A 56,834-nucleotide genomic window follows, 5' to 3' on the forward strand; every position below is an offset into this window, starting at 1 on the left:
TTGTCGCGTTGAGGAGGCGCATATTACGCTTCTCACTTCGAAAGTCAAGCGATTGTTTTCGCTTTTCTTTCGGCGCCTGCTTCGTAAGGAAGCTGGCTCATCAGGTTGGCGTGTTCTGCCGTGCTGGTAGGGGCGCATTATAGGGAGCCGCGCCGCGATGACAAGGGGAATTTTGCAAAAATTGGCATTTTTTGGCTTTCAGTAGTTCAAACGCCTATTTATCCAACAAAAAGCCCCGCAACCACGGGGCCAAGGCCATTCAGGACGATGGATTGCTATCTTTTTGACCAGAATTCCCGGGCAAAATCGCGCACTTTTTCCCAATCGGTAAACTCGAGGTCCTTGCTGGTATCCGTGCTACCACGAGTGATCTTCATGATCAGCTGGATGATGCGGGTCTGCCACCAGTTGTAGCGGGAGTATTGCAGCGCACCGGCAAACACCCCCAGGGTTTTCGGCTTCCAGGGGGAGAGGCGCAGAAACTTCTTCATATAGGCGTTGGTCTGCGGGGTCTGCTTCTCCGGCTTGCGAGCGGTCAGGTTGACGCAGAAGAAGGCTGCGTTGGCCACTTCCAGCTGTTCGTGATGAGCGTGGATGAAACTGAACAGACTGGGATGGAAGTTGCCATAACGAATGGAGGCACCGATCAGCACCTTCTTGAACTTGCTAAGATTGCACTTCGGCAGGGTATGCAGATCCTGCATCACCACCTCACAACCCTCGGTCTCTGCCAGCATGGCATCGACGATCTTTCGTGTTTGCCCGTCACGGGAAGAATAAAGCACCAGAATCTTGTCCATACCAACCTCAACTACGCCAGAATGCAGGGGTAAACAGTACCAGAAGAGTGAAGATTTCCAATCGGCCAAACAGCATGGCGACGACCAGTATCCATTGCGCCGTTGCCGAGATCTTGCCGAAGTTGGCCGACACCTCGCCCAGCCCCGGCCCCACGTTGGTAAACGCGGCCGCCACGGCGGAGAAAGCGGTCACCTCGTTCAAGCCGGTCATCAGCAGCAACAGCATAAAGATGAAGAACAGAATGATGTAGGTAGCAAAGTAGCCCCACACCGCCTCCACGATCCGCTCAGGCACGGCACGACGACCCAGTTTGAGGGTATAGATGGCGCGCGGGTGCACCAGCCGCTTCAGCTCGCGCATCCCCTGCAGGAACAGGATCATGAAGCGCATCACCTTGATGCCGCCCCCGGTACTGCCGGCGCAGCAACCGATGAAGGCGGAGAACATCAGCAGCATGGGTAGAAAGGAGGGCCACTCCGCATAGCTGGTCGTGCTGTAGCCGGTGGTCGTGCCCAGCGACACCGCCTGGAACAGACCGTGGTTGAGCGCCTCCTGCCAGGTGGCGTAATGACCGTGAAACAAGAGGGAAACGAAGCAGATCAACACCAGCACGCACTGGATGCTCAGAAACACCTTCAGCTCGGAGTCGCGCAGATAGTTGCTCAGCCGCACCGGCTTGTGGGCGAATACCATGAAGTGCAGGGCAAAGTTGACGCTCGCCAGCAGCAGAAACACCACTGTGATCAGGTTGATGGCCGGGCTGTTGAAAAAGCCGATGCTGGCGTCGTGGGTCGAGAAGCCGCCCACCGACAGGGTGGAGAAGGAGTGGCAGATGGCATCGAACAGGGTCATGCCCGCCATCCAGTAGGCCAGGGCGCAGAGGGAGGTGAGCAGCAGATAGATGAACCAGAGCGCCTTGGCCGTCTCGGCGATGCGCGGGGTGACCTTGTTGTCCTTGACCGGCCCCGGAATTTCGGCGCGATAGAGCTGCATGCCCCCGATGCCGAGCAGCGGCAGTATGGCCACCGCCAGCACTATGATCCCCATCCCCCCCAGCCACTGCAGCAGCTGGCGATAGAACAGAAACGCCTTGGGCAGGTTGTCCAGCCCGGTGAGCACGGTCGCCCCCGTGGTGGTCAGGCCGGAAAACGACTCGAAGAAGGCCTCCGACACCGTCATGCCGGGTACCTCTCCCAGCAGGAACGGCAAGGCCCCCACGCTGCCCAGCACCACCCAGAACAGCACGACGATGAGGAAGCCTTCCTTGGATCTGAGATCTTTCTTCTGATGGCGGTTGGGAAACCAGAGCGCGGCGCCGAGCAGCAGGGCGATGAAGAAGGAGTTGACGAACTCGGCACCACCGCCATCACGATAGCCAAAGGCGACCAGCGCGGGCAGCAACATGGTCGAACTGAACAGCGCGACCAGCAGGCCAACGATACGAATGATGCTCAGAATCTGCATTCCGGCTCCCTCTTCAGACTAAAAGAGCGATGGATTCTAGCCATCTAAGGGACGAAGGGATACCCGACCCTGGGTTCGGTCGGTCAATTCCTGTGCGATTCTGCTCCAAACAGCGGATTCCCACGCCACCTCCAAGGTGACACTGGCGCCGTAGTCGGCCGCCAGCAACTGGCCCTGATGCGCCTGGATCAGTGCTTCTACCGCTCCCATGTCGGTATAGTCGCACTGGATAAGGGAGGCTGTCTGCTGGCGCTTGATGCGGGTGTCGAGCTGCTTGAGGGCGGTGCCCACGCCACCGCCATAGGCCTTGACCAGGCCGCCAGTGCCCAGCAGAACCCCACCGTAATAGCGCACCACCACGGCGGCAATCTCCCCGAGACCGGCCCCCATCAGCTGAGCCAGCATGGGCTTGCCGGCGGTGCCAGAGGGCTCGCCGTCATCGCTGAAACCGTACACCTGACTGTCCTGCGGGGCACCGGCGACAAAGGCCCAGCAGTGATGCCGGGCCCCGGGATGTTGCTGTTTTATCTCGCCGATCCAGGCTTTGGCGGCCTCTACGGTGGGCGTGTGGGCGATATAAGTGATGAAGCGGCTCTTCTTGATCTCCTCACTCACCTCCAGCGGTGCAGCCGGTATGGAATAGTCTGCCGCCATCAGAGCCCTGCTTGTCTGGTCAGATTTTCCACCCCGTTGGCATGCAGTACCACGTTGTCTTCGATGCGAATGCCGCCATAGGGGCGCAGCGCCTCGACCTTGTTCCAGTTGACCCGCTTGCCCTGTTCACCGAGGCGCAGCGGCTCCAGCAAGCTGTCGATGAAGTAGAGCCCCGGCTCGATGGTGAACACCTGGCCCACTTCCATCACCCGGGTGCAGCGCAGATAGGGGAACTGTTCGGGGGCCGACAGGTGGGTGCCGCGCTCGTCCTGCATGAAGCCGCCGGCGTCGTGCACCTGCAGGCCGAGAAAGTGGCCGAGACCGTGGGGGAAGAAGACGTTGGTCACCCCGGTATGGATCATCTCGTCCACCGACATGTCCACCAGCTCGGTGGCTTGCAGCAGGCGCGCCAGTCGGTGGTGCATCTGCAGATGCAGCTCGCTGTAACGGCGACCCGGCTTGATCTCCTCGATGATCTCCTGCTGCTGGGCATCCAGCGCTGCTATCAGATCGGCAAACTCACCACGGCGCCAGGCCCAGGTCCGGGTGATGTCGGAGGCATAGCCGTGCACATCCACGCCGGCATCGATGAGGAAGGAGTACCGCTCCGCATCGGGTACCCGCTGAGCGGAGAGGTGGGTGTAGTGCAGGATGGCCGCATTGCGGTTGATGGCGACGATATTGCCGTAGGGCGCCTCATTGGCCCCCTGCCCGACCGCCTTCATGTAAGCCAGATTGATCTCGAACTCGCTCGCCCCCGCCATGAAGGAGTCTTTGGCCGCAATGTGGCCGCGTACCCCGATGCGGTTGGCATCGCGCAGGCATTCCAGCTCATAGGCCGTCTTGTAGGCACGATGATAATGCAGATAGTTGAGGACCGCCTCCGGATTGGGCTGGCCCAGCCCCAGCAGCTCGGCCACCTCCAGGTGGCCGCCCAGATAGGCCCACTCCTGCTTGTTGGCCGGCAGGTGATCGGCAACCTGCTCCGGGCGGGTCAGGAAGCGGATATCGAAGAAGTCGACCCAGAAGGCGTTGGGCAGCTCCGCCACCTTGTGCCAGAAATCCACCGGCCGGTAGAACAGCAGCACCGGCTTGTTCACGCCGTCCACCAGCAACCAGCAGTGGGGATTGTCCAGCACCGGCAACCAGGCCTTGAACTGGGGATTCACCTTGAAGGGGTAATCCTGATCATCGAGGAAGATGCGGTGGGTCTGGCCGGAGTGGATGGCCAGACCGCTCAGTCCCTGCTGTTGCAGTATGTCGCGGGTGCGCTGCTGCAAGGTGTCGAGGTGCTGGGCAAAAAGTTGGCTGTAGCTGCTCATGGCGTCCTGCTCCGGGAGAAATGTGGTTTCAGCATAACATCAAGCGAATCAAGGCTCGAACCGTCAAGCAATCGCTTCGTGAGGTAACGCATACGTTACAAGGCTTTTGTTATGAAACAAAAACCAACCATTAACAAATAAAAAACAATTCAATACACTGCCGGTAGATACATGCAGTCAGGGACTACTCATGCACAACCTTTGCCTGTGGCAACCGGATCAGGAGCGGATTCAGCAATCCAACCTCCAGCACTTCATGGCCGAGGTCAACCGCTTCCACGGCCTGCAGCTGCACAGCTACGCCCAGCTCTACCAGTGGTCGGTGGAGAAGACAACCCGTTTCTGGCCGCTGGTGTGGCAGCACTGTGGCGTCAAGGGAGAGCTCGGCAACATAGTGGCGGAGAACCGCCAGGAGATGCAGCGTACCCGCTGGTTCCCCGACAGCCGACTCAACTTCGCCGAAAACCTGCTGCGCCGCCAGGATGACACGCCGGCCATCATCTCCCGCATCGAGGGTAGCCCCAGCCAGACCTTGAGCTGGCGCGAGCTGGCGGATCAGGTCGCCAGGCTGGCCCAGTGGCTGCGTGGCCAGGGAATCGGCCGGGGCGATGTGGTGGCAGCCTACCTGCCCAATATCCCGGAAACCGTGGTGGCCATGCTGGCGACCACCAGCCTGGGGGCGATCTGGACCTCCACCAGCCCCGATTTCGGCGAAGCCAGCGTGGTGGAGCGCTTCGGCCAGACCCGGCCGCGTGTGCTGTTTGCGGTGGATGGCTATCGCTACAACGGCAAGGCCATCGACATTCAGGACAAAGTGGCGGGGGTCGTCGGCCAGATCGACAGCATAGAGCAGACGGTCATCATCCCCCTGCTCGGTCACCCCCTGCAGCTTGGCCACGACTGGCGCCAGATCCTGGCCGGTCAGCCGGATGCCAGCCTGCAGTTCGAGCCCATGGCCTTCAATGACCCGCTCTACATCCTCTATTCGTCCGGCACCACCGGCAAGCCCAAGTGCATCGTCCACGGCATCGGCGGCACCCTGCTGCAACATCTGAAAGAACATCAGCTGCACTGCGACATCAAGCCGGGGGAACGCATCTTCTACTTCACCACCTGCGGCTGGATGATGTGGAACTGGCTGGTGAGCGCGCTCGCCTCCGGCGCCACCCTGGTGCTCTACGACGGCTCCCCCTTCTACCCGGACGGCAACGTGTTGTGGGATCTAGCCCGCGACGAAGAGGTCGCCCTGTTCGGCACCTCGGCCAAATACCTGGATGCGCTGCACAAGCAGGGTTATACCCCGATCAAGACCCACCAGCTGCCGCAGTTGCGGCTGATCTGCAGCACCGGCTCCGTGCTCTCTCCCGAAGGGTTCGACTACGTCTATCAGCAGATCAAGCAGGACGTTCAGCTCAGCTCCATCTCGGGTGGCACCGACATCTGCTCCTGCTTCGTCATCGGCAACCCCATCAGCCCCGTCTACCGCGGTGAGAGCCAGGGACGCGGCCTCGGCCTCGCGGTGCAGGTATTCAACGAAGCGGGCCAGCCGGTGCAGGGTGAAAAGGGCGAACTGGTCTGCACCAAGCCCTTCCCGGCCCAACCCATCGGCTTTTGGGGGGACGCCAGCGGCGACAAGTACCACGCCGCCTACTTCGAACGGTTCGACAACATCTGGTGCCATGGCGACTGGATCGAGCTGACCCCGACCGGCGGCATCCTGTTCTACGGTCGCTCCGACGCCACCCTCAACCCGGGCGGCGTGCGCATCGGCACCAGCGAGATTTACCGCTACGTCGAGCAGCTGGAGGAAGTAGAAGAGAGCATCGTCATCGGCCAGCAGTGGCAACAGGACGAGCGGGTGGTGCTGTTCGTCAAGCTCAAGCCAGGCCTCATGCTGGACGAAGCGCTGCGCGAGCGCATCCGCCAGCAGGTGCGCCTGCACTGCACCGCCCGTCACGTGCCGGCCCGCATCCTGCAGGTGGACGCCATTCCGCGCACCAAGTCCGGCAAGATAGTGGAGCTGGCGGTGCGGGAAGTGGTGCACAACCGGCCCGTCAACAACACCCACGCCCTCGCCGATCCCGAAGTGCTGAGCCAGTATCGCGACCGGCCAGAGCTGGCCAGTTGAGGCCACACAAGGTTAATAAAGGCGTCATCAGACGCCTTTATTTTGGTTGTTAATCTGAGGCGAGCTTTTACTCGAGATCTGTTAAACGAATGTTTTAAATAGGTGTTGAAATTGTCTTCTTTTGGATCAATAGTGAGCCTCGCCCCCTGCTGGGGATAAAGGAGCACCACCCCCCCACCATGTGGGAACAAGGAGACACTCTCATGATCTACCAAGGCGAAACCCTGACGGTCAGCTACCTCGAAGACGGCATTGCCGAGTTGAGGTTCGATGCTCCGGGTTCAGTCAACAAGCTGGATCGCGCTACCCTGCTCTCCCTGAGCGAAGCGATCGCCGCATTACAACAAGAACGTGAACTAAAAGGTCTGATCCTAACCTCCGGCAAAGACGCCTTTATCGTCGGCGCCGACATTACCGAATTCCTGGAACTGTTCGATCTGCCGCAGGCTGATCTGCTCGGCTGGCTGAAAAAGGCCAACGACATCTTCAGCGCCATCGAAGATCTGCCGGTGCCCACCCTCTCCGCCATCAAGGGCCACGCCCTGGGCGGCGGCTGCGAGACCATTCTCTCCACCGACTTCCGTCTGGCAGACACCACAGCCAAGATTGGCCTGCCCGAGACCAAGCTCGGCATCATGCCGGGCTTTGGCGGCACCGTCCGTCTGCCACGGGTGATCGGCGCCGACAACGCGCTCGAGTGGATCACCACCGGCAAGGATTACCGTGCCGATGACGCCCTCAAGGTGGGTGCCATCGATGCCGTGGTCGCCCCCGACGCGCTGCAGGGCGCTGCGCTGCAGATGATCAAGGACGCGATCAAAGGCAAGCTGGACTGGCAGGGCCGCCGCGCCGCCAAGAAGGCCCCGCTGCGCCTCTCCAAACTGGAAGCCATGATGAGCTTCACCACCGCCGCCGGCATGGTTGCCGCCGTGGCGGGCAAACACTATCCGGCGCCGATGACGGCGGTAAAAACCGTCGAAGCCGCTGCCGGCATGAGCCGTGACGAGGCGCTGGCCGTCGAGGCGCAAGGCTTCATCAAGCTGGCCAAGACCGATGTCGCCAAGGCGCTGGTCGGTATCTTCCTGAACGATCAGCACATCAAGGCGCTGGCCAAGAAGGCCGCCAAACAGGCGAGCAAGGCCACTGGCCACGCCGCCGTACTGGGTGCCGGCATCATGGGGGGCGGCATCGCCTACCAGTCTGCCAGCAAGGGCATCCCGGCGGTGATGAAGGACATCAACGAGAAGGCACTGGCACTTGGCATGAATGAGGCCACCAAGCTGCTCAACGGCCAGCTCGAGAAGGGCCGCATCGACGGTATCAAGATGGGCCAGGTGCTCTCAGCCATCACCCCGACCCTCAGCTATGACAACGTCAAGCATGTGGATGTGGTAGTGGAAGCCGTGGTCGAGAACCCGAAAGTGAAGGCCGCCGTACTGGGCGAAGTGGAAGGGATCATCGGCGAAGACGCCGTGCTCGCCAGCAACACCTCCACCATCCCCATCTCTCTGCTGGCCAAGGGACTGAAGCGCCCGCAAAACTTCTGCGGCATGCACTTCTTCAACCCGGTGCACCGCATGCCGCTGGTGGAGATCATCCGCGGCGAGCAGACCTCCGATGAAACTATCAACCGCGTGGTGGCCTACGCCGCCGCCATGGGCAAGTCCCCGGTCGTGGTCAACGACTGCCCGGGCTTCTTCGTCAACCGGGTGCTGTTCCCCTACTTCTTCGGCTTCAACAAGCTGGTTGCCGATGGCGCCGACTTCGCCGCCGTCGACAAGGTGATGGAGAAGGAGTTTGGCTGGCCCATGGGCCCCGCCTACCTGCTGGACGTGGTCGGCATCGACACCGGCCACCATGCCGGTGACGTGATGGCGCAGGGCTTCCCGGCACGCATGAGCAAGGAAGGCCGTACCGCCATCGACGTGATGTACGAAGTGAGCCGCTTCGGTCAGAAGAACGGCAAGGGCTTCTACGCCTACGAGCAGGACAAGAAGGGCAAGCCGAAGAAGGTGGCCGACGCCGCCAGTTACGATCTGCTGGCCCCCATCGCCAAGCCGAAACAGGATTTCGACAAGGACGCCATCATCGCCCGCATGATGATCCCGATGATCAACGAGGTGGTGCTCTGTCTGGAAGAGGGCATAGTCGCCACGCCAGCCGAAGCCGACATCGCGCTGGTCTACGGTCTGGGCTTCCCTCCCTTCCGCGGCGGCGTGTTCCGCTATCTGGACACCATTGGTCTGGATCGCTACGTGGCCATGGCCGACCAGTATGCCGACTTGGGCCCGCTCTACCGCGTCAGCGACAAGCTGCGTGAGATGGCCGCCCAGGGCAAAACCTTCTACTGATTGCGGAAAGGAGATCCATTCATGAAAGACGTAGTCATTGTCGACTGTATCCGGACCCCGATGGGCCGGTCCAAGGGCGGCGCCTTCCGCAACGTGCGTGCAGAAGACTTGTCCGCGCACCTGATGAAATCCATCCTGCTGCGCAACCCCAACCTCGACCCGAACGAGATCGAGGATATCTACTGGGGCTGCGTGCAGCAGACCCTGGAGCAGGGCTTCAACATTGCCCGTAACGCCGCGCTGCTGGCCGGCATTCCCAAGCAGGTGGGGGCGGTCACCGTCAACCGCCTGTGCGGCTCCAGCATGCAGGCGCTGCACGATGCCTCTCGCGCCATCCAGGTGGGTGATGGGGACATCTTCATCATCGGCGGCGTCGAGCACATGGGTCACGTGCCGATGAGCCACGGGGTGGACTTCCACCCCGGCATGGCCAAGTCGGTGGCGAAAGCCTCCGGCATGATGGGGCTGACCGCCGAGATGCTCGGCAAGCTGCATGGCATCAGTCGTCAGCAGCAGGACGAGTTTGCCGCCCGCTCCCACCGCCGCGCTCACGCGGCCACCGTGGAAGGGCGTTTCGCCAAGGAGATCGTCGGGCTGGAAGGTCATGACGCCAGCGGTGCCCGCTTCTTCTACGACTACGACGAAGTGATCCGCCCCGAGACCACGGTGGAAACCCTGAGCCAGCTGCGCCCGGTGTTCGACCCGATCAACGGCACCGTCACCGCCGGCACCTCATCGGCGCTGTCCGATGGCGCCGCCGCCATGCTGGTGATGAGTGCGGAGCGCGCCAAGGCGCTCGGCCTCACCCCGCGCGCCCGGGTGCGCGCCATGGCCGTCGCCGGCTGCGATGCCGCCATCATGGGTTACGGCCCGGTGCCGGCCACCCAGAAGGCGCTCAAGCGGGCCGGCCTGACCATCGGTGACATCGACCTGTTCGAGCTGAACGAGGCGTTTGCCGCCCAGTCCCTGCCCTGCGTGAAGGATCTGGGTCTGCAAGACGTGGTGGACGAGAAGGTGAACCTGAACGGCGGCGCCATCGCGCTGGGTCACCCGCTCGGCTGCTCCGGCGCCCGCATCTCCACCACCCTGCTCAACCTGATGGAAGAGAAGGACGCCACCCTGGGGGTTGCCACCATGTGCATCGGCCTGGGTCAGGGCATCGCCACCGTGTTCGAACGAGTGTAAGTAGCACCCCGGCCGGCTCGCCGGTCGGGGCTGTATTGACAGACAGGAGCCCGCTCCTGCTTCCCGGCGAAGCGGGCTCCTGTCAGCGGTTTTGGGGTCGGTCTGACCGGCCCGTCATCGAGTCTGTGGAGTGCGCCACACGGGGTGCACTTCTGCCGTCGGAATCTGCGTATTGGCCGGCCCGTTTGGGTCGGCCTTTTTTATTTGCACGGCAGGATATGGGAGGATATTGCCCATAACCTCACATTAGATGGGGGGCTTGCTTGCTTTTTGCGCCCCTGACAGGTTCAATCTGCACAAAAAAATGGGTGGATGCACATACATATGTCAACGAGCAAACAACTGCTGATCGTCGACGACGACCAAGAGATCCGCGAGCTGCTCAACGAATACCTGACCAGGGCCGGCTTCGAGGTATTGACCGCAGCGGAGGGCAACGAGATGCGCAAGCAGCTCGCCCAGCACAACCCGGACCTCATCATTCTCGATATCATGATGCCGGGTGACGACGGCTTTACCCTCTGCCAGCAGATCCGTCGCGACTCCCAGGTGCCCATCATCATGCTGACCGCCGCCTCCGACGAAGCGGACCGGGTGATCGGCCTCGAACTCGGTGCCGATGACTACATCGCCAAGCCGTTCAGCCCGCGCGAACTGCAGGCCCGCATCAAGGCGCTGCTGCGCCGCGCCGAATTCCGCCAGCCGGAGAAAGAGAAAGAACCGAGCCGCCGGCTGCGTTTCGCCGAGTGGACCCTGGATACCCTGAGCCACCAGCTGACCCACGAGGACGGCAGCCTGCTGGACCTCTCCGGCAGCGATGCCCTGCTGCTCGGCATGTTCCTGCAACAGCCCGGCGTGGTGCTGGACCGGGATACCATCTCGGATGCCACCCGCGGTCGCGAGAGCCTGCCGATGGAGCGCGGCATCGACGTGCAGATCAGCCGCCTGCGCCAGAAGCTGGGTGACAACGGCAAGAGCCCGCGCATCATCAAGACCATTCGCGGCAGTGGCTACATGCTGATCGCCGAGGTGCACGAGATCCCATGAATACCAGATGGTTCTGGCGGGCACTGGTGCCCCGTTCCCTGCTGTCGCGGATGCTGCTGCTGCTGCTGCTGGCGATCCTGCTCTCCCAGACCATCCTCACCGGCATCTGGATGCAGCAGATCCAGAAGCGGGAGCTGGAAGGCATGCTCAGCACCACCCGCAACCTGGCGCTGTCGGCCGCCTCCACCGTCAACTTCTTCAAATCCTTGCCGCTGCAGTATCGCCACATCGCGCTGGACCAGCTGCGCAACATGGGCGGCAGCCGCTTCTTCGTGTCGCTGAACGAAGAGGAGATCCACATCAGCGCCATCCCCGACAGCGAGCGCAAGACGCTGGTGCTCAAAGAGGTGCAGGGGGTGCTGACCCGCAAGCTCTCCGACGCCATGGCGATCAAGGTGGATTTCTCGCGCCCCGAAGAGCTGCACGTCTTCAACAACGACACTCTGCTGGCGGATTTGCCCTCCTCCTGGGCCCGCTACACCCTGTCGCTGGAGCCGATCAATCCGCCTGTGCTGGTGACCCAGATCGAGATAGAACCGGGCGAGTGGCTCTATCTGGCGGCCCTGCTGCCGGCCCCCTACATGACACTCGACGATACCGTCATGCCCAGCAACCAGGTGCGCTTCATCGCCCTGATGACGGTGTTCCTCTGCTTCTTCACCTTCCTGCTGGTGCGCTGGCAGACCCGGCCGCTGCGCCGGTTGGCCAAGGCGGCGGTCAACCTCGGCAAGGACATCGACCAGCCCTCGCTGAAAGAGGAAGGGGCCTCCGAGATCGTGGCGGCCACCCGCGCCTTCAACATCATGCAGCACCGCATCCGCCGCTATATCGACGATAGAGAGCGGTTGTTCAGCTCGATTTCCCACGACCTCAAGACCCCCATCACCCGGCTGCGGCTGCGGGTCGAGCTGCTCGACGACGAGCAGCAGACCGCCAAGTTCAACAAGGACCTGGACGAGCTGGAGCTGATGGTGAAAGGGGCGCTGCAGACGGTGAAAGACACCGACATCCACGAGAACATCGAGCAGCTCGACATCGACGCCATGCTGGAGCAGATGGCGGAGGCCATGAACCTGCACGACGAGCGGCTGACCATCGAAGGCCACTGCAAGCAGCCCTACCGCGGCAAGCCGCTAGCTCTCAAGCGCTGCATCGGCAACCTGGTGGACAACGGCATCAAGTACGGCCAACGGGTGCGCATCATCATCATGGACGACGAGGAGATGCTGATCCTGTTCATCATGGACGAGGGTCCCGGCCTGCCGGAGGATCAGTTCGAACGCATCTTCGAGCCCTACTATCGGCTCAGCACGGATCTGGCCGGCACCGGTCTGGGTCTGGGCATTGCCCGCAACATAGCCCACGCCCACGGCGGCGATCTGGTGCTGGAAAATCGTCCGCAGGGCGGCCTGCAGGCCACCCTCTCCCTACCAAGGCAGTAACCTTATGAAGTGGTTGTCTTTTTCTGTCATCGTCCTACTCTCTGCGCCCGTTGCCGCCTCTCAGGTGGAGGTACTGCACTGGTGGACCTCCGGCGGCGAGGCCAGGGCGGTGGAGGTGCTCAAGTCCGAGTGGACCGAGCAGGGCAACCAGTGGAACGACTTCGCTGTACAGGGGGGTGGCGGCAAGAGCGCCATGACGGTGCTGAAAAGCCGGGCACTGGCGGCCAATCCGCCGGAGGCGGCCCACCTCAAGGGGTTCGAGCTGCGGGAGTGGGCCGGGCTCGGCTTCCTGCGCGATCTCACCCCCATGGCCGAACACCTCGGCTGGTATCCCCAGTTGCCGCCCATGGTGCGAGAGACCCTCAGCCAGAACGGCGCCCTGATGGCGGTACCGACCGGGATCCATCGGGTCAACTGGCTGTGGCTCAACCGCAAGATCTTCGAGCGCAACAAGCTGACTCCGCCCACCAGCTGGGCCCAGTTCGTGACCGTGGCCGATCGGCTCAAGCAGCAAGGGATCACCCCGCTCGCCATCGGCAACGAGCCCTGGCAGCTGGCGGTACTGTTCGAGACGGTGGCACTCGGCGAGGGCGGCAAGGCGTTCTATCGCAAAGCCTTCGTGGAACAGGACAGCACCACCCTGACCGGCCCCGACATGGTGCGGGTGCTGACCCGCTTTCAGCAGCTGCGCGGCTATGTACCGGAGAAATACGCCGGCCTGAAATGGCACCAGGCCACCAACCTGCTGGAGAGCGGTGGCGCCGCCATGCAGATAATGGGGGACTGGGTGAAGGGCGAACTGAGCGCCGGCAACTACCGGCCCGGCGAGGATATCGAGTGCCTGCCGAGCCCCGGCAGTGCCAACCTGTTCAGCTACAACCTCGACTCCATCGCCATGTTCAAGCAGCGGGATCCCGCCCAGCTGCAGGCCCAGGGCGAGCTGGCCCAGCTGCTGATGACGCCGAAATTCCAGCAAGAGTTCAACCGGGTGAAGGGCTCGATCCCGGCACTGACCAAGCCGGACATGAGCAAGTTCGACCGCTGCGCCATCCGCTCCTATCAGGATTTTCTGCTGGCGGAGCGGGAGGGCAACCTGCTGCCCAGCATGGCGGAGGGGATGGCGACGCCGACCAACATGCGCCAGGCGATCATGGATGTGCTGAGCAACTTCTTCAACGACCCCAGAGCCAACCCGCAGCAGACTGCACTGCATCTGGAGCGGGCCATGCGCTCGACCCGCTGACGCTTTTCGCTGCGGCCAGAAACGACAAAGGCGGATGAGATATCCGCCTTTGTCGTTGTGAAAATATTGGGGTCAGGATTGATCGTTTTCGTCCTCATCCTCGTCGTAGTAATCGCTGAGCTCGATCCAGAGCCCCAGTCCGATCATCACCATGGAACCGAACCAGGTGCCGGTGTTACCGATCGGGCTGCCCATCACTATCATGGCGAAAGACAAGAACCCCATGCCTGCGTAGGCTTGTAATCTGCCGTAGGAGACCTGCATATTCACACCTCCTTGTTGAATATGGTTCAATTTTTATATTACTCATACGGCGGGGAGTGGGTAGGCCCAGATAACACTTTGGTTACATATGCTGCCAGTTGCCGGAGTGGTTTGATTATTTTTTCGCCGTGAGTATCATTGGCAGCTGATTTGGTTGAAGGTTGATTATTGATGAGTGCTTTATTCTACGACGCAACTCACGAGTTGGACGCAATCGGGCTTCGTTGCCCCGAGCCAGTGATGATGGTTCGTAAAAAAGTGCGGTTGATGGCTGACGGGGAGACCCTGCTGGTCAGTGCCGACGACCCCTCAACCACCCGCGACATCCCCAGTTTCTGCCGCTTCATGGATCACACCCTGGTCGCCAGCGAGACAGAGCAGGCCCCTTACCGCTATCTGATCCGCAAGGGTCAGTGAGCCCCAACACCGGAGCAATCCATGCCAGCCATTACCCGAATCGGCACCACCCAGCGTTGGTCTGACGTGGTCATTCACAACGGCACCCTCTACGTGGTGGAAGTACCCGCCACCGATACCGCCGATATTCACCAGCAGACCCGTGAAGTGCTGGAAAGCCTGCAGCGCCTGCTGGCAGCCAACGGCTCCGGCGTCGACAAGATCCTGATGGCCAACATCTACCTCAAGGACATCGCAGACATCGCGGCCTTCAACGAGCAGTGGGATGCCTGGATCCCGGCTGGCACCGCGCCGGTCCGCGCCTGCGTGCAGGCCCGTCTGGCCCACGAAGGCTACAAGGTCGAAGTTCAGCTCACCGCAGCCGTCTAAGCAAAACGGGATGCCTGGCTCCCCTGATGCCGACACAGCCCCCTGTCCGCGCCTGCGTACAGGCCCGCCTGGCCCACGAAGGCTACAAGGTCGAAGTGCAGCTGACTGCCGCCGTCTAAAGCCCGCAACGCCGAATAACAAAAGGCCCCGCCATCGCTGGCGGGGCCTTTTTCATGGCTGCAAACCGGACTGCTTAGGCGGTCGGGGTCAGGGTGATGGTCACCCGACGGTTCTGGGCCTTGCCTTCGGCGGTGCTGTTGGTGGCAACCGGCTGATCCGGGCCCACGCCGCTGGTGGAGATCCGGCTGCCAGTCACACCCTGGCCGATCAACTGGGCGGCGACGGCATCGGCGCGCTGGGCGGAGAGCTTCATGTTCAGTTCGCGGGAGCCGGTGCTGTCGGTGTGACCGACCACGTTCAGGCGGGTCTTGTCGAACTCACCGACCACCATGGCCACACCGGACAGGGTGTTGGCACCGGCCGCTTTCAGCTGGGCGCTGGAGCTGTCGAAGGTGACGTTGTTCGGCATGTTGAGGATCAGCTGGTCACCGTTGCGGGTCACGCTGACACCGGTGCCCTGCAGCTTCTCGCGCAGCTTGGCTTCCTGCACATCCATGTAGTAGCCGATACCACCGCCCAGCGCGGCGCCGGCGGCCACGCCGGTCAGGATCCCTTTCTTGCGGTCACCCTTGCTGGAGGAGAGCGCGCCCACGGCGGCGCCAGTGGCCGCGCCAGCCAGCGCGCCCCAGGCGCCCTTGGAGGTCTGGGATTCACCAGTGTAGGGGTTGGTGGTACAGCCGGTCAGGGCTACGAGCAGGGCAACGGCGGGAACAAGTGTCTTGAAATGCATGAAAAACCTCTAAAAAACCGACTCAAATCCAAAGAGGGCGCATTCTACCCCAGAGCTGTGCCAAGGTGTGACGCTGTCGATGCAGATCCCCCCATCTGCCACGCATGGCTGCCGCTCGGGCAGAGGTATGCGCCCCGAACCTCGCTGACGTTTCACGGTCAGCGCGAACAACACATCGGCCCACGCCCCCCAGATGCGGGTTGCCGACCCGGTGACATTACCGCCAGAGTGAGGCTCCCCCACAACGGAGCCAGCCCATGTCTTCACTCGCCCATTCCGCCCTGCTCATCATCGACATGCAGGTCGGCCTGCTGCATGGCCCGGAGGCGCCCCATGCCGGCCCACAGCTACTGGCCAACATCAACCGGCTTGCCGATGCCGCCCATAGTGCCGGCATCCCCGTACTGGCGGTACGCCACACAGGCCCGACCGGTAGCCCCATCGCTGCGGGCAGCCCCCTCTGGCAACTGGTGCCCGAGCTGGCCGTGACCGCAGCCGACCTCGTGTTCGACAAACAGCGACCAAGTGCCTTTCACGGCACAGCCCTCGATAGCTGGCTGAAGCAGCGCGGGGTACAGACCCTGCTCGTCACCGGCATGAAAACCCAGTACTGCATAGATACCACCTGCCGGGCGGCAGCGGATCTCGGTTATTCCGTGGTACTGGTCAGCGATGCCCACACCTGCATGGATACCCAGACACTTGCCGCAACCCAGATCATCGCTCACCACAACGCCACCCTGGCCGGCCCCTTCGTCCAGCTGATGAGCAGCGATGAGGTGTGCGAGGCGCTGACTCATACCCTTCAGCCCGGATAATTCTGGGCTCAAGATGCAAAAGGGAGGCATCAGCCTCCCTTCTCTTTTACCTTGCGCCCGGTTTATTGGCGCGCAGGCCCCTGCTGGCACTCGGCGTGACAGGGGCAGGTCACCAGATGATCGTTCACCATCCCCACCGCCTGCATGAAGGCGTAGCAGATGGTGCTGCCGACGAAGGTGAAGCCGCGTTTCTTGAGCGCCTTGGACATGGCATCCGACTCCGCTGAGGTCGCCGGAATGTCGCCGTTGCCCTGGCGCTGGTTGACGATGGGGGCGCCGCCCACGAAGCCCCACAGATAATCGACAAAGTCGACGCCTTCGGCCTCCAGCGCCAGATAGGCCCGGGCATTTTTGATGATCGACTGCACCTTGAGCCGGTTGCGGATGATGCCGCTGTCCTGCATCAGCCGCGCCACATCCTGCTCGTCGAACTGCGCGATGCGCACCGGATCAAAATCCGCATAGGCGCGATGGTAGCTCTCGGTGCGTTTCAGTATGGTGATCCACGACAGCCCCGCCTGCTGGCCGTCGAGGCAGAGCTTGGCAAACAGCTCGCGCGAATCATGGACCGGCCTTCCCCACTGTTTGTCATGGTATTCGATGTATTCCGGGTCCTTGGTCACCCAGGCGCAACGCAACTCCATTCCCTCTCTCCTGTCATTTCATCCAATCCCCGAGGTCGATGCCAACCCGGGCGTGGGAGTGCCGACAACCCCTCCCGCCCAGGCCCGGCGCAGTGCCATCCCGTGAATCCGCTGCAATTTCGCCTATTATCCGACCATGCCAGACGGTATACTCCCTCGGTTCACATTCAGCAAATCTTGCTCTGATTTTCACTTCGCGCGAAAAAAATTATGCAAAAATTCGATGTCAAAACCTTTCAGGGCCTGATCCTGCAGCTGCAGGACTATTGGTCCCGCCAGGGCTGTACCATCATTCAGCCGCTGGATATGGAAGTGGGTGCCGGTACTTCCCACCCCATGACCTGTCTGCGTGCCCTGGGCCCGGAGCCCATCGCCTGCGCTTACGTGCAACCGTCCCGCCGTCCGACCGACGGCCGCTACGGTGAAAACCCGAACCGCCTGCAGCACTACTACCAGTTCCAGGTGATCATCAAGCCTTCCCCCGACAACATTCAGGAACTCTATCTGGGCTCCCTGAAAGAGCTGGGCATGGATCCTGAAATCCATGACATCCGCTTCGTGGAAGACAACTGGGAAAACCCGACACTGGGTGCCTGGGGTCTGGGTTGGGAAGTGTGGCTGAACGGCATGGAAGTAACCCAGTTCACCTACTTCCAGCAGGTTGGCGGCCTCGAGTGCAAGCCGGTCACCGGCGAGATCACCTACGGTCTCGAGCGTCTGGCCATGTACATTCAGGGCGTAGACAGCGTCTACGATCTGGTCTGGTCTGACGGCCCGCTGGGCAAGACCACCTACGGCGACGTGTTCCACCAGAACGAAGTGGAGCAATCCACCTACAACTTCGAACACGCCGATGTAGAGTTCCTGTTCCACTGCTTCGAGCAGTACGAGAAGGAAGCCCAGCACCTGCTGGCACTGGAAAAACCGCTGCCGCTGCCTGCCTACGAGCGCATCCTCAAAGCCGCTCACTCCTTCAACCTGCTGGATGCCCGCAAGGCCATCTCGGTCACCGAGCGTCAGCGCTACATCCTGCGCATTCGCACCCTGACCAAGGCCGTGGCAGAGGCATACTACGCCTCCCGCGAAGCGCTGGGCTTCCCTATGTGTCAGCGCAGTGAGAACAAGCAAGGTTAAGGAACGGACATGGCACAACATACATTTCTGGTAGAGATCGGTACTGCTGAGCTGCCGCCCAAAGCCCTGCGCTCCCTGGCCGAAGCCTTTGCCGACAACCTCAAAAGCGAACTGACCAAGGCCGATCTGGCCTTCGGCGACGTCGAGTGGTTTGCCTCACCGCGCCGTCTGGCGCTGAAGGTGAGCGAACTGGCTGGCGAACAGCCGAGCAAGAGCGTCGAGAAGCGCGGCCCGGCCGTGTCTCAGGCGTTCGATGCCGAAGGCAAGCCGACCAAGGCTGCCGAAGGCTGGGCCCGTGGCAACGGCATCACCGTTGAACAGGCCGAGCGTCTGGTCACCGACAAGGGCGAGTGGCTGGTTCACACCGCCAAGGTCGAAGGCCGTCCGGCCAAAGAATTGCTGGGCGAACTGGTTGCCTCCGCACTGGCCAAGCTGCCCATCCCGAAAATGATGCGTTGGGGCGACAAGACCATCCAGTTCGTGCGTCCGGTGTTCACCGTGACCCTGCTGCTGGATGGGGAGCTGGTGCCCGCTCACATTCTGGGTATCGACTCCGCCCGCACTATTCGCGGTCACCGCTTTATGGGCGAGAGCGAATTCACCATCGACAACGCCAGCCAGTACCCGCAGATCCTGCAGGAGCGCGGCATGGTGATTGCCGATTTCATGGCGCGCAAGGCCAAGATCAAGGCTGACGCCGAAGCGGCCGCTGCCGCCTTCGGTGGCGTTGCCGATCTGGACGACGCCCTGCTGGAAGAAGTGACCGCACTGGTCGAGTGGCCGGTGGTGCTGACCGCCAACTTCGAAGAGAAGTTCCTGGCCGTTCCGGCCGAGGCGCTGGTGCACACCATGAAAGGTGACCAGAAGTACTTCCCGGTCTACGACAAGAACGGCAAGCTGCTGCCGAAGTTCATCTTCGTCACCAACATCGAGTCCAAAGACCCGAGCCAGATCATCAGCGGCAACGAGAAGGTGGTTCGCCCCCGCCTCTCTGACGCCGAGTTCTTCTTCAAGACCGACCTCAAGCAGACCCTGGCCTCCCGCCTGCCGCGCCTTGAAACCGTGCTGTTCCAGCAACAGCTGGGCACCGTCAAGGCCAAGGTCGAGCGCATCGAGACCGTTGCCGGCTTTATCGCCGAGCGTATCGGTGCCGACGTGGCTCAGGCCAAGCGTGCCGGTCTGCTCTCCAAGTGTGATCTGATGACCAACATGGTCGGCGAGTTCACCGACACCCAGGGTGTCATGGGGATGCACTACGCCCGTCACGATGGCGAAGACGAAGCAGTTGCCGTGGCCCTCAACGAGCAGTACATGCCGCGCTTTGCCGGCGATGCCCTGCCGTCCGGTCTGGTTGCCTGCGCCGTCGCGCTGGCCGACAAGTTCGACACCCTGGCCGGTATCTTCGGCATCGGCATGCTGCCGAAGGGTGACAAGGACCCGTTCGCCCTGCGTCGCGCCGCCATCGGCGCCCTGCGCATCATGACCGAGAAGCAGCTGGACTTGGATCTGGTTGAACTGGTTGAAGAAGCGGTACGCGTCTACGGCGACAAGCTGACCAACAAAACCGTCGTCACCGACGTGGTCGACTTTATGCTGGGCCGCTTCCGCGCCGCCTATCAGGACGAAGGCATCGGTGCCGACGTGGTGCTGGCCGTACTGGCCCGCCGCCCGACCCGTCCGCTTGACTTCGATCGTCGCGTCAAGGCCGTCAGCCACTTCCGCACGCTGGATGCCGCACTGGCACTGGCTGCCGCCAACAAGCGCGTGAGCAACATTCTGGCCAAGGTTGAAGGCGAACTGCCGACTGCCGTCAAACCGGAACTGCTGGTCGATGCCGCCGAGAAGGCGCTGGCCACCCAGGTTACCGAACTGCAAGCCGAACTGGCCCCGCTGTTCGCCGCTGGTGACTATCAGGCTGCCCTCACCCGTCTGGCCGCCCTGCGCGAGCCGGTCGACACCTTCTTCAACGAAGTGATGGTGATGGCAGAAGACGAGGCCCTCAAGGCCAACCGTCTGGCACTGCTGAACAACCTGCGCAACCTGTTCCTGCAAGTGGCGGATATCTCCCTGCTGCAGTGATCTTGGTTGAGTAAGTGATATAAAAAACGGCGCCGAAAGGCGCCGTTTTTTTATAAAGCATTCTTCATAGTTTGAAAAAGGATGTATCAAATTCACCCTGTAAATTCAACCTATCCTATTGCTGGTAAAATAGGTAAAAATTCAAAAAAATAACAACCGCAGCCCCATTAATTCATTCTATTCTATCAGATTAGACTCTATTTAATTGCAAGATAGTTCGTCAAACCACAAAAGAAGTGCGTAAACAGTACCATCTTCAGTTAGTTTATTTGAATGAACGTAATCATAGAATCTATTTTCAATGTTTTTAGATGATGTTAGCTCATTGAAAATACAAGATGCCTTAGATTTATTTTTCTCTGAAACTTTTTGAAGTGACAGCATTACCAAAGGTAATATTTCATCTTGCCTTTTCTTGCAGTTAACCGCATTTATGTAGTCAGAACACTCGAGTGTCATTAATAATGAGGCATCGCCTGCATTATTAACATAATAATTTGAAAATGTTGCTGGCTCTGGCTTTGCACAGCCAAACAAGGCCATGATATATATAGTAAATATAAATTTCATGTTCATTACAAGCGTCCGATACAACTAGGTGATGCCCCACCTTCTCTACTATACGCACTTCTTAAGCCACAACGGTTACCCTGAGCATCCAAGTCTGCCGGACAAGCACAATTACCCTCATAGCTGTTGGAACTACTTCCCCCTCCTCCCTGCGCAGCTGCAACTACACCAACTATTGCTAGAGTACCCAGAACAACATCTGCACTCACAGCCCCACCACACTTCAAATAGTTATATTTCACCTTTTCTGCAGCATATTTTTCCTTACTGCAATAATATGGACTCATACAGCCAGAGATACATAACGAGAGAATTAAAATTAATTTTTTCATTTCTTATAACACTTCATGATTTATTTGTTTGGCAAGCATTTATAATATATGTTGATACAAAAGCAACTCCGATTTAAATTATAAATGACTCCATGCGAAATTTTAAAAAATGCTTTTGTAATTAGGTGTTGAACTATCAACATATTAACCTTACCAGCTTTTATTATCTTTTTGGAGACTTCGATGATAATCAAGTTGATATTTTCAACACTTTATTGATATTAATCATATTTATTATATTAAAATTCACTATTTTTCCTCCTAGCTGTATAAATCGAACCTTCCACCAGCACGCCAATAGCTCGTAGGTTCGATTAGCAGTCAGGCATAATCGGACGTTCGCGTAAATAGATTCTCCCGCCATGACAGCAAGCCAAAATTTCCCCTGCGGCTGGCCGCCTCTGTTGCACGGCAACAACCTCAACAAAAACCTCTCGTTCGTCCGATTATGCTGCGTCAATCGAACCTACGATTCCTGTGCCAATGCGGCAATGATCTGCTCCACGCTCTGGGTGACCGACAGGGTGGCGCTATCCAGCACCAGACGCTCCCTGTCCCAGGGTTGATAGTCGCGATCGATCACCGCCTGCCAATCCGGCAATGCCAGCCCCTCGATATCCACCGTCCGGTTTTCGACCCGCTCGCGGTGCAGCTTCGGATTGGAGCAGACCATCTCGACATCGAGACAGGGCACCCCGACCGAGAGGGCGATGTCGTGGTAAGCATCCCGGGTGAGCTGGATGGGGTTAACGGAATCCGTGATGACGATCGAGCCGAGTTTCAGGTTTTCTCTGGCCAACCCATAGGCAACGAAATAACCGGCCGGCCCCATCTCGTTACCCTCCTGCTCAGCGGCACGAATAGCCTGCTCTATGGTATCGATGCGCAGGTAGACGGCGCCCAACCGCTGGGCCAGCGCTCGCGCTATGGTGCTTTTTCCGCTGCCCGGCAAACCACTGAAGATGATCAGCATGTTCCATTCCCGTGATAAAAGAAGAACCCGAGCCATAGGGTATCGGATTGCCATCGCGCTCACAGCGTCTGATTCAAAGCTGCACGGGATATCCCCGCCACGTATCTCACCTGTTCATGCCAACTCGGCCGGGACGATATCTCTGACCCGGATAGGCAGCCCGCCGATTTGGGCATATCTTGTCGGGGCGGCTCTGCCAGGGTGACAGGGCCCCTTCACGAGGTGCAACGATGAAACGAGCAATCCAGGCCGCCCTGCTGGCCGTCACCATGGCCGCCGGTGCGCAGGCCGCCGACAAGGTCACCACGGTTCCGGTACAGTTTGCCAAGGGGGCCCACAGCGCCCAGCTCAAGGGCAGCTTCACCGGCTATGACACCATCCATTACACGCTAGTGGCCAAGGCGGGCCAGACCATGACGGTCAAGATCGGCGGCAGCAGCAACGCCAACTTCAATGTCTTCGCCCCCGGCGCTCAGCCCGGTCAGGCCGAGGCGCTGGGCAGCAACGATGGCGATGGTCAGTGGCAAGGCGCTCTGCCCGCCTCCGGCAAGTACCTGATCCAGGTCTATCAGATGCGCGCCTCCGCCCGCCGTGGCGAGCAGGTGCCCCACACCCTGTCGGTCAGCATCCAGTAAACCCCGCCCACGCGATGCCCGTGCAACCACCGTCATGCCCCATCCCGGGGTGGGCATGACGGCGGCCTGCTGGTAGGGTGGTGCCATCAATTAATCAACGACCGAGACAGCCATGCAACGCAAAACCCTGGCCCTGCTGCTGGCCAGCCATCTGCTGGTGGGCGCCGTCGGCTTTGCGGCCGGCATCTATGCCCTGCCGATCCTGATAGCCCCGCCCGCCCCCGCCAACGAGCAGGTTGCCGCCCGGCAGGCTCAGGCCAGCTTTCACGGCACCTTTCGCCGGGATCTGCAAGACAGCGACCGGCTGCACTGGGGCGAAGGGCAGGTCAGCATCGGACCCGACACCATCAGCCTGATGGGCAAGCTGGCGCCGGGCCCCGACTACCAGCTCTACCTGTCACCTGTCTTCGTCGAGACCGAGGCCGACTTTGCCCGCCTGAAGGAGAAGATGGTGAAAATCGGGCCGGTGAAGACCTTCGACAACTTTATCGTCCCCCTCCCTGCCGATGTGAGCCCGGCCGACTACGACAGCGTGATCATCTGGTGCGAGACCTTCGGCCAGTTCATCACCGCCGCCCGCTACCGGCAGTAACGCCACAGGTGACCGCCAGTGCTGCATCATAAAAAAACGGCGCCATCAGGCGCCGTTTTTTGTCGCAGTCTGCCGGGACAGGCCGGGGTTATCAGCCGGTGTAGACGGGCAGCATGCCCGCCATGTTGAGCAGGTGGAATGCTGCGGTCAGCACCCCGAACAGGAAGACACCGGCGATCATCGGCATGCCGCCCGGTGCCCGGAAGCCCTCCTGTTTGTCACCTTGCTTGCCCTTGCCGGCGCGCACCTTCCAGGCCAGCAGGGCCGGGATGATGCAGGTCCACAGGGTAGCCACGGCGCCTGCGTAGCCGATGGCCATCAGGAAGCCGAACGGGAACAGCAGAGAGAGCAGCAGCGGCGGCAGGAAGGTGGCCGCCCACGACTTGGCGCGGCCGCCACGGCTGTTGTCGAACTTGAACAGATCCGCTAGATAGTCGAACACCCCCAGCCCCACCCCGATGAAGGAGGAGAGGATGGCCGCCATGGAGAAGAGGTTGAGGGCGTTGGCAACCGCCTCGGATTCGATCACCGAGGCCAGCGCCTTGAGCAGCACGTCAACGTTGCCGCCCTGGGCTACCACCGGGCCGAACTCGCTGCGCGGCAGGTTGCCGAACACGCTCACCAGCCAGATGAGGTAGAACAGCAGGGCGATGGCGGTGCCGCCGAGGATGGCGTAACGGGCGCGGCGCTCCTCACCATAGTAGGCGCGCATGGACGACACCGAGTGGTGATAACCAAACGAGGTGAGTGCCACCGGCAGCATGGCCAGCGCATAGGGGGCATAGCTGGCATGCTCGCTCAGGGTATCGAACAGCAGGGTCGGCTTGATGTTGAGCGACAGCCCAGAGATGCCGAACACGAAGCTCAGCCCCATGGCGATGACCAACACTACTGAGATGCGATCCACCGCCCGGGTGGAGTGCCACACCAGGCCGGAGAAGCCCAGGGTAAACAGGACTGAACCCCACTGGCTGCCGATGCCGGTCATGCCGTCGATGATGAGGCCGGCCGAGGTGATGTAGGCGTAGAGCAGGATGCCGCCGACGAAATAGACGGTGAGGTTGTTGAGGGCGTTGAGCTTCTCCCCCAGCAGTTTGCGGGTCACGGTATCGAACGACACGCGCAGCGGATAGCCCTGATAGGACTCCAGCAGCATCCAGCCGGAGAGCGTCATCACGATCATGGTCAGGGTAATGGCCAGCACCGACCAGATGGTCCAGGCGCCCGCCCCCGCACTCGGCAAGCCCAGCATGCCGGCCCCTACACAGACGCCGGCAATGATGCATGCCCCGCCCACCAACGATGGTTTCTGTCCCATTTACTTCTCCAAAGACGATTGTGGATCTGATCGCGACCGCGGACCGTTGCATGTGCTACGCCGGTTGTCATGGTAGATCGCGCTCATCTAGGTGCCGGCGCCCGGCGCTAGCTGCTTCGCAAGGGAAGCAAGGTGCGCTCAAGGCGGGCTGCCGGCCCGACACGGCAGCAGGGCCGCATGTCGGGGAAGGGACTTTACCCTGCTACCCCTCAGGTATCAAATGCGGGTGCATGTTCAGGCTGCCCAACGGGCCCTTCGCAGACAGCCTGCAACTGGCTCCTTGTGACTCAATGAGTGAGTTGCGGCAACAGTTGCAGCAGGTGGGCGCGATCTGCCAGCGGCGTCTGGCTGACCCAGATCCCCAGCAGGCCGTAAGCGAGCAGCGGCAGCACCAGCAGCAACAGACAGAGCAGCCCCAGCAGCCAACGGGGCTCAAGCCTGCGCGTCTTGCTGCCAAGGTGAAGCGCATCGGCCCGCTTGGGGCAGGCGGCCACGCAGCTCAGGCAGCTGGTGCACTCGAGACTGCGCACCGCGATGAGCTGGTGTACCTGGATGCGCGACGGGCAGGCCCGGCTGCACTTGTCGCAGTCGTGGCCCGCACTGCGCAGGCAACGGGCCGGGTCACGGCGAATGCGCAATGGGGTCAGCAGGCCGAGCAGGGCCAGCCAGGCGCCATAGGGGCAGAGGTAGCGGCAGAACCCTTGCCGGAAGGTGGCGGTGAGCAGCAGCACCCAGCCAAGGCACAGACCCGAGATCAGGGTCAGGTTGAAGAAGAAGGCCCCCATCTTCATGTCCGCCGCCTGATGGTAGGGGCTGGTGAAGTAGCCGGGCAGGGCGGCGCTTGGCACCGCGATCAGCACGATAAACAGCAGAAAGGCGAGCACCAGAAACTTCTGGCCGCGCAATACGACATCGAGCCAGCGCGGCGGCGTCCACTCCCCCGCCAGCCATCGGCTGCGCAGGCCATGCAGCCACTCACCCACCAGCCCGAGCGGGCAGAACCAGGCGCAGAACGCCCGCCCCAGCAGCAGGGCCGACAGCGAGAGCACCAACACAGTGACGGTGGCCGCCGGATGGTGGGGATCCACCAGCCCCTGCCCGAGCCAGGCCCGCAGCCCGAGCCCGCCGGCGATGGGCAGGAAGCCGTCCACCACGTCAGGGCGCACCAGCCAGGGGCTCATCCCCTTCCCCAGCTGCCAGACATGCAAGCCGTACTGCAGCGTCACCAGCCCCCAGCAGAGCAGCAGCATCTGCCGTGTGCGCGTCCGCAGCCACTGGCTGTCGAGCGCCTCGAGGGCGGGCAGCGGCCGCCGCTGGTGCCAGAGAGCAAGCGCGCCGGCCACCAGTCCCACGCCGAGCCAGAGCAGGCTGTCCGCCGCCAGCAACCAGAGCATGAGCAGCAGGCCGAGAGCAAGACGCCACTGCCAGCCCGATCGCGCCTGCCACGCCAGCAGCACCAGATAGGCCAGGCCGGCGGCCATGGTCACGGCTTCGATCACGCTCATGTTTCCCTCACTGCCTCATCCACAACTGGCGGCAAGGATAACGGACATCTGAATTGATTATTTTGATCTGCATGGGCAGAGGGGGACATTTGCGCCCAATGCCCCTCCCCATGGTTGCACCTTATGCCTTGCGGCTGTTGAACAGCGGCTGGTCGGATTCGGCCTGCTCGGCCCAGAAGTGGATGTTGAAGCGGGCATCCTCCGACAGCTCGACTCTGTGCCAGTACTGGGGCGGGCTGGTGGCAAACTCCCCGGCCCGGATCACCAGGCTCAGCTCGGGCTCCTCGGCCTGCTCATCGGCGAAGCCGTGATAGGTGACGGTACCCTCCATCACGCAGAGCTGGCCGAACACCCCGGCCGCGGTGTTGTGGTGGGTGAGCAGGGCCTGGGGCACATTCTGGCGGGTGAAGAAGGGGGTGGAGCGGCGCACCACCCAGTGAGACGGAATCAGTTGCATGGCCATATCGGTTCTCCTCGAGTGGCCGGGTCACCCCGGCCGGTGCAATGAAAGGGGTTAACGGGGCAGCTGACGCAGCAGCGGGAAGGCGGCGCTCATCTGGTCGCCCCCCACCACGAAGCCGCACAGCTCGCCGGCTTGGTCGCGCGCCTCGGCCACCATGCCGTGGCTGTTCCAGCGGCACTGCCAGGCAAGATCCTCGCCCTTGGTGCGGCCGGCCAGTTGCAGCGGGTAGCGCGGCGTCTTCACCTTCACCAGCATGGGCGGCAGGGTCAGCGGGGTCGGCGTGCCGAGCAGGGTGCGCGCCAGCGCATTGGCCCCCAGCACTATGGGTTGCAGGAAGGGGAGCAGCTGGCCCTGCCACTGCACGCAATCCCCCAGCGCGAAGATATGGGGGTCGCTGGTCTGCAGCCGATCGTCGACCAGGATGCCGCGCTCCACTGCCAGCCCGGCCCCACGGGCCAGGGCCAGATTCGGCCGCAGGCCGATCGCGGCGATCACCAGATCCTGCTCGCTGACGCGCCCGTCAGTCAGAGTCACCCGCCAGCCATCGCCGGGTTGGGCATCTATCCTGGCGAGACCTGTCCCGCACTGCAGGCTGACTCCCTGGCTGCGCAGCGCCTGTTGCAGCGGCTGGGTCAGGGTGGCGGGCAGCAGGGCGCTGAGCGGGCTGTCGGCCAGATCCAGCAGGGTGACCTCGCGGCCATCGCTCGCCATGTCCATCGCCAGCTCGCAGCCGATGAGGCCGGCCCCCAGCACCAGGATGCGGCGGGCCTGCTGGATTGCCCCCTCGGCGGCGGCATACTCCTGCTGGCTGTTGAGGGTGACCAGATGTTCGCTGCCCGGCAGCTCGGGGCGTACCGCGCTGGCACCGGTGGCCAGCACCAGCTGGCCGTAGGGGAATTCCCCCTGCTCGGTCAGCACCAACCGCCGGGCTGGGTCGATGCCGAGCACCGGGCAGTGGGGCAGCAGCGCAATGCGCTGCTGCTCGGCAAAGTCGCTGCCACTCTGGCGGGTCATGGCTGCGGCGGCGCAGCCCCGGCTCACCACGTGGCTCAAGTCGGGCTTGTTGTACTCGTCGCCGCTGTCGGCGGTGATGAGGCGGATGGGCTGCTCGGCGTCCAGCTTGCGCAGGCTCTTGACCAGCTGCTGAGCGGCGAAGCCGCTGCCGATCACCACTATCTCCCGGCTGATGCCGGCGTCACTCTGCGTTGTTGTGCTCATACACAGGCCTCCACCGCGCAGGGTTCGAATACCTCCTTGCCGATGCCGCAACCCGGGCAGAGGAAGCTGTCAGGTACCTGGGCCCAAGGAGTGCCCGGTGCCACCAGCTGATCCGGCTCACCCAGCGCCGGGTCATAGACCCACTGGCAGACGGTGCAGAGCATGGCCTGGTCGTCATCCCATTCGGCAGCCGCCGCTGCAGCTTTCGGCTCAGCAGCGGGCACCAGGGGGGCAGGCGTCACCGCAGCCTGGGTTGTGGTGATCGGGCGGGGCGCGTCCAGCGGGTGCAGCGCCCACTGGCGGGCGAGTTGGCGACCGTGTTCGCGGCATTCCGCCAGCGCCGAGCCATCGGGCCGCCACTTGGCCTTGAGGGAGATGCTGATGTCGAAACCCGCGTCCATCAACCGGGTCTGGATGCGGTCCACCGCGCCGCCGGTCCAGCCGTAGCTGCCGAAGGCCGAGGCACGCTTGTTACGGAAGCGCAGACCGGTGATCTCTTCGAGCATGCCCGCCACCTTGGGCATCATGACGTTGTTCATGGTGGAGGAGCCCACCAGTATCCCCTTGGAGCGGAACACCTGGGTCAGAATCTCGTTCTTGTCGTGGCGCGCCACATTGTAGATCTTCACCGCTACGCCGGGGTCCACCTCGTGGATGCCCTGGGCGATGGCGTCGGCCATCATGCGGGTGTTGTTGGACATGGAGTCGTAAAAGAGGGTGATGCGGTCTTCCTGATAGTGGTCGGCCCACTCCAGGTATTTCAGGATGATCTGGGTGGGGTCCTCACGCCAGACGATGCCGTGGGAGGTGGCCACCATGCTCACCGGCAGGTTGAAGCCCAAAACTTCCTTGATCTTGGCGGTCACCAGCGGGCTGAAGGGGGTGAGGATGTTGGCGTAGTAACGCTGGCACTGCTCCATCAGCTCGGTCTGATCCACCTCGTCGTTGAACAGGTGCTCGTCGCAGTAGTGCTGGCCGAAGGCGTCGTTGGAGAAGAGCACCGCGTCCTCGGTCATATAGGTCATCATGCTGTCGGGCCAGTGCAGCATGGGGGTCTCGATGAATACCAGCTGCTTGCCGTTGCCGATGTCCAGGCTGTCACCGGTCTTGACCGGGTGGAAGTTCCACTCCGGGTGGTGATGATGGCCGGTGATGGAGTCGATGGCGTTGTGGGTGCAGTAGATGGGGGTGCCGGGGATGCTGGCCATCAGCTCGGTCAGGGCACCGGCGTGATCCTCCTCGGCGTGGTTGATCACCACAAAATCGATGGAAGCGAGATCGATCTCGGCCGCCAGGTTCTGCACGAACTCGCGGCTGAACTTGTGATCGACGGTATCGATCAGCACGTTCTTCCCTTCGCGGATGAGATAGCTGTTGTAGCTGGTGCCCTTGTGGGTCTTGTACTCGGTACCGTGGAAGTCGCGTACCTCCCAGTCCCGTTGGCCGACCCAGTGGATGTTGTTCTTGACGTGAATGCTCATCAGGCAGTTCCTCGAATGCAATAGTGTATGTTCGACTTAACCAGCTATTGCAGAGGACGTGCCAATATGTAACTTGTTGTTTTTAATGGATACACATATCTATCATTGTCATTTAGACACCCTCTCTTTATAGTCAAAAACACAAACACACTGTCATTTGGACAATCATCGTGATCTCGACCGACAGCCTGGCGCGCATCGCCCTCGACCTGCAACTCGGCATCTCCCATCAGGACCGCTTCCACCGCCTGATCCAGAGCGTGCGCAGCCTGCTGAACTCGGATGCCTCGGCCCTGCTGCGCTACGAGGGGGGCCAGTTCATCCCCCTGGCTATCGACGGCCTGATGCAGGACGTGCTGGGGCGCCGCTTCGCCCTCAAGGATCACCCGCGCATGGAGGCCATCGCCCGTGCCGGCGACGTGGTGCGCTTCCCTGCCGACAGCAGCCTGCCAGACCCCTATGACGGCCTGCTGCCGGATCACGACGACTTCAAGGTGCACGCCTGCGTCGGCCTGCCGCTGTTCTCGGATCAGGCGCTGATCGGCGCGCTGACCATAGACGGCATGAACCCGACCCAGTTCGACGCCATCAGCGACGAGGAGCTGCGGCTGGTGGGCGCCCTGGCCGCCGCCGCCCTCAACAACGCCCTGCTGCTGGAGCGGCTCGCCCGCCAGAGCAGCGAGCCGCTGGTCCCTGGCACCCGACCCGGCCCGGAGCAGCCGGAGATGATCGGCCAGTCCCCCGCCATGGCCCGGCTGCGCCACGAGATCGAGGTGGTGGCGAACTCCGAGCTGAACGTGCTTATCCTGGGGGAGACCGGGGTCGGCAAAGAGCTGATCGCCAAGGCGGTGCATCGCGGTTCCCAACGTGCCAAGGCCCCCCTGGTCTACCTCAACTGCGCCGCCCTGCCGGAGTCGGTGGCCGAAAGCGAGCTGTTCGGCCACGTGAAGGGGGCCTTCACCGGCGCCATCCACAACCGGGCGGGCAAGTTCGAGCTGGCGGATCAGGGCACCCTGTTCCTCGACGAGATCGGCGAGCTCTCCCTGCCGCTGCAGGCCAAGCTGCTGCGGGTGCTGCAATACGGCGATCTGCAGCGGATCGGTGATGATACCCCGCTCAAGGTGAACGTGCGCATCCTGGCGGCCACCAACCGGGATCTGAAGCAGGCGGTGGTCGAAGGGCAGTTCCGGGCCGACCTCTACCACCGGCTGAGCGTGTTCCCGATCCACGCCCCGGCGCTGCGCGAGCGCCCCGGCGACATTCCCCTGCTGGCCGGTTATTTTTGCGAACGCTGCCGGCTCAGCCTGGGGCTGGAGCGGCTGCGCATCCAGCCACAGGCGCTGCAACTGCTCGAGCGCCACGACTGGCCCGGCAACGTGCGGGAACTCGAGCACGCCATCCACCGCGCCGCCGTGCTGGCGCGGGCCGAACAGGGCAGCCAGGCCCCGACCCTCGCCAGCCATCACTTCAACCTGGCAGCCGGCCCCCTGCCCCCCTCCACCAGCCCCGCCATGGCGCCGGTTGCCCCCTTGCCCGGCGGCCTCGGCCTGCGGGCCGCCACCGACGCCTTCCAGCTCGCGCTGATCGAGCAGACCCTGGCCGCCCATGACGGCAACTGGGCCGCCACCGCCCGCGCACTGGAGCTGGACGGCGGCAACCTGCACCGGCTCGCCAAGCGGCTCGGCCTCAAGGCCTGAGGCGTCCATCCAGGGCCCATCAAACAAAAACCCCCTCGCTGGCTAGGGGGCTGGTATACGCAACAAGATGGGGGGTAGGCTAGCCGCGGGCGCGGCGCAGGTGATAGTCGACGTGATAGTCGTTGGCATTGCGGAACATGATGGAGTAGTTGAGAAACTCGCCGTTCTCACCGTAGGAGAGCGAGGTGAGCCGCAAGATGGGCGCCCCCTGCTCGATGTGCAGCAGTTCGGCCATGCGCCGGTCGGCCAGCACGGCACTGAAGCTCTCGTAGTTGCCGGCGATGGGGAGCTGGCACTCGTTCTCGATGTAGGCGAACTTGGATCCCTCCAGATGGGCCACCGAGAGGGTGCGAAACAGCCGCACCGGCATGTAGCTCTCCTCCACCAGCAGGGCCCGGCCGTCCACCGAGCGCACCCGGTTGGAGAAGTAGACCGACTCGTTCACCTTGATCCTGAGCTGGCTGGCGATGGCAGGTGGGGCCGGCATGGTGCGAAACTCCAGCACCTCGCTGGTCAGGCTGCGGCCCTGTTCACACATCAGCTCGGTGAAACCGCTCAGCCCCTTGGTCTCGTGCTGCACGTCCTTCTTGGTCACGTAGGTGCCGCTGCCGTGGCGCCGCTCCACCAGCCCCCACTCGATCAGCATGTCCACCGCCTTGCGCACCGTCATCCGCGATACCCCGAACTGACTCGCCAGGGTTTTCTCGCTCGGCAGGACATCCCCCACCCGGCAATCCGCCCCGTTGACCCGGATACGTAACCGATCCGCCACCGATTTGTAGATCACTGCTAGACCTCTCTTTACCCAGCCTGGGTGGCGACCCATTTGATCGCCTTTATTTCAACCAGCTGAAAATAAACAATTTTAAATTCAAATAACCCGATAAAAACATCACAAAAACAAGACGTACAACAATATCGCAAAATTTAGATCTCTTTGTCTAAATAAGTGCATGCGCCGGATCACATAACCACCACATATTTCATGAGGGCCTGATCGCTTGTTGTTAGGTTCAATTCAGCAATACGACAACAGCAGTCAGACAATTCTCTAATAAAAAGGGACGCTATATGCTCAGTCAAATTCAACGTTTTGGCGGGGCAATGTTTACGCCTGTATTACTGTTTCCATTCGCAGGTATGGTGGTAGGCATTGCAATCATGCTGAAAAATCCCATGTTCGTGGGAGAGACACTGGCCAATCCTCAGGGACTGTTTTTTCAAATAGTCCATATTATTGAAGAGGGTGGCTGGACGGTATTTCGAAATATGCCGCTGATATTTGCCATCGGCCTGCCAATCGGTCTGGCAAACAAGGCCCAGGCCCGCGCCTGCCTCTCCGTGCTGGTCAGCTTCATGACCTGGAACTACTTCATCAATGCCATGGGGATGACCTGGGGCGACTATTTCGGGGTCGACTTCAACCAGGCGGTGGGTGGCGAGAGCGGGCTGGCCATGGTGGCCGGCATCAAGACCCTGGACACCAGCATCATAGGTGCCATCGCCATCTCCGGCATCGTCACCGCCCTGCACAACCGGTTGTTCGACCGGCAACTGCCGGTCTTTCTCGGCATCTTCCAGGGCAGCTCGTTCGTCACCATCGTCGCCTTCTTCGTGATGATCCCCTGCGCCTGGCTGACCCTGCTGGGCTGGCCCAAGGTACAGATGGGCATAGCCTCCCTGCAGGAGTTCATGCTGGTCTCCGGTCCGCTCGGCGTCTGGGTTTACACCTTCCTCGAGCGGATCCTGATCCCGACCGGCCTGCACCACTTCATCTACGGCCCCTTTATCTTCGGCCCGGCCGCGGTGGAAGGCGGCATCCAGCTCTACTGGGCCCAGCACATGCTGGAGTTCAGCCAGAGCACCCGACCGCTGATCGAGCTGTTCCCCCAGGGTGGCTTCGCCCTGCACGGCAACTCCAAGATCTTCGGGGCCATGGGGATTGCGCTCGCCATCTACGCCACCGCCGCCAGGGAGAACAAAGCCAAGGTGGCCGGCCTGCTGATCCCGGCTACCCTGACCGCCATGCTGGTGGGGATCACCGAGCCGCTCGAGTTCACCTTCCTCTTCATCTCGCCCCTGCTGTTCGCCATCCATGCCCTGCTGGCTGCCACCATGGCGACCGTGATGTACCTGTTCGGGGTCGTCGGCAACATGGGCGGTGGTCTGCTCGACCAGTTCCTGCCACAGAACTGGATCCCCATGTTCCACAATCACGCCGGCATGATGTTTACCCAGATTGCCATCGGGCTGACCTTTACCGGGATCTGGTTCCTGATATTCCGCACGCTCATTCTGAAATTCAATTTGAAAACCCCTGGGCGTGATGAAAGCGAAATAAAACTGTATTCCAAGGCCGATTATCAGGCTGCCAAAAAACAGCGTGGCCATGATATTGCCGGCCATATTCTGGCGGCGCTCGGTGGCGCGGAAAATATCAACAGCCTGAACAACTGCGCCACCCGGCTGCGCATATCGCTACGCGATGCGGGCCTGGCGGCACCGGATGATGCTTTCAAACAATTGGGTGCCCACGGCGTGGTCCGCCACGGTGACAGCATCCAGATCATTATCGGTCTACATGTCCCCCAGCTAAGGGAAAACATGGAGAGCCTGATGAACAACCCCTCCTCCTCTTCTTTCGTAACGGAGTCATGATCATGAAAAAATTCTCTGTCGTCATTGCCGGCGGTGGTAGCACCTTTACCCCGGGCATCGTTCTCATGCTGCTGGAGAACCAGCACCGCTTCCCGCTGCGGGAGATCAAGTTCTACGACAACGATGGCGCCCGCCAGGAGGTGATCGCCGAAGCCTGCCGCGTCCTGTTGCGGGAGCAGGCCCCGGACATCGCCTTCAGCTATGGCACCGACCCCAAGGCAGCCTTCAGCGGGGTAGACTTCGTGATGGCCCATATCCGGGTCGGCAAGTACCCTATGCGCGAGCTGGACGAGAAGATCCCGCTGCGTCATGGCGTGGTCGGCCAGGAGACCTGCGGCCCTGGCGGCATCGCCTACGGCATGCGCTCCATCGGCGGCGTGCTGGAACTGGTCGACTACATGGAGCAGTACTCGCCGGATGCCTGGATGCTGAACTACTCCAACCCGGCCGCCATCGTGGCCGAGGCAACCCGTCGCCTGCGCCCCCACGCCAGGATCCTCAACATCTGCGACATGCCCATCGGCATCGAGGGACGGATGGCCCAGATCGCCGGCCTGCCGTCACGCAAGGAGATGCGGGTACGCTACTACGGCCTCAACCACTTCGGCTGGTGGACCCGCATCGAGGATCTGGCGGGCAACGACCTGATGCCGGCCATCAAGGCCCACGTGGCCAAACACGGCTATGTGCCCAAGCAGGCTGGCCACGCCGAAGCCAGCTGGAACGACACCTTCGCCAAGGCCAAGGACGTCTGGGCCCTTGATCCGGACACCCTGCCCAACACCTATCTGAAGTACTACCTCTACCCGGACTATGTAGTGGCCCACTCCAATCCGGAGCACACCCGCGCCAACGAGGTGATGGAGCACCGCGAGAAACACGTGTTCAGCGCCTGCCGCGCCATCGTGGCGGCCGGCAGCGCCGCGGCCGGCGAGCTGGAGATCGACGAGCACGCCTCCTACATAGTGGATCTGGCCACCGCCATCGCCTTCAACACCCAGGAGCGGATGCTGCTGATCGTGCCGAACCGGGGCGCCATCCCCAACTTCGACCCGGAGGCCATGGTCGAGATCCCCTGTCTGGTGGGCAGCAGCGGCCCCGAGCCACTGCAGGTGGGCAACATTCCGCTGTTCCAGCAGGGCATGATGGGCCAGCAGGTGGCCGTCGAGAAGCTGGTGGTGGAGGCGTGGATCGAGCGCTCCTATCAGAAGCTGTGGCAGGCGATCACCCTCTCCAAGACGGTGCCGAGCGCCTCGGTGGCCAAAGCCATCCTGGACGACCTGATCGCCGCCAACAAGGAGTACTTGCCGCCCTTGCAATAAACGCGGGCCAAACAAAAACCCCCTCGCTGGCGAGGGGGTTTTCTTGTTGATGGCGCTGCCGTGGCGCGATCAGCGCAGGGACTTGACCGAGCGGCGGACGATCAGCTCCGGTTGGACCGTCATCGACTCGACCTCCAGCTCCTTGTTGCGGATCCGGCTCACCAGCTGCTGCACCGCCAGCAGACCGAGCTCGGCCTTGGGGTGGCGGATGGTGGTCAGCGGCGGGCTGGAGAAGCGCGCCATCTCCACGTCGTCATAACCGATCATGGAGATGTCATCCGGCACCTTGACCCCGACTTCCCAGGCGGCGCAGATGGCGCCGATCGCCATGGGATCGTCGAAGGCGAACACCGCGGTCGGCCGCGGCTTGAGGGCCAGGATCCGCTGCATGGCATCGAATCCGCTCTGGCTCTCGTAATCCCCTTCGAAGATCTGCTCGTCTTTCAGGGTCAGACCCTGCTCGCCCAGGGCATCGCGCACCCCGTCCAGCCGCTGCTGGGTGGTCGGCTTGGCCAGCTGACCCGTGATGCAGACGATGTCGCGGTGACCCTGCTCCAGCAGGTGGCGCACGGCCAGGCGCGCACCGATGCGGGCGTTGTCGTTGATGACGTTGGCAAAGTCACACTCGGTACCCCAGTCCAGCACCACTTGCGGCACGTTCTTGTGGATGCGCAGCATGTCGCGCAGCGGGGTATCGATGTCGGTTCCCAACACCAGCAGACCGTCGACCCGCTTCTCCATCAGCATGCGCAGGTAGTGCTGCTGACGGGGCGGCTGGTTCTCGGTGTTGCAGAGGATCAGGCTGTAGCCCTGCTCGAAGCAGTACGCCTCCACCCCTTGCACCACTTCCGCAAAGAAGGGGTTGGCACTGGTGGTCACCAGCATGCCGATGGTCTTGGTCGAGTTTATCTTGAGGCTGCGCGCTACCGAGTTGGGCGCGTAGTTGAGTTCTGCCACCGCCTCAAGCACTTTTTGGGTTGCGTCTTCGCTGACCCGACGGGTGTGATTGAGTACATGTGAGACGGTGGAGATGGATACGCCTGCGCGGGAGGCGACATCCTTGATAGTGGCCATCTCTGTCTCCTGAAGATCAAAGGCGGAACATTAGCAGATTTCCCGAATAAAGGCTTGGTTTTAACGAGCACTGCCAATGAATTGTCAATGCTGGCTAATCTAGGCGCTCATTTCTATTTGCGCAAACGGATTTTGGTCAAAATGGGAGCAGTGTCAGGGTAAAATATCGTCAGTTTTTTCATCTATCATTTATCGAAAGCACACCTTGTTGAGAAGATGTTAATCAACACCTTCAGCATCAATATCTAAATCAGATTTCAATATTGGTTATTTGTTTCAAAAAAGCACTATTCCACCCTCTCTGGTTAGTATCTTTAACAGCTTGTTATTGCCCAGCGAGGAATGATAGAACCATACCTATTGCCGGACTGGCGGGATCACGGTTCGGAATGGCACACGGAAAATGAAACAATCCACTGATTAAGGGACGAATCGATGAATAAGTTGAGCAAAATGGCAGTCAGGACAGCGGTTTCTATGGCCCTGTTCGGATCGGTATCACTGGTCCACGCGGCGGACACCATCAAGATCGGCATCGCCGGTCCGGTCACCGGCCCGGTCGCCCAGTACGGCGACATGCAGTTCACCGGCGGCAAGATGGCGGTCGAGCAGATCAACAAGGCCGGTGGCATCAAGGGCAAGCAGATCGAAGCCGTCATCTATGACGACGCCTGCGATCCCAAGCAGGCCGTGGCGGTCGCCAACAAGGTGATCAACGACGGCGTCAAGTTCGTGGTCGGCCACCTTTGCTCCGACAACACCCTGCCCGCTTCCGACATCTATGAAGATGAAGGCGTGCTGATGGTCACTCCGGCCTCCACCAACCCCAAGATCACCGAGCGCGGCTATCAGCTGGTGCTGCGTACCATCGGCCTGGACAGCGACCAGGGTCCGACCGCCGCCAAGTACATCATCGAGCAGGTCAACCCCAAGCGCGTGGCCGTCATCCACGACAAGAAACAGTACGGCGAAGGCATCGCCTCCAGCGTGAAAGCGGCGCTGGACAAGGCCGGCGTCAAGGTGGTGGCGTTTGAAGGCATCACCGCTGGCGACAAGGACTTCTCCGCCCTGATCGCCAAGCTGCAGAAAGAGAACGTCGACTTCGTCTACTACGGCGGCTATCACCCCGAGCTGGGTCTGATCCTGCGTCAGGCTGGCGAGAAGGGGCTCAAGGCCAAGTTCATGGGTCCGGAAGGGGTCGGCAACAAGGATATCTCCGCCATCGGCGGTCCGGCCTCCGAAGGCCTGCTGGTGACCCTGCCGAACAAATATGACCTGGTGCCGGCCAACGCCCCGCTGGTTGCCGCGTTCAAGGCCAAGGGCCAGGACTCCTCCGGTCCGTTCGTGTGGACCACCTATGCCGCGGTGCAAACCCTGGCTGCCGGTATCGCCAAGGCGGGTGAGGATGACCCGGCTGCCGTGGCCGCCGCCATCAAGGCCGCACCGATCGATACCGTCATGGGCACCCTGAGCTGGGCTCCGAGTGGCGACCTGAAAGGCTTTGAATTCGGTGTGTTCCAGTGGCACGCCGACGGTACCTCCACTCAAGTCAAATAATCTGCCGGTCGGGGTGACATGAGTCACCCCTCCTTTCTTTGCGGGCAAGTACAGGGAACGCAGTATGTCCGAACACTTCCTTTACCTGGTTCAGCAGTTGCTGAACGGGTTAACCATAGGCAGCACCTATGCGTTGATCGCCATCGGCTACACCATGGTCTATGGCATCATCGGCATGATCAACTTCGCCCACGGCGAGGTCTACATGATCGGCTCCTATGTCGCTTTCATGGTGATGGCGGGGCTCATGATGATGGGCATCGACAGCACCTTTCTGCTGCTGGGGGGCGCCTTCCTGGTCAGCATCGTCATCACCGGCACCTATGGCTGGACCATAGAGCGGGTCGCCTACCGCCCGCTGCGGGGCGGCAACCGGCTGATCCCCCTCATCTCCGCCATCGGCATGTCGATCTTCCTGCAGAACATGATGCGGATGGCCCAGGGCTCGCGCGACATCGCCATGCCCACCCTGATCTCCGGCGGCTGGACCCTGGGTGAAGCCGACGGCTTCCAGGCCAGCCTCTCCTGGATGCAGCTCATCATCTTCGTGGTGACCTTCATCACCATGCTGGCCCTGACCCAGTTCATCGGTCGCTCCCGCATGGGCCGCGCCTGCCGCGCCTGTTCGGAAGACATCAAGATGGCCAACCTGCTGGGTATCGATACCCACGTGGTCATCTCCATCACCTTCGTGCTGGGGGCTACCCTGGCTGCCGTCGCCGGCGTGCTGCTCGGCATGTATTACGGCGTCATCAACCCCTACCTCGGCTTCATGGCCGGACTGAAAGCCTTCACCGCCGCGGTACTGGGCGGCATCGGCAGCATTCCCGGCGCCGTGCTGGGCGGCCTGCTGCTCGGCGTGGTCGAGGCGCTCACCGCCGGCTACCTCAGCACCGAATACAAGGATGTGATGGCCTTTGCCCTGCTGATCGGCGTGCTGCTGTTCATGCCCACCGGCATTCTGGGTCGCCCGGAGGTGGAGAAGGTATGATGCAACATCAATTCATTCATGCACCTATCACCTGTCTGATGCTGCTGTTCATGTCCATATACAGCATCCAGGGTCGCCCGGAGGTCGAAAAGGTATGAAAAAACAATTCATTCATGCCTGCATCGCCAGCCTGGTGCTGCTGGTGCTCTCCTTCTGGCTGCTCGGCTTCAAGCTCGAAACCGACGGCACCCGCCTGCTGGTGACCAGCCGGCTCGACGTGTCGCTGGCCTGGCTGCTGGGCGGCGCCACCCTGGTGTTCTGGTTCCAGCTGCTGCGCGGCCAGATAAGCCGGCTGTTTCAGGCCTCCATCAGCGGCTTCTCGGTCGGCTTCACCAAGCTGGTGCTGCCGAGCCCCGAAGAGGCCCCCAAGCTCTATAACCTCACCGCCGTGCTGGTGCTGTTGTTCGCAGTGAGCTGGCCCTTCATGGCCTCGCGCGGTGCCATCGATCTGGCCACCCTGGCCCTCATCTACATCATGCTGGGGCTGGGCCTGAACGTGGTGGTCGGCCTCGCCGGCCTGCTCGATCTCGGCTACGTCGGCTTCTACGCGGTCGGCGCCTACAGCTATGCACTGCTCAACACCTACTTCGGGCTCAGTTTCTGGGAGTGCCTGCCCATCGCCGGGCTGACGGCCGCCACCTTCGGCTTTTTGCTCGGCTTCCCGGTGCTGCGGCTGCGGGGGGATTATCTGGCCATCGTCACCCTGGGCTTTGGCGAGATCATCCGCATCCTGCTCAACAACATGACCAGCCTGACCGGCGGCCCGAACGGAATCTCCGGCATTCCCAAGCCGACCCTGGGCGGCCTGGAGTTCAACCGCACCGTCAAGGATGGCGGCTTCGAGACCTTCCACGAGTTCTTCGGCATCGCCTACAACGCCAACCACAAGGTGATCTTCCTCTACCTGATGGCGCTGGTGCTGGTGATCGCCACCCTGTTCGTCATCAACCGCCTGCTGCGCATGCCGCTCGGCCGCGCCTGGGAGGCATTGCGGGAAGACGAGATCGCCTGCAAGTCGCTGGGGCTCAACCCCACCATCATCAAGCTGACCGCCTTCACCATTGGTGCCTGTTTTGCAGGCTTCGCCGGCAGCTTCTTCGCCTCGCGCCAAGGCTTCATCAGCCCGGAGTCCTTCGTCTTCATCGAGTCGGCCATCGTGCTCGCCATCGTGGTGCTGGGCGGCATGGGCTCCCAGATCGGGGTAGTGCTGGCCGCCATCGTGATGACGGTGCTGCCGGAGCTGGCGCGCGAGTTCAACGAGTACCGCATGCTGATGTTCGGCCTCTTGATGGTGTTCATGATGATCTGGCGGCCGCAGGGATTGCTGCCGATGACCCGTCCGCATCTGGAGTTGAAAAAATGAGTGCAAATCAGAAGTTAATGGAAGTCTCTGATCTGTCGATGCGCCACATGGGTGGACTGTTGGCGCTGGCTCACTCCACTCTGACCCGGGAGCTGAGAAAATGAGTACTCATCAGAAGTTAATGGAAGTCTCTGATCTGTCGATGCGCTTCGGAGGGTTGCTGGCCGTCAACGGCGTCAAGCTGGACGTGGACAAGGGGGAGGTGATCTCCATTATCGGCCCCAACGGAGCGGGCAAGACCACCGTCTTCAACTGCCTGACCGGCTTCTACCGCCCGAGCGGCGGCATCATCCGCTACAAGGGTGAGGAGATCCAGGGGCTGCCCGGCCACCTCATCGCTCGCAAGGGCATAGTGCGCACCTTTCAGCACGTGCGACTGTTCAAGGACATGACGGCGGTGGAAAACCTGCTGGTGGCCCAGCACAGGCACCTCAACACCGGCTTTCTGGCCGGGCTGTTCAAGACCCCGGCCTTTCGCCGCGCCGAGCGGGAGGGGCTGGAGCAGTCCGCCTTCTGGCTGGAGAAGGTGGGGCTCAAGGATCTCGCCAACCGCGCCGCCGGCAACCTGGCCTATGGCCAGCAGCGCCGGCTCGAGATTGCCCGCTGCATGGCGACCCGGCCCGAGCTGCTGATGCTGGACGAGCCGGCCGCCGGCCTCAACCCCCACGAGACCGACGAGCTGAACGAGCTCATCTCCAACCTGCGGGACGAGTTCGGGGTCTCGGTGCTGCTGATCGAGCACGACATGAAGCTGGTGATGGAGATCTCCAACCGCATCTTCGTGGTCAATCAGGGTACCCCGCTGGCCCACGGCAAGCCGGACGAGATCCGCAGCAATCCGGCAGTGATCAAGGCCTATCTGGGCGAGTCGTAAGGACAAAAAGATGTTAGAACTTCGCAACGTATCGACCCACTACGGCAAAATTCAGGCGCTGCACGACGTCAGCGTCCAGGTAAAAGAGGGGGAAATCGTCACCCTGATCGGTGCCAACGGCGCCGGCAAGACCACCTTGCTGATGACCCTGTGCGGCGAGCCCAAGCCGAGCAGCGGCTCCATCTGGTTCGAGGGAGAGCAGATAGACTCGCTCTCCACCGCCCGCATCATGCGCAAGGACATCGCCGTGGTGCCGGAGGGGCGCCGCATCTTCGCTCGCCTAACGGTGGAGGAGAACCTGCTGATGGGAGCCTTCTTCGTCGACAAGGCCGAGCAGCGCGGCCTGCTGGATCAGATTTTCACCCTGTTCCCCCGCCTGCACGAGCGCCTGGAGCAGCGCGCCGGCACCATGTCCGGCGGCGAGCAGCAGATGCTGGCCATCGGCCGCGCCCTGATGAGCAAACCGCGCCTGTTGCTGCTGGATGAACCCTCGCTGGGGCTGGCCCCCATCGTCATCCAGCAGATCTTCGACACCATAGAGCAGCTGCGCCGCGACGGCATGACCATCTTCCTGGTGGAGCAGAACGCCAACCAGGCGCTCAAGCTGGCCGATCGCGGCTATGTGCTGGAGAACGGCCACGTGGTACTGCAGGACACCGGGGCGGCCCTGTTGGCCAACCCGGCCGTCCGCCAGGCCTATCTCGGCGGCTGACCCATGAGCAGGGCCGACACGGCGCCGGATCACCACAGTTTCTGGCACGATCCGGCCCTGCCTTTCATCGAGGCGCGGGCGGTACAGGATGGCCGCCGCGTCTGCTATGACAAGCACAGCCACCCCCACTTCTCCATCGGCGCCATCACCGGCGGCCACAGCCACTATCTCAACCAGCGTAGCCGGCAGGAGGTCGGCCGCGGCCACCTGGTGCTGATGAACCCGGAAGAGGTGCACGCCTGCAACCCGATTGCGGATGAGCCCTGGTCCTATCTGATGTTCTACCTCGATACCGGCTGGCTGCAGCGCCAGCAGGAAGAGGCGGGGCTGGGCGACGCGTTTCGTCCCTTCGACATGACCGCAAGCCGGGATCCCCTGCTCTACCAGGGGCTGTGCCGGCTCCACCGGCAGCTGCGGCAGGAGCCGGAGCCGCTCGCGCGCGAGGTGGCCTGCCACCAGTTCAGTCGTCAGCTGCTGGCCAGGCTCACTCCGGCCAGCTGGGACGATCGGCCGCCGCAGCACCTGCAGCGGGCCGCCGAACTGATGCAGGACGACTGCAGCAGCCCCCTCACCCTCGCGCAATTGAGTGCGGTGGCCGGGCTCACCCCCTCTCACTTCGTGCGCAGCTTCAGCCGCCATTACGGCATGACGCCCCACGCCTACCTGCTCGATCAGCGCATCCGCCATGCCCGCACCCTGCTCAGGCTGGGAGAGCCGCTGGCGGAGGTGGCGCTGGCCAGCGGTTTTGCCGATCAGGCCCACTTCCAGCGCCAGTTCAAGCGGCGGGTGGCCGCCACCCCGGGTCACTACCGCAATCAACTGACCCGGCTGGGCTAGCGCACCAGATAGGCGGCGCAGAGCAGCAGCAACAGCGCCATCACCCGGTTGAACCAGCGCAGCCGCTGCGGCGCAAGCAGCAACCCCTGCAGGCGACTGCCGGCATACGCCCAGCAAGCGATGGAGCACAGACAGATGACCAGGTAGAGGCCGCTGAACAGGGCCACCTGCCCCACCCCGCCCGCACTGCCATAGGCGCCCATCCCCATGCTGGCGGCGAGCCAGGCCTTGGGATTGAGCCACTGCATCAGTGCCCCGTACCAGAAGGAGGGCGCCACCCCGTCGACCCCCTCCACCCGGCCGCTGTCCACCAGCAGCTGCCAGGCCATCCAGCCGAGAAAGATCACCCCGGCCCAGCGCAGTACCTCCGCCGCCAGCGGCCATTGCAGCAGGGTAGCGCCCAGCCCCAGTCCCATCAACAGCAGCAACAGAATGAACCCCAGGGTGGCCCCGACCACGTGGCGCAGGCTGGCCGCAAAGCCGTGCCTGGCGCCGCTGCCGAGGGCGACCAGGTTGACCGGCCCCGGGGTGATGGACATGGCCAGGGCAAACCCGGCCATGGATAACAGCAGACTCGTCTCCATGAATAACGCTCGTATCGGCAAAAGGAGCCCCCAGCCTAGCCGGCACCCCGCCCCCGGTATTGAAGGAAATTGCGATCAGTCACGACAATAACCGGACACATTGCGGGCTTAGCGCCGGCCCCCGCTTGCGGTAAACTGACCCTCAATCACCTATTCGCAGGACATGTTAATGGACCAGTTTGCCCATATCAGTGCCCATGATGCCCACCAGAAGCTTGCCGCCGGTGCAGCCCGCCTCGTGGATATTCGCGACCCCCAGTCGTTCGAGACGGCCCACGCGGTCGGCGCCTTCCACCTCACCAACGGCACCCTGGTGCGTTTCATGAACGAGGTGGACTTCGATACCCCGGTGATCGTGATGTGCTATCACGGCAACAGCAGCCAGGGCGCCGCCCAGTACCTGCTGCAACAGGGGTACGATGAGGTCTACAGCCTGGATGGCGGCTTCGAGGCGTGGCGCAGGGAGTTCCCGATCCAGGCGGGCGACGCATGATCCAGTTGCTGGTGCTCGACAATGCCCGCATGGCCCAGGCGCTGGTGGACTATCTCTCCACCCTCGGCATCTCGTGCGAACTGACCCAGTCCGAGCTTGGCGTCTCGGTCTGGCTGGCAGACGAACAGCGCCTCGCCCAGGCCCAGCTGGAGGTGAAACGCTTCCTGGCCGAGCCGACCCACCCCCGCTATATGGAAGCCTCCTGGCAATCCGGCCGGGCCGATGCCCGCATCGACTACAGCAAAGGGATGACCGACCCGGTCACCGACTTCCTGCATCAGGCCGGGCCGTTGACCCTGGTGGTGATCATCGCCTGTCTGGCCATCTACGGGCTCGATGCCATCGGCTTGCCGATCTTCGATGAGCTGGCGTTCCACCCGACCCTGGCCCAGTTCACCGACTGGCAGGCGTGGCGCTACTTCACCCCGGCCTTCATCCACTTCTCGGTGCTGCACCTGGTGTTCAACCTACTGTGGTGGTGGTATCTGGGGGGCCAGATCGAACAACGGCTCGGCAGCGGCAAGCTGCTGATCCTGCTGCTAGTAGGCGCCGCCCTGCCCAACCTGGCCGAGTTCTTCGCCAGCGGCCCGCTGTTTGGCGGCCTCTCCGGGGTGGTCTATGCCCTGCTCGGCTACTGCTGGCTGCGCAGCAAGTTGCAGCCGGCCTGCGGCCTCACCCTGCCACCGGCGCTGATGGGCTTCATGCTGTTCTGGCTGGCACTCGGCTTCTTCGATCTGCTCGGCACCCGCACCGCCAACATGGCCCACCTGGCCGGTCTGCTGGTCGGGCTGCTGCAGGGCTGGCTGGACAGACACCACCAGCCCGCCTGAGTGCTAGTGATCATCGAGGTGCAGCAAGCTGCTCGGCAGCCTGAGCGGCCACCAACCAGACCAGCCTGAACCGGCGACAAGTGCGATGCTGGAAAACAAAACGCCGCCCCGAGGGGCGGCGTTTTTATTGGCCGACTGGCTTACTGCTTGAGCAAGCTGCCGTTGGTCACCTTGACCGCAGTACCGCCGCTCATGAAGAAGCTGGCGAACTGGGACTGCATCTCGGTGGTCACATCGCCGCTCGGGTCGAAGTTCTCGTCCGGCGCCAGCAGCGAGCTGTGGCCACCGGCCACGAAGCGGGCCGCGTTGTGGCTGGCCGCACCGGTGGCGGTCAGCGGCTGCAGAGCCAGCACCTTGAACAGCGGCTCGGTACCACCCAGCGGGGCGGAGGCGATGCTGTTCGGGATCACCTGGTCAGATAGGCTCAGCGCGCCATCGCCGACGATCTCGGTGGCGAACAGCGGGAAGCTGCTCTGGATGCCGCGGCCGAGGTTGATCGGGTCAGCCGAATCCAGCACCGACTGGGCCGCGAAGCTGTAGCTCTGCAACGTGCTGGCCGCCGCCGCCTGCTGGGTAGTGCTCAGGCTGGGCAGGAACTCGTTGACGAAGCAGGTCGGCACCGCGGTCTTGCAGTTGGGCGCGTAGGCGGTGAAGCCCGCTTTCAGCTCGGCACTGCCGCTGGTCAGCACGCCCATCTTGATGGTCGGACCGAAGGTCGGCGAGTTCAGCAGCAGCGGCGCGATGCCGCCACCCGGCATGGCCAGGCCGCCGGTATCGAACTTGAACAGGGCATCCGCCTGCGCATTGCCGATGGGCTGGTTGGCAACCGCCAGCAGGTTGGTTCCGGAGATGGCACCCAGGGAGTGGCCCAGGAAGTGCACCTTGAGGCTGCCGGCGGTGCCGATGGCACCCTTGGCATTGGCCAGACCGACCGCCAGACGCAGACCCAGCAGATCTGCCACGCTCTGTTTCAGGTTGTCGCGGGCCACGGTCAGGTAGCTCAGGTTCAGATACGGGGTCGGGTTGTCGGAGGTGGTCACGGTCGCCATGCTGCCGCTCAGAGCGAAGCCGCGCTCACCGTGCAGCGGGTGATCGATCACCACCAGCGCCACCTTCTTGCCTGCCTGCATGCCGGCATAGATCTGGCCCAGCGCCAGCGCATAGGCGTTCTCTTTCACCGAGGTGACGCCGTGCTGATAGATGATCACGTCGGTGATGGTGTTGAGGGCATCCTTGGCGAAGACCCGCATCGGCACCGACTGCACCTCTTCCAGCATGGGCAGCGGGTTGAAGCGGCCGATGTTCTGCTCGGCATCCAGCGGCTTGCCGCCGGAGGTGAGGGTCACCCCGATCAGCTTGCTCGCCTCGGCCAGCAGCTCGGCCTGACGGGTCGGATCGGCAATCAGCGTCGCCAGCAAGGCCGGGTCCACACCCGCGCCCACCAGCCCGGCGATCACTTCGCTGTCGGACGTTTTCAGGGCATTGGCGATGGCGTACAGGCTGGGGATGGCGCCGTGCCAGGACTGGGTCTTGGCCTTGTCCCAGGAACCGGCGGTGGCCGGCGAGGAGAGGAAGTAAGGCAGCTTGACGGTGCCGGTATAGACCTTGGTCGCTTGAGCGATCGGGTTGAGCGGAGCGCCGGGGCCGAAGGCGGTGGCAATCGCATCTTTCTGCTCCTGCGGCAGGAACTGCTCTGCGTCCAGCTGGGTCAGGAAGGCATTGCTGCCGGTCACGCTCAGGGTATAGGTGCCCGGCAGGCTGGTGTTGCCCTTGGCATCCTGCTTCCACAGGGCGGCCGCATCCAGGGTCGGGCTCTTCAGCACGGACGCCGCAGCCCCTTTCACCGCGACCAGCACGTCGGCGCCAGACTGGGTACCGAACCAGTCGGAGAAGATGACGTGATCGGTGGAGACGCCGGTGGCAGCCTTGAACAGCCCTTCCTGCAGGGCGATCAGACCGTTGATGGTCTGCTCCTGGGCATTGCTGCCGACGTTGTTCTTGTAGTTGCCGTAGTCGTTGCCGGCCTTGACCGCGTTGCCGTTGCTGTCCTTGAGGGAGTCGGTGGCCACGATCATGTAGTAGGAGGAGGGATTCAGCGGCTTGAGCGGCACCAGGTTCAGTTTGCCGGCCGAAGCGGCCACCACGAAGTCCACCCCGTAGGTCAGCACCTTCTTCACGCCGTTCGGGCGCAGGGCGGCGCTGTCAAAGCTCAGCTCCAGCAGGTAGAGCGGCGCGACCGAAGCGGCAAACTCCGCCGCGGCCGGGGCCTGCACCTGGATGCCGGATGATGTCACGGGCACGATCTGGATTGCCTGGGTCGTGGACCAGCCATCCAGGGTCGACATGGCCGAGACCGGGTTGGAGAGATCTGCCGTTTCGGTGGAGAATTTCAGGGTGCCATCGCTGGCCCGGGCTGCCAGAGCACTGGGGCGCACGGCGTTGGAACCGGTCAACAGATAGTCGAGATAGCTGGAGGTGTCGCCTTTGTTATCGTCACTGCCACCACAGCCAGCCAGCATAGCACTGACAACCGCGGCGTAAATTAGCTTCTTTTTCATATCCTTATCTCTTTTTAGTTGTTATCCATGAAATGCTGACTGAGTTGGGTGAGAACCCGACCGGTACATCTTAACAGCAACGCAACAATTATTAAGCCTCTGGTCGGTCATCTGATCTGCTTTTTTTGTGTACAGCATCAAGGAATTGGAATAGAAACGGGACTCGATAGGTTAACAGCTTCATCCCGAATACCAGACCCGACCAGCGACTGCCCGTATGGCAGCTGGCAAAAAGCGACCCTCGATCTCGGCAAAGCGGATCAATTGCCGGTAGAATGGCGCATTGCTTAAGGAGAACCACATGATCGACCCGAAGAAACTGGAAGAGATCGCCAAACAGGTGCACAACTCCCTGCCGCCCGGCATTCGCAGCATGGGTGAAGAGGTGGAGAAGAAGATCCGTCAGGTGCTGCAGTCCCAGCTGGGCAAGCTGGACCTGGTCAGTCGCGAAGAGTTTGACGTGCAGACCAAGGTGCTGTTGCGCACCCGCGAGAAGCTGACCGCGCTCGAGGCCAAGCTGGCCCAGCTCGAGCAGCAGCTCGGTGCCAAGGGCGAATAACGCAGGTCGCCCATAAAGCAAACCCCAGCCAGGCTGGGGTTTGTTGTTTCTGGCCTGCCGCAAGGCAAGCAGCAGGCTGACTCAACGAGGCCTCCTCGGTCACGCTAGGTGGCCGGCCTCATGCCGAACTCAGATGAATTCGTAGGCGTCGCCGAAGATGCGCTCTGGCTCGGCGCCCAGGATCTTGAACTCCTCCCGTGCCGCGCCCGCCATCTCGAAGCGACCGGCGACATAGATGTCGTAGTCGTGCAGGCTGACAAAATCATCCATGATGGCCTTGTGCACCAGCCCGGTCTTGCCGGTCCAGTCCGCTTCCGGCTCCTGCACCACCGGGATGAAGGTGAGCGGGGCGTAGTCGCGCTCCCACTGCTGCATCTGCTCCTGCTCGTAGAGCCAGTGCGCCTGGCGCACACCCCAGTAGAAGAACACCGGGCGCTTGCTGCCGGTATCGATCAGGTATTCCAGAATGGAGCGGGCATAGGAGAAGCCGGTGCCACCGGCCATCAGGATCAGCGGTCGGGGCGACTCTTCCCGCAGGAAGGCCTTGCCCGCCGCCAGTTCAATCTCGATCTCCCCCTGCTCGCGCATGCGGGCCAGCACCTGGCCGGCATAGGCGTTTTCCGGGGTGGCGCCGATCTGCAGCTCCAGCATGCCCGGACGGGTCGGCGAGTTGGCGATGGAGAAGGGACGCTTGTCCGAATCGCTCATCACCACCAGCAGATACTGGCCCGGCTTGAAGCTGACCTCTTGCAGCGGCGTCAGGGCCACGTGCCAGATGGTGTCGACATATTCGCGCAGTTCCTCTACGCGGCACTTGATACGTTGCATTCTTATCCTTGTGACGGGCTCGCTCGGCCCGCTTTCGCTCTTGATTCACTGTGGACTGGCGACCAGCAAAGTGGTCAGGTCAGTCGAGCATACCCAATTCAGCTCAAATGGCATCAATCTTTTGCATCCCGGCCAGGCGGCATGGCCCGTCGGGCCTGCCGCCGCTCATCAGCCGAGAATGTTCAGCTCGTCCCAGAGGGCATCGATCTTCTGCTTCACCGCCTCGTCCTGGACGATGGGCTGGCCCCACTCGCGATTGGTCTCCCCCGGCCACTTGTTGGTGGCATCCAGCCCCATCTTGGAGCCAAGGCCGGAGACCGGCGAGGCGAAGTCCAGGTAGTCGATCGGGGTGTGCTCGATCAGGGTGGTGTCACGGGCCGGGTCCATCCGGGTGGTGATGGCCCAGATCACGTCCTTCCAGTCGCGGGCATTGATGTCGTCGTCACAGACGATCACGAACTTGGTGTACATGAACTGGCGCAGGAAGGACCAGACCCCCAGCATCACCCGCTTGGCGTGGCCAGGGTAGCGCTTCTTGATGGTCACCACCGCCATCCGGTAGGAGCACCCCTCCGGCGGCAGGTAGAAGTCCACGATCTCGGGGAACTGCTTCTGCAACAGCGGCACGAACACCTCGTTGAGCGCCACCCCGAGCACCGCCGGCTCATCGGGCGGACGACCTGTGTAGGTGCTGTGATAGATGGCATCCTTGCGCATCGTCATGTGGGTGATGGTAAAGACCGGGAACTCATCCACCTCGTTGTAGTAGCCGGTGTGATCGCCATAAGGCCCTTCGGGGGCCATCTCGCCCGGCTCCAGATAGCCTTCCAGCACGATCTCGGCGCTGGCGGGCACCTCCAGATCGCAGCTGACGGCCTTCACCACCTCGGTGCGGCTGCCGCGCAGCAGACCGGCAAAGGCGTATTCGGAGAGGGTATCCGGCACCGGCGTCACCGCGCCGAGGATGGTCGCCGGATCGGCACCGAGCGCCACCACCACCGGGAAGCGCTCACCCGGGTGGGCCTCCTGCCACTCGCGAAAATCGATGGCACCGCCGCGGTGATCCAGCCAGCGCATGATCAGCTTGTTCTTGCCGATCTTCTGCTGGCGATAGATGCCGAGGTTCTGCCGCTTCTTGTAGGGGCCGCGGGTGATGGTCAGACCCCAGGTCACCAGCGGAGCCACGTCGCCGGGCCAGCAGTGCTGGATCGGGATCTGGTCCAGATCGACTGCTTCTCCCTCCAGCACCCGCTGCTGACAGGGGGCAGAGGAGAGCCGCTTGGTCGGCATGTTGAGCACCTGCTTGAAGATCGGCAGCTTCTCCATCAGCTCCTTGAAGCCACGGGGCGGCTCCGGCTCCTTCAGGTAGGAGAGCCAGATCCCCACCTGGCGCAGGGCGGCCACGTTGGGCTGGCCCATGCCCATGGCGACCCGATCCGGGGTGCCGAACAGGTTGGTCAGCACCGGCATGGTGTAACCCTTGGGATTTTCAAACAGCAGGGCAGGCCCGCCCGCCCGCAGGGTGCGGTCGCTGATCTCGGTCATCTCCAGATAGGGGTCTATCTCGCGGCTGATGCGCTTGAGTTGTCCGCTTTGTTCCAGCTGCGCGATGAAATCACGCAAATCCTTGTATTTCATGCAGGTACCCTGTGTTCAGGCGATGCCGCATTATAACCCTGGGCGGGCGGTGGGTGTACCCGAATCAGGCAGCATCACCGGACTCGCATGGCGCTTTTCCTGCCGGGTCAGCCGATCGGCAAGCTGGGCCAGCAGCCTGGGTTCGTCCATCTGCAGCAGCAGGCTGGCCACCTGACCGCTATATTGGCGATTGCCCAGCTCCGCCAGCAGGAACTGCTGGGCCGTGTCCGGCAGCGGCGAAAGTTGACTGAGTTGCTGCAGAGCGGGCAGCTTGAGACGGGCATTGCGACTGGCGGCAATCAGCAGATCGCTGGCCGCCTGGCCCTGATGAAAACGGCTCACGCTGGCGAGCGCGGCCACGCTGTCGTGATCCACCGGTTGATGCCACAGCTTCTGATAGAGGGCGCTGTCACCGGTACGCTCGGCCAGCAGCCGCAGCAGCCGGTTGTCGGGCAGGAAGATGCTCATGGCGGCCAGCGTGTGCGCCTCCCGTTGCAGGAGCGGAAGCGGCTGCCGATCGAGTACGGTAAGTAGCGCCTGCTGCTGCTGGGCCAAATCAGGATTGCGGCTGTTGTAGATCTGCTTGAACTCGAACGTGCCCTCTTCCAGCTGCTGGCGATAGTTGTCCTGCCAGGCCTGCTGCTGCCAGCGGCTCAACACCTGCCGCGCGGCGGCGGCAAAGTCGTAGGCGGGTTGCTGCACCAGAAAGCCGTCCACCTCTTTGTCCACCAGCCAGCTGGGGGCCTTGAACGACTGGGCGCGCACCCAGGCCAGCAGTTGTGGACTGGTGGCCCTGGGCTGGCTATTGAGGGTAGCCAGCAGCTGGCACAACAGATACTCCCGCTGCCCCACAGCCAGGGAGTCCAGCAGGGTGTCGATGGCGGCAAACTGCCCCAGCTGCAGCCGGTCGGTCAGATAGTCAAGGTGACCCTGCAGCCCCTCGTCGGCCACCAGTGCCGTCCGGGGAGGCTGCGTCTCGGCAGCCCCGACCGGCAGCACCAGCAGCCAGCTCAGCAATATCAGGAGTACATGCTTCATGACGTCCCTATCCTTGTGACATCGAGGTTTCATACTACTCAGGCGACCGTAAAATAGATAAACAAAAACCGCGACCTGGGCCGCGGTTTGATGATTTTCGAGTCGGTTACTTCTGCTGGCGCCGCATGGCGTCGAAGAACTCGTCGTTGGTCTTGGTCATGGCCAACTTGTCGATCAGGAACTCGATGCCGTCGATCTCGCCCATCGGGTGCACAATCTTGCGCAGGATCCACATCTTCTGCAGCTCGTCGCCGGTAGTCAGCAGCTCTTCCTTGCGGGTGCCGGAGCGAGTGATGTCGATGGCCGGGTAGACGCGCTTCTCGGCAATCTTGCGCGAGAGGTGCAGCTCCATGTTGCCGGTACCCTTGAACTCTTCGTAGATGACTTCATCCATCTTGGAGCCGGTATCGATCAGTGCGGTGGCGATGATGGTCAGGCTGCCGCCCTCTTCAACATTGCGCGCAGCACCGAAGAAGCGCTTCGGACGGTGCAGGGCGTTGGCGTCCACACCACCGGTCAGTACCTTGCCGGATGACGGGATGACGGTGTTGTAGGCACGGGCCAGACGGGTGATGGAGTCCAGCAGGATCACCACGTCCTTCTTGTGCTCGACCAGGCGCTTGGCCTTCTCGATCACCATCTCGGCGACCTGGACGTGACGGGAAGCCGGCTCGTCGAAGGTGGAGGCGATCACTTCACCCTTCACCATGCGCTGCATCTCGGTCACTTCTTCCGGACGCTCGTCGATCAGCAGGACGATCAGTTCGCAGTCAGGGTGGTTGTAGGCGATGCTCTGGGCGATGTTCTGCAGCAGCATGGTCTTACCGGCCTTGGGCGGTGCGACGATGAGGCCGCGCTGGCCTTTACCGATCGGGGAGGCCAGATCCAGTACGCGGGCGGTAATGTCTTCGGTGGAACCGTTGCCACGCTCCATGCGCAGACGCTCGTTGGCGTGCAGCGGAGTGAGGTTTTCAAACAGGATCTTGTTGCGGGAGTTTTCCGGACGGTCGTAGTTGACCTCATTGACCTTGAGCAGCGCGAAGTAACGTTCGCCCTCTTTCGGCGGCCGGATCTTGCCGGAGATGGTATCGCCGGTGCGCAGGTTGAAACGGCGGATCTGGCTCGGGGAGACATAGATGTCGTCCGGGCCGGCCAGGTAGGAGCCGTCTGCACTACGCAGGAAGCCGAAACCATCGGTCAGGATTTCCAGCACACCGTCGCCAAAGATATCCTCGCCACCCTTGGCGTGCGCCTTGAGGATCGCGAAAATAATGTCTTTCTTGTGCGCCCGAGCCAGATTTTCCAACCCCATGGATTCGCCAAGCTGTACCAGCTCGGACACAGGAGTGTTCTTTAATTCAGTCAGATTCATAGTGGTGAAAGTCTGTAAGCAAGGATTGAAATGAGGAGACAGTCTGCTGGATTGATGCTGATCGGATTTGATTTGCCAGGCTGATGTGTGAGCAAAGAGTCAGGCAAAAAGGTTAGCAAACGAGCGATAAATTAGCACCAATCGGGGTGAGCGTCTAGGTGATAAAACAGAAGGAGCGCATTATTGCAATGCGCTCCTCTTTGATTATTACAGGTTACCGTCCAGGAACTCTTTCAGCTGAGTCTTGGACAGGGCACCGACCTTGGTCGCTGCCACTTCGCCATTCTTGAACAGCAAGAGGGTCGGAATACCACGAATGCCATACTTGGGCGGAGTGTCGGCGTTATGGTCGATGTTCAATTTCGCCACGGTCACACGACCGGCATACTCTTGGGCGACTTCGTTCAGGATCGGGGCAATCATCTTGCACGGACCACACCATTCGGCCCAGAAGTCGACCAGAACGGCGCCATCGGCTTTGATTACATCTGCCTCGAAGCTGGCATCGCTCAGCTGAACAATCTTGTCACTCATCTCCAACTCCAGTCAGTAATTAAGGCTTTATTGACGTATCAACAAAGGCAATAGTTGCCCTATTTGAAATGATCCTGTTTATTATTGCAAGCCTAACCTGATAACCTACCGCCATGAGCAAAACACATTTAACGACCGACAAATTCGCCCAAATGGGCCTCGAACCCGAAGTTCTGGCTGGTCTGGAATCAAAGGGATTTCACTATTGCACCCCCATCCAGGCACTGTCTCTGCCACTGCTGGTAGAAGGTCATGACCTCGCCGGTCAGGCCCAGACAGGGACCGGCAAAACCCTTGCCTTCCTGGCCGCCACCTTCAACTATTTGTTGACCCATCCGCTGACCAAGCCGCGCCTCATCAACCAGCCGCGCGCCATCATCATGGCCCCGACCCGGGAGCTGGCGGTCCAGATCTACAACGACGCGGAGAGCATGTCCGCCTCGACCGGCCTCAAGCTCGGCCTCGCCTACGGTGGCGAAGGGTACGACAAGCAGCTGGCCGTGCTGGAGCAGGGTGTCGACATCCTGATCGGCACCACCGGCCGCATCATTGACTACTTCAAGTCCAAGGTCATCGATCTGAGCAATATTCAGGTCGTGGTACTGGACGAAGCGGATCGCATGTTCGATCTCGGCTTCATCAAGGACATCCGTTTCCTGTTCCGCCGCATGCCGCCCGCCACCGAGCGTCTGAGCATGCTGTTCTCCGCCACCCTCTCCCTGCGCGTGCAGGAGCTGGCCTACGAACACATGAACCAACCGGAACATGTACAGATCGAGCCGGAGCAGATGACCGGCGTGCGGATCAAGGAGGAGCTGTTCTACCCCTCCAACGAAGACAAGATGTTGCTGCTGCTCTCCCTGATGGAAGAGGAGTGGCCGGAGAAAGCCATCGTCTTCGCCAACACCAAGCACGTCTGTGAAGACGTTCACGCCTGGCTGGAGAATGACGGCCACCGCGTCGGCCTGCTGACCGGTGACGTGCCGCAGAAGAAGCGGATGAAGATCCTGGAAGACTTCACCAAGGGCACGGTCGACATCCTGGTTGCCACCGACGTGGCCGCCCGCGGTCTGCACATCCCGGACGTGACCCACGTCTTCAACTATGACCTGCCCGACGACGCCGAAGACTACGTACACCGCATCGGTCGTACCGGTCGTGCCGGCAAGAGCGGTCACTCCATCAGCTTGGCCTGTGAAGACTATGCCTTCAACCTGCCGGCCATCGAGGAGTACATCCACCACCCGATCCCGGTCAGCAAGTATGACCGCGAGGCGTTGCTGGATGACGTGACCGCACCGAAGCGGGTGTTCCGCAACCGTCAGCCGGTGAACCGCAACATGCGTGATCGCCAGGGCGGTGGCAACAGCAACAACCGCCGTCGTCCGCCCCGCAAGAGCTGAAAGGACTGGCCCAGTTGCACAACTCGCCGCTCTATGCCGCCATCGACCTCGGCTCCAACAGCTTTCATATGCTGGTGGTGCGCGAGGTCGCCGGTGCCCTGCGCACCGTCACCAAGGTCAAGCGCAAGGTTCGCCTCGCCGCCGGGCTCGATCCGGAGTTTCGTCTCAGCCGTGCCGCCATGGAGCGGGGCTGGGACTGCCTGCGCCTGTTCTCCGAACAGTTGCAGGACATTCCGGCCGACAACATCCGGGTAGTGGGCACCGCCACCCTGCGCCTTGCCACCAACGTCGACGAGTTCCTCAGCGAAGCGGAACGGGTGCTCAACCACAGCATCGAGATCATCTCGGGCGAGGAAGAGGCCAAGACCATCTATGAGGGGGTCTCCTGGACCTCGGCCGGGGAAGGCAACCGGCTGGTGATCGACATCGGCGGCGCCAGTACCGAGCTGGTGATCGGCGAGCACAGCGAAGCGAAACTGCTCAACAGCCTGCACATGGGCTGCGTCACCTGGCTCAACAACCACTTCGGTGACGGCGAGCTCTCCGAGGCCCGCTTCAAGCAGGCCATCGCGGCCGCCAAGGCAGTGCTGGAGAAGGTGGCGGAAGATTATCGTGCGCTCGGCTGGCGTACCTGTGTCGGTGCCTCCGGCACGGTGCAGGCGCTGCAGGAGATCATGCTGGCACAAGGGAAGAGCGAGCGGGTCACCCTGCCCAAGCTCCAGGAGCTGATGGGTCAGGCCATCGCCTGCGGCAAGCTCGACCAGCTGCAGCTGGAAGGACTGGCGGCCGAACGGCTGACCGTGTTCCCCTCCGGTCTCGCCATCCTGATCGCCATCTTCGAAACCCTCAACATCGAGAGCATGACCCTGGCGGGTGGTGCCCTGCGCGAAGGGCTGATCTACGGCCTGCTCGGCAACAATCACGACTGTGATGCCCGCGATCGCACCGCCGACAGCCTGATCAATCGCTACCAGCTGGACAAGGAGCACGCCGAACGGGTGCGCGACACCGCCGTCGAGGCGTTCAACCAGCTGCAGCCGGCCTGGCGACTCTCGAAACGCTACGGGCGCCCGATCCTGCGCTACGCGGCCCTGCTGCACGAGATTGGCCTCTGCATCGAGTACAAGAAGGCGCCGCAACACGCCGCCTACATCATCGACAACATCGACATGCCTGGCTTTACCCCGGCTCAGAAGAAGCTGTTGTCGGCCCTGCTGTTCAACCAGCGGGACGAATTCAAGCTGGAACCGCTGGAAAAGCAGGGTGCCGTCACCGGTCGCCAGGCGATCCGGCTGGCCCGCATCCTGCGCATCGCGCTGATCCTCTGCATGCGCCGCACCCAGGGCACAGTGCCCCGCTTCACCCTCGAAGCCGATGAAGATGCGCTGACCCTGACCCTGCCGAGCGGCTGGCTGGACGAGCACTACCTGCGCGCCAGCGAACTGCGTTTCGAGGTGGAACGCCAGCAGAAGATGGGCTGGCCCACCCGGCTGCTGGAAGCCTGATTGGGCCTCGCCCAATCAGTGCACCAAACCACCAGCCCCGCCGTTCCGACAATCTCTTTCGCGGCCATGACTGGCGCCGTTCAAAGCTGACCCTTGATTTCATTGGGCTGGCGCACCGGGCTCGTCCTTTTCACGCAAGCAGCCACCACCACCATTGCCACCGCTCGACTAGAGTAGGGTTGTCTTCACAACCGGAATGGACGCCATGAAACCCTTGACCCTGATCGGCCTGACCGCCCTGCTCACCGCCTGTGGCGGCGGAGGCGGCGGCGACAACAACAGCCCGCAACAGGCCCAGCTGTCGCTGGCCTTCTCCGACGCCCCGGTGGATGCCGTCAGCAAGGTCTGCATCGCCGTCGCCAACATCAGCATCCACCCCGTCGCCGGTACCGAGCAGAGCTGGACCACCGCCAGTTTTCTCACCTCGGCCCAGGACGATGGCTGCACCCCGAGCGGCGAGACTATCCCGCTCGACAGTGCGGGCCGGCCGCTGTTCACCTACATCGACCTGCTGCACTACCAGGGTTCCATCAGCCGCCCGCTGCTGGCCAGCCAGAGCGTGGTGCCCGGCGACTACAGCCAGATGCGGCTGCGGGTGCTGGACGGACGAGAGGTTGCCAACCAGTTTCTGGACGGTACCCCCTACTCCTACGTCAAACGGGATGATGGGGTGATCAAGCCGCTGGAGGTGCCCAGCAGCGAACTCAAGCTGGATGCCTTTACTATCGCCGCCAACGGCCTCAGCGCCTTCACCACCGAGTTCGACCTGCGCCAGGCCATGGTGCTGCCGGGCCACGAGCAGTACTACAAGCTCAAGCCCAGAGGGGTGCGGCTGGTGAACAACACCCAGGTCACCACCGTCAAGGGCACGGTCGCGGCCGGGCTGTGCGGCGGCCAGCTGACCGACAAGGCCTTCGTCTACTTCTACCAGCCCAGAAGCGATGACAACTACCCCGACATGGCAGACAACGACAACGGCTTCTATGCCAGCGCGCCCGTGTTGCCGCAAAGCGGTGGCGGCTTTGGTTACGAACTGGGATTTGTTAATCTCGGCAGCTACGATCTGGCGCTGGTCTGCAATGGCAACGAGGACGATCCGGCGCTGGCC

52 protein-coding genes (1 of these 52 running past the window's edge) are annotated in these 56,834 nt (G+C 62.0%); 29 read left to right on the plus strand and 23 right to left on the minus strand.

The window, feature by feature from the left end:
* Positions 1 to 275: 275 nt before the first annotated feature.
* The 4 genes from hemG to pepQ are packed head-to-tail and all read right to left on the minus strand — an operon-like array spanning position 276 to position 4,241.
* Positions 276 to 800 carry a menaquinone-dependent protoporphyrinogen IX dehydrogenase gene (gene hemG, locus PG881_RS19280; protein ID WP_270802164.1) on the minus strand — a complete coding sequence of 175 codons (525 nt, stop codon included), beginning with the start codon at positions 798 to 800 and terminating at the stop codon, positions 276 to 278.
* A gap of 7 nt (positions 801 to 807) precedes the next feature.
* Complete coding sequence (locus tag PG881_RS19285) at positions 808 to 2,265, minus strand: TrkH family potassium uptake protein (RefSeq protein ID WP_011704169.1); 1,458 nt, start codon at positions 2,263 to 2,265, stop codon at positions 808 to 810.
* Positions 2,266 to 2,301: 36 nt separating this feature from the next.
* Positions 2,302 to 2,919, minus strand: a complete 618-nt coding sequence (locus tag PG881_RS19290) for a YigZ family protein (RefSeq protein WP_270802195.1) — start codon at positions 2,917 to 2,919, stop codon at positions 2,302 to 2,304.
* Positions 2,919 to 4,241 (minus strand): Xaa-Pro dipeptidase, encoded by a 1,323-nt coding sequence (pepQ, locus tag PG881_RS19295; RefSeq protein WP_011704167.1) that lies wholly within the window; start codon positions 4,239 to 4,241, stop codon positions 2,919 to 2,921. The genes PG881_RS19290 and pepQ overlap by 1 nt, the downstream gene beginning before the upstream one ends.
* A 190-nt stretch (positions 4,242 to 4,431) precedes the next feature.
* Between pepQ and PG881_RS19300 the strand changes: the two genes are divergently transcribed.
* From PG881_RS19300 to PG881_RS19325, 6 genes are all read left to right on the plus strand, one after another.
* The gene (locus tag PG881_RS19300) at positions 4,432 to 6,369 is read left to right on the plus strand and encodes an acetoacetate--CoA ligase (RefSeq protein ID WP_270802199.1); all 1,938 of its coding nucleotides are present in this window, start codon (positions 4,432 to 4,434) and stop codon (positions 6,367 to 6,369) included.
* A gap of 203 nt (positions 6,370 to 6,572) precedes the next feature.
* Positions 6,573 to 8,720, plus strand: a complete 2,148-nt coding sequence (gene fadB, locus PG881_RS19305; protein ID WP_270802201.1) for a fatty acid oxidation complex subunit alpha FadB — start codon at positions 6,573 to 6,575, stop codon at positions 8,718 to 8,720.
* A 21-nt stretch (positions 8,721 to 8,741) separates the two neighbouring features.
* Positions 8,742 to 9,905: an acetyl-CoA C-acyltransferase FadA gene (gene fadA / locus PG881_RS19310; protein ID WP_029302622.1), complete on the plus strand. Its 1,164-nt coding sequence runs from the start codon at positions 8,742 to 8,744 to the stop codon at positions 9,903 to 9,905.
* A gap of 324 nt (positions 9,906 to 10,229) precedes the next feature.
* Positions 10,230 to 10,952: a response regulator gene (locus PG881_RS19315; protein WP_016348992.1), complete on the plus strand. Its 723-nt coding sequence runs from the start codon at positions 10,230 to 10,232 to the stop codon at positions 10,950 to 10,952.
* Entirely contained in the window at positions 10,949 to 12,394 is a 1,446-nt protein-coding gene (locus tag PG881_RS19320; RefSeq protein WP_270802203.1) for an ATP-binding protein, read from the plus strand. Before PG881_RS19315 ends, PG881_RS19320 begins: the two co-directional genes overlap by 4 nt.
* Positions 12,395 to 12,398: 4 nt before the next feature.
* Positions 12,399 to 13,637: an ABC transporter substrate-binding protein gene (locus tag PG881_RS19325; protein ID WP_270802205.1), complete on the plus strand. Its 1,239-nt coding sequence runs from the start codon at positions 12,399 to 12,401 to the stop codon at positions 13,635 to 13,637.
* A 72-nt stretch (positions 13,638 to 13,709) separates the two neighbouring features.
* Here the strand turns inward: PG881_RS19325 and PG881_RS19330 are convergent, their stop codons facing one another.
* Complete coding sequence (locus PG881_RS19330; protein ID WP_005307420.1) at positions 13,710 to 13,901, minus strand: hypothetical protein; 192 nt, start codon at positions 13,899 to 13,901, stop codon at positions 13,710 to 13,712.
* A gap of 171 nt (positions 13,902 to 14,072) precedes the next feature.
* Here PG881_RS19330 and tusA point away from each other — a divergent pair, with 171 nt between their 5' ends.
* From tusA to PG881_RS19345, 3 genes are read left to right on the plus strand one after another with little or no spacing between them, the layout of a single operon-like run.
* Positions 14,073 to 14,318, plus strand: a complete 246-nt coding sequence (gene tusA / locus PG881_RS19335; protein WP_270802207.1) for a sulfurtransferase TusA — start codon at positions 14,073 to 14,075, stop codon at positions 14,316 to 14,318.
* Between the two features lie 21 nt (positions 14,319 to 14,339).
* Positions 14,340 to 14,687 carry a RidA family protein gene (locus tag PG881_RS19340; RefSeq protein ID WP_270802209.1) on the plus strand — a complete coding sequence of 116 codons (348 nt, stop codon included), beginning with the start codon at positions 14,340 to 14,342 and terminating at the stop codon, positions 14,685 to 14,687.
* Between the two features lie 26 nt (positions 14,688 to 14,713).
* Positions 14,714 to 14,806: an endoribonuclease L-PSP gene (locus PG881_RS19345; protein WP_270802273.1), complete on the plus strand. Its 93-nt coding sequence runs from the start codon at positions 14,714 to 14,716 to the stop codon at positions 14,804 to 14,806.
* Positions 14,807 to 14,880: 74 nt separating this feature from the next.
* Here PG881_RS19345 and PG881_RS19350 read toward each other — a convergent pair whose 3' ends face one another.
* Complete coding sequence (locus PG881_RS19350) at positions 14,881 to 15,537, minus strand: OmpA family lipoprotein (RefSeq protein ID WP_011704158.1); 657 nt, start codon at positions 15,535 to 15,537, stop codon at positions 14,881 to 14,883.
* A 257-nt stretch (positions 15,538 to 15,794) separates the two neighbouring features.
* On the opposite strand from PG881_RS19350, the gene PG881_RS19355 reads away from it, so the two are divergent.
* Positions 15,795 to 16,355: a cysteine hydrolase family protein gene (locus tag PG881_RS19355; RefSeq protein WP_270802211.1), complete on the plus strand. Its 561-nt coding sequence runs from the start codon at positions 15,795 to 15,797 to the stop codon at positions 16,353 to 16,355.
* 62 nt (positions 16,356 to 16,417) lie between these two features.
* On the opposite strand, the gene PG881_RS19360 is transcribed toward PG881_RS19355, so the two are convergent.
* Positions 16,418 to 16,999: a DNA-3-methyladenine glycosylase I gene (locus PG881_RS19360; protein ID WP_270802213.1), complete on the minus strand. Its 582-nt coding sequence runs from the start codon at positions 16,997 to 16,999 to the stop codon at positions 16,418 to 16,420.
* A gap of 210 nt (positions 17,000 to 17,209) precedes the next feature.
* Between PG881_RS19360 and glyQ the strand changes: the two genes are divergently transcribed.
* Together glyQ and glyS are read left to right on the plus strand one after the other, a co-directional pair.
* Positions 17,210 to 18,133, plus strand: coding sequence for a glycine--tRNA ligase subunit alpha (gene glyQ, locus PG881_RS19365; RefSeq protein ID WP_016348984.1), 924 nt, complete (start codon positions 17,210 to 17,212; stop codon positions 18,131 to 18,133).
* Between the two features lie 9 nt (positions 18,134 to 18,142).
* Positions 18,143 to 20,212, plus strand: coding sequence for a glycine--tRNA ligase subunit beta (gene glyS / locus PG881_RS19370; protein ID WP_270802214.1), 2,070 nt, complete (start codon positions 18,143 to 18,145; stop codon positions 20,210 to 20,212).
* Positions 20,213 to 20,413: 201 nt separating this feature from the next.
* On the opposite strand, the gene PG881_RS19375 is transcribed toward glyS, so the two are convergent.
* Together PG881_RS19375 and PG881_RS19380 are read right to left on the minus strand one after the other, a co-directional pair.
* On the minus strand, positions 20,414 to 20,788 hold the full coding sequence (locus PG881_RS19375) for a hypothetical protein (protein ID WP_270802216.1): 375 nt from the start codon (positions 20,786 to 20,788) through the stop codon (positions 20,414 to 20,416).
* A gap of 792 nt (positions 20,789 to 21,580) precedes the next feature.
* Entirely contained in the window at positions 21,581 to 22,087 is a 507-nt protein-coding gene (locus tag PG881_RS19380; protein WP_270802218.1) for an AAA family ATPase, read from the minus strand.
* A 230-nt stretch (positions 22,088 to 22,317) separates the two neighbouring features.
* On the opposite strand from PG881_RS19380, the gene PG881_RS19385 reads away from it, so the two are divergent.
* Both PG881_RS19385 and PG881_RS19390 read left to right on the plus strand, forming a co-directional pair.
* The gene (locus PG881_RS19385) at positions 22,318 to 22,722 is read left to right on the plus strand and encodes a g-type lysozyme inhibitor (RefSeq protein ID WP_270802220.1); all 405 of its coding nucleotides are present in this window, start codon (positions 22,318 to 22,320) and stop codon (positions 22,720 to 22,722) included.
* Positions 22,723 to 22,834: 112 nt separating this feature from the next.
* The gene (locus tag PG881_RS19390) at positions 22,835 to 23,314 is read left to right on the plus strand and encodes a DM13 domain-containing protein (protein WP_270802222.1); all 480 of its coding nucleotides are present in this window, start codon (positions 22,835 to 22,837) and stop codon (positions 23,312 to 23,314) included.
* 91 nt (positions 23,315 to 23,405) lie between these two features.
* On the opposite strand, the gene PG881_RS19395 is transcribed toward PG881_RS19390, so the two are convergent.
* The 5 genes from PG881_RS19395 to norV form a co-directional block, all read right to left on the minus strand.
* Positions 23,406 to 24,632, minus strand: coding sequence for an aromatic amino acid transporter (locus PG881_RS19395; protein ID WP_270802224.1), 1,227 nt, complete (start codon positions 24,630 to 24,632; stop codon positions 23,406 to 23,408).
* Positions 24,633 to 24,919: 287 nt separating this feature from the next.
* Entirely contained in the window at positions 24,920 to 26,137 is a 1,218-nt protein-coding gene (locus tag PG881_RS19400; protein WP_252376179.1) for a 4Fe-4S binding protein, read from the minus strand.
* A gap of 121 nt (positions 26,138 to 26,258) precedes the next feature.
* Entirely contained in the window at positions 26,259 to 26,600 is a 342-nt protein-coding gene (locus PG881_RS19405) for a DUF1971 domain-containing protein (protein ID WP_016348974.1), read from the minus strand.
* 51 nt (positions 26,601 to 26,651) lie between these two features.
* The gene (gene norW / locus PG881_RS19410) at positions 26,652 to 27,818 is read right to left on the minus strand and encodes an NADH:flavorubredoxin reductase NorW (RefSeq protein ID WP_270802229.1); all 1,167 of its coding nucleotides are present in this window, start codon (positions 27,816 to 27,818) and stop codon (positions 26,652 to 26,654) included.
* Complete coding sequence (gene norV, locus PG881_RS19415; protein ID WP_270802231.1) at positions 27,815 to 29,299, minus strand: anaerobic nitric oxide reductase flavorubredoxin; 1,485 nt, start codon at positions 29,297 to 29,299, stop codon at positions 27,815 to 27,817. The genes norW and norV overlap by 4 nt, the downstream gene beginning before the upstream one ends.
* 170 nt (positions 29,300 to 29,469) lie before the next feature.
* Here norV and norR point away from each other — a divergent pair, with 170 nt between their 5' ends.
* A complete protein-coding gene (norR, locus tag PG881_RS19420) occupies positions 29,470 to 30,996 on the plus strand; it encodes a nitric oxide reductase transcriptional regulator NorR (RefSeq protein ID WP_073348576.1) in 1,527 nt (508 codons plus the stop codon).
* A 79-nt stretch (positions 30,997 to 31,075) separates the two neighbouring features.
* On the opposite strand, the gene PG881_RS19425 is transcribed toward norR, so the two are convergent.
* On the minus strand, positions 31,076 to 31,783 hold the full coding sequence (locus tag PG881_RS19425; RefSeq protein ID WP_270802233.1) for a GntR family transcriptional regulator: 708 nt from the start codon (positions 31,781 to 31,783) through the stop codon (positions 31,076 to 31,078).
* A gap of 284 nt (positions 31,784 to 32,067) precedes the next feature.
* Between PG881_RS19425 and PG881_RS19430 the strand changes: the two genes are divergently transcribed.
* Complete coding sequence (locus PG881_RS19430; RefSeq protein WP_171279929.1) at positions 32,068 to 33,654, plus strand: alpha-glucoside-specific PTS transporter subunit IIBC; 1,587 nt, start codon at positions 32,068 to 32,070, stop codon at positions 33,652 to 33,654.
* A 2-nt stretch (positions 33,655 to 33,656) separates the two neighbouring features.
* Positions 33,657 to 34,976 carry a 6-phospho-alpha-glucosidase gene (locus PG881_RS19435; protein ID WP_270802236.1) on the plus strand — a complete coding sequence of 440 codons (1,320 nt, stop codon included), beginning with the start codon at positions 33,657 to 33,659 and terminating at the stop codon, positions 34,974 to 34,976.
* A 69-nt stretch (positions 34,977 to 35,045) separates the two neighbouring features.
* Here PG881_RS19435 and PG881_RS19440 read toward each other — a convergent pair whose 3' ends face one another.
* Entirely contained in the window at positions 35,046 to 36,050 is a 1,005-nt protein-coding gene (locus PG881_RS19440) for a substrate-binding domain-containing protein (protein ID WP_270802239.1), read from the minus strand.
* Between the two features lie 435 nt (positions 36,051 to 36,485).
* On the opposite strand from PG881_RS19440, the gene PG881_RS19445 reads away from it, so the two are divergent.
* The 6 genes from PG881_RS19445 to PG881_RS19470 all read left to right on the plus strand — a co-directional run bounded on the left by PG881_RS19445 (position 36,486) and on the right by PG881_RS19470 (position 42,384).
* Positions 36,486 to 37,607, plus strand: a complete 1,122-nt coding sequence (locus tag PG881_RS19445) for a branched-chain amino acid ABC transporter substrate-binding protein (protein ID WP_270802241.1) — start codon at positions 36,486 to 36,488, stop codon at positions 37,605 to 37,607.
* 64 nt (positions 37,608 to 37,671) lie between these two features.
* Positions 37,672 to 38,598 (plus strand): high-affinity branched-chain amino acid ABC transporter permease LivH, encoded by a 927-nt coding sequence (livH, locus tag PG881_RS19450; protein ID WP_011704141.1) that lies wholly within the window; start codon positions 37,672 to 37,674, stop codon positions 38,596 to 38,598.
* A gap of 94 nt (positions 38,599 to 38,692) precedes the next feature.
* The gene (locus tag PG881_RS19455) at positions 38,693 to 39,961 is read left to right on the plus strand and encodes a high-affinity branched-chain amino acid ABC transporter permease LivM (RefSeq protein ID WP_270802243.1); all 1,269 of its coding nucleotides are present in this window, start codon (positions 38,693 to 38,695) and stop codon (positions 39,959 to 39,961) included.
* Between the two features lie 100 nt (positions 39,962 to 40,061).
* Positions 40,062 to 40,835, plus strand: a complete 774-nt coding sequence (livG, locus tag PG881_RS19460) for a high-affinity branched-chain amino acid ABC transporter ATP-binding protein LivG (RefSeq protein WP_024945484.1) — start codon at positions 40,062 to 40,064, stop codon at positions 40,833 to 40,835.
* 10 nt (positions 40,836 to 40,845) lie between these two features.
* On the plus strand, positions 40,846 to 41,547 hold the full coding sequence (locus PG881_RS19465; protein ID WP_011704138.1) for an ABC transporter ATP-binding protein: 702 nt from the start codon (positions 40,846 to 40,848) through the stop codon (positions 41,545 to 41,547).
* 3 nt (positions 41,548 to 41,550) lie between these two features.
* Complete coding sequence (locus PG881_RS19470) at positions 41,551 to 42,384, plus strand: AraC family transcriptional regulator (RefSeq protein WP_270802244.1); 834 nt, start codon at positions 41,551 to 41,553, stop codon at positions 42,382 to 42,384.
* Here PG881_RS19470 and PG881_RS19475 read toward each other — a convergent pair.
* The gene (locus PG881_RS19475; RefSeq protein WP_270802246.1) at positions 42,381 to 42,968 is read right to left on the minus strand and encodes a LysE family translocator; all 588 of its coding nucleotides are present in this window, start codon (positions 42,966 to 42,968) and stop codon (positions 42,381 to 42,383) included. The two genes, PG881_RS19470 and PG881_RS19475, sit on opposite strands and share 4 nt — an antisense overlap.
* Before the next feature lie 169 nt (positions 42,969 to 43,137).
* Here PG881_RS19475 and glpE point away from each other — a divergent pair, with 169 nt between their 5' ends.
* Both glpE and glpG read left to right on the plus strand, forming a co-directional pair.
* Positions 43,138 to 43,461, plus strand: a complete 324-nt coding sequence (gene glpE, locus PG881_RS19480) for a thiosulfate sulfurtransferase GlpE (protein WP_011704135.1) — start codon at positions 43,138 to 43,140, stop codon at positions 43,459 to 43,461.
* On the plus strand, positions 43,458 to 44,291 hold the full coding sequence (gene glpG / locus PG881_RS19485; protein ID WP_011704134.1) for a rhomboid family intramembrane serine protease GlpG: 834 nt from the start codon (positions 43,458 to 43,460) through the stop codon (positions 44,289 to 44,291). The genes glpE and glpG overlap by 4 nt, the downstream gene beginning before the upstream one ends.
* A gap of 140 nt (positions 44,292 to 44,431) precedes the next feature.
* Here the strand turns inward: glpG and PG881_RS19490 are convergent, their stop codons facing one another.
* On the minus strand, positions 44,432 to 46,849 hold the full coding sequence (locus tag PG881_RS19490) for a VolA/Pla-1 family phospholipase (protein WP_270802248.1): 2,418 nt from the start codon (positions 46,847 to 46,849) through the stop codon (positions 44,432 to 44,434).
* A 301-nt stretch (positions 46,850 to 47,150) separates the two neighbouring features.
* Here PG881_RS19490 and ubiK point away from each other — a divergent pair, with 301 nt between their 5' ends.
* A complete protein-coding gene (gene ubiK, locus PG881_RS19495; RefSeq protein WP_005307315.1) occupies positions 47,151 to 47,408 on the plus strand; it encodes a ubiquinone biosynthesis accessory factor UbiK in 258 nt (85 codons plus the stop codon).
* A 129-nt stretch (positions 47,409 to 47,537) separates the two neighbouring features.
* Here the strand turns inward: ubiK and fre are convergent, their stop codons facing one another.
* From fre to trxA, 5 genes are all read right to left on the minus strand, one after another.
* Positions 47,538 to 48,236 carry an NAD(P)H-flavin reductase gene (gene fre, locus PG881_RS19500; protein WP_016348960.1) on the minus strand — a complete coding sequence of 233 codons (699 nt, stop codon included), beginning with the start codon at positions 48,234 to 48,236 and terminating at the stop codon, positions 47,538 to 47,540.
* A 168-nt stretch (positions 48,237 to 48,404) separates the two neighbouring features.
* Positions 48,405 to 49,874, minus strand: coding sequence for a 4-hydroxy-3-polyprenylbenzoate decarboxylase (ubiD, locus tag PG881_RS19505; protein WP_011704131.1), 1,470 nt, complete (start codon positions 49,872 to 49,874; stop codon positions 48,405 to 48,407).
* Between the two features lie 30 nt (positions 49,875 to 49,904).
* Positions 49,905 to 50,912, minus strand: coding sequence for a hypothetical protein (locus PG881_RS19510; RefSeq protein WP_270802251.1), 1,008 nt, complete (start codon positions 50,910 to 50,912; stop codon positions 49,905 to 49,907).
* 106 nt (positions 50,913 to 51,018) lie between these two features.
* Positions 51,019 to 52,284, minus strand: coding sequence for a transcription termination factor Rho (gene rho / locus PG881_RS19515; RefSeq protein ID WP_005307308.1), 1,266 nt, complete (start codon positions 52,282 to 52,284; stop codon positions 51,019 to 51,021).
* 207 nt (positions 52,285 to 52,491) lie between these two features.
* A complete protein-coding gene (gene trxA / locus PG881_RS19520) occupies positions 52,492 to 52,818 on the minus strand; it encodes a thioredoxin TrxA (protein ID WP_005307306.1) in 327 nt (108 codons plus the stop codon).
* A gap of 113 nt (positions 52,819 to 52,931) precedes the next feature.
* Between trxA and rhlB the strand changes: the two genes are divergently transcribed.
* The 3 genes from rhlB to PG881_RS19535 all read left to right on the plus strand — a co-directional run.
* Entirely contained in the window at positions 52,932 to 54,221 is a 1,290-nt protein-coding gene (rhlB, locus tag PG881_RS19525; protein WP_270802252.1) for an ATP-dependent RNA helicase RhlB, read from the plus strand.
* A gap of 14 nt (positions 54,222 to 54,235) precedes the next feature.
* Positions 54,236 to 55,726 (plus strand): guanosine-5'-triphosphate,3'-diphosphate diphosphatase, encoded by a 1,491-nt coding sequence (gene gppA, locus PG881_RS19530; protein WP_016348957.1) that lies wholly within the window; start codon positions 54,236 to 54,238, stop codon positions 55,724 to 55,726.
* A 205-nt stretch (positions 55,727 to 55,931) separates the two neighbouring features.
* Positions 55,932 to 56,834 carry the 5' portion of a DUF4382 domain-containing protein gene (locus tag PG881_RS19535; protein WP_270802253.1) on the plus strand. It continues 78 nt past the right edge of the window, so 903 of the gene's 981 nt are visible here — the first part of the coding sequence; it begins with the start codon at positions 55,932 to 55,934; the stop codon falls past the right edge of the window.

The organism is Aeromonas sp. QDB54 (assembly GCF_027707385.1).
Lineage (GTDB): Bacteria > Pseudomonadota > Gammaproteobacteria > Enterobacterales > Aeromonadaceae > Aeromonas > Aeromonas hydrophila.

Bases quoted from the DNA above. Each gene is read 5' to 3' on its own strand.
- PG881_RS19385 (WP_270802220.1), top strand. From the start codon at position 22,318: ATGAAACGAGCAATCCAGGCCGCCCTGCTGGCCGTCACCATGGCCGCC.
- livG (WP_024945484.1), top strand. From the start codon at position 40,062: ATGAGTACTCATCAGAAGTTAATGGAAGTCTCTGATCTGTCGATGCGC.
- PG881_RS19345 (WP_270802273.1), top strand. From the start codon at position 14,714: ATGCCGACACAGCCCCCTGTCCGCGCCTGCGTACAGGCCCGCCTGGCC.
- glyQ (WP_016348984.1), top strand. From the start codon at position 17,210: ATGCAAAAATTCGATGTCAAAACCTTTCAGGGCCTGATCCTGCAGCTG.
- PG881_RS19320 (WP_270802203.1), top strand. From the start codon at position 10,949: ATGAATACCAGATGGTTCTGGCGGGCACTGGTGCCCCGTTCCCTGCTG.
- PG881_RS19455 (WP_270802243.1), top strand. From the start codon at position 38,693: ATGAAAAAACAATTCATTCATGCCTGCATCGCCAGCCTGGTGCTGCTG.
- PG881_RS19380 (WP_270802218.1), bottom strand. From the start codon at position 22,087: ATGCTGATCATCTTCAGTGGTTTGCCGGGCAGCGGAAAAAGCACCATA.
- glyS (WP_270802214.1), top strand. From the start codon at position 18,143: ATGGCACAACATACATTTCTGGTAGAGATCGGTACTGCTGAGCTGCCG.
- rhlB (WP_270802252.1), top strand. From the start codon at position 52,932: ATGAGCAAAACACATTTAACGACCGACAAATTCGCCCAAATGGGCCTC.
- pepQ (WP_011704167.1), bottom strand. From the start codon at position 4,241: ATGAGCAGCTACAGCCAACTTTTTGCCCAGCACCTCGACACCTTGCAG.
- rho (WP_005307308.1), bottom strand. From the start codon at position 52,284: ATGAATCTGACTGAATTAAAGAACACTCCTGTGTCCGAGCTGGTACAG.
- PG881_RS19360 (WP_270802213.1), bottom strand. From the start codon at position 16,999: ATGGAGTTGCGTTGCGCCTGGGTGACCAAGGACCCGGAATACATCGAA.
- fre (WP_016348960.1), bottom strand. From the start codon at position 48,236: ATGCAACGTATCAAGTGCCGCGTAGAGGAACTGCGCGAATATGTCGAC.
- PG881_RS19350 (WP_011704158.1), bottom strand. From the start codon at position 15,537: ATGCATTTCAAGACACTTGTTCCCGCCGTTGCCCTGCTCGTAGCCCTG.
- PG881_RS19390 (WP_270802222.1), top strand. From the start codon at position 22,835: ATGCAACGCAAAACCCTGGCCCTGCTGCTGGCCAGCCATCTGCTGGTG.
- PG881_RS19465 (WP_011704138.1), top strand. From the start codon at position 40,846: ATGTTAGAACTTCGCAACGTATCGACCCACTACGGCAAAATTCAGGCG.
- PG881_RS19395 (WP_270802224.1), bottom strand. From the start codon at position 24,632: ATGGGACAGAAACCATCGTTGGTGGGCGGGGCATGCATCATTGCCGGC.
- PG881_RS19285 (WP_011704169.1), bottom strand. From the start codon at position 2,265: ATGCAGATTCTGAGCATCATTCGTATCGTTGGCCTGCTGGTCGCGCTG.
- PG881_RS19400 (WP_252376179.1), bottom strand. From the start codon at position 26,137: ATGAGCGTGATCGAAGCCGTGACCATGGCCGCCGGCCTGGCCTATCTG.
- PG881_RS19340 (WP_270802209.1), top strand. From the start codon at position 14,340: ATGCCAGCCATTACCCGAATCGGCACCACCCAGCGTTGGTCTGACGTG.
- norV (WP_270802231.1), bottom strand. From the start codon at position 29,299: ATGAGCATTCACGTCAAGAACAACATCCACTGGGTCGGCCAACGGGAC.
- PG881_RS19440 (WP_270802239.1), bottom strand. From the start codon at position 36,050: ATGGCCACTATCAAGGATGTCGCCTCCCGCGCAGGCGTATCCATCTCC.
- tusA (WP_270802207.1), top strand. From the start codon at position 14,073: ATGAGTGCTTTATTCTACGACGCAACTCACGAGTTGGACGCAATCGGG.
- PG881_RS19475 (WP_270802246.1), bottom strand. From the start codon at position 42,968: ATGGAGACGAGTCTGCTGTTATCCATGGCCGGGTTTGCCCTGGCCATG.
- PG881_RS19375 (WP_270802216.1), bottom strand. From the start codon at position 20,788: ATGAACATGAAATTTATATTTACTATATATATCATGGCCTTGTTTGGC.
- glpE (WP_011704135.1), top strand. From the start codon at position 43,138: ATGGACCAGTTTGCCCATATCAGTGCCCATGATGCCCACCAGAAGCTT.
- fadB (WP_270802201.1), top strand. From the start codon at position 6,573: ATGATCTACCAAGGCGAAACCCTGACGGTCAGCTACCTCGAAGACGGC.
- hemG (WP_270802164.1), bottom strand. From the start codon at position 800: ATGGACAAGATTCTGGTGCTTTATTCTTCCCGTGACGGGCAAACACGA.
- PG881_RS19510 (WP_270802251.1), bottom strand. From the start codon at position 50,912: ATGAAGCATGTACTCCTGATATTGCTGAGCTGGCTGCTGGTGCTGCCG.
- PG881_RS19435 (WP_270802236.1), top strand. From the start codon at position 33,657: ATGAAAAAATTCTCTGTCGTCATTGCCGGCGGTGGTAGCACCTTTACC.
- fadA (WP_029302622.1), top strand. From the start codon at position 8,742: ATGAAAGACGTAGTCATTGTCGACTGTATCCGGACCCCGATGGGCCGG.
- trxA (WP_005307306.1), bottom strand. From the start codon at position 52,818: ATGAGTGACAAGATTGTTCAGCTGAGCGATGCCAGCTTCGAGGCAGAT.
- PG881_RS19300 (WP_270802199.1), top strand. From the start codon at position 4,432: ATGCACAACCTTTGCCTGTGGCAACCGGATCAGGAGCGGATTCAGCAA.
- PG881_RS19355 (WP_270802211.1), top strand. From the start codon at position 15,795: ATGTCTTCACTCGCCCATTCCGCCCTGCTCATCATCGACATGCAGGTC.
- PG881_RS19330 (WP_005307420.1), bottom strand. From the start codon at position 13,901: ATGCAGGTCTCCTACGGCAGATTACAAGCCTACGCAGGCATGGGGTTC.
- ubiK (WP_005307315.1), top strand. From the start codon at position 47,151: ATGATCGACCCGAAGAAACTGGAAGAGATCGCCAAACAGGTGCACAAC.
- PG881_RS19430 (WP_171279929.1), top strand. From the start codon at position 32,068: ATGCTCAGTCAAATTCAACGTTTTGGCGGGGCAATGTTTACGCCTGTA.
- glpG (WP_011704134.1), top strand. From the start codon at position 43,458: ATGATCCAGTTGCTGGTGCTCGACAATGCCCGCATGGCCCAGGCGCTG.
- ubiD (WP_011704131.1), bottom strand. From the start codon at position 49,874: ATGAAATACAAGGATTTGCGTGATTTCATCGCGCAGCTGGAACAAAGC.
- livH (WP_011704141.1), top strand. From the start codon at position 37,672: ATGTCCGAACACTTCCTTTACCTGGTTCAGCAGTTGCTGAACGGGTTA.
- PG881_RS19315 (WP_016348992.1), top strand. From the start codon at position 10,230: ATGTCAACGAGCAAACAACTGCTGATCGTCGACGACGACCAAGAGATC.
- PG881_RS19490 (WP_270802248.1), bottom strand. From the start codon at position 46,849: ATGAAAAAGAAGCTAATTTACGCCGCGGTTGTCAGTGCTATGCTGGCT.
- PG881_RS19325 (WP_270802205.1), top strand. From the start codon at position 12,399: ATGAAGTGGTTGTCTTTTTCTGTCATCGTCCTACTCTCTGCGCCCGTT.
- PG881_RS19445 (WP_270802241.1), top strand. From the start codon at position 36,486: ATGAATAAGTTGAGCAAAATGGCAGTCAGGACAGCGGTTTCTATGGCC.
- PG881_RS19405 (WP_016348974.1), bottom strand. From the start codon at position 26,600: ATGGCCATGCAACTGATTCCGTCTCACTGGGTGGTGCGCCGCTCCACC.
- norW (WP_270802229.1), bottom strand. From the start codon at position 27,818: ATGAGCACAACAACGCAGAGTGACGCCGGCATCAGCCGGGAGATAGTG.
- PG881_RS19470 (WP_270802244.1), top strand. From the start codon at position 41,551: ATGAGCAGGGCCGACACGGCGCCGGATCACCACAGTTTCTGGCACGAT.
- PG881_RS19290 (WP_270802195.1), bottom strand. From the start codon at position 2,919: ATGGCGGCAGACTATTCCATACCGGCTGCACCGCTGGAGGTGAGTGAG.